Annotated in this window: 47 protein-coding genes and 1 tRNA gene (1 of these 48 running past the window's edge); 22 read left to right on the top strand and 26 right to left on the bottom strand. The window is 72.3% G+C overall.

The window, feature by feature from the left end; genetic code table 11:
- On the bottom strand, positions 1-546 hold the 5' portion of the coding sequence (locus tag DEJ23_RS08460) for a glycosyltransferase family 2 protein (RefSeq protein ID WP_111239825.1). Its footprint begins 498 nt before the window's first position; 546 of the gene's 1,044 nt are visible here — the first part of the coding sequence; its start codon is at positions 544-546; the stop codon falls past the left edge of the window.
- A gap of 204 nt (positions 547-750) precedes the next feature.
- Positions 751-2,784: a S1C family serine protease gene (locus tag DEJ23_RS15925; RefSeq protein WP_258375366.1), complete on the bottom strand. Its 2,034-nt coding sequence runs from the start codon at positions 2,782-2,784 to the stop codon at positions 751-753.
- 211 nt (positions 2,785-2,995) lie between these two features.
- Between DEJ23_RS15925 and DEJ23_RS08450 the strand changes: the two genes are divergently transcribed.
- Positions 2,996-4,198, top strand: a complete 1,203-nt coding sequence (locus DEJ23_RS08450) for an aminotransferase class I/II-fold pyridoxal phosphate-dependent enzyme (protein WP_111239824.1) — start codon at positions 2,996-2,998, stop codon at positions 4,196-4,198.
- Between the two features lie 555 nt (positions 4,199-4,753).
- On the opposite strand, the gene DEJ23_RS08440 is transcribed toward DEJ23_RS08450, so the two are convergent.
- The 4 genes from DEJ23_RS08440 to DEJ23_RS08425 form a co-directional block, all read right to left on the bottom strand.
- Complete coding sequence (locus DEJ23_RS08440; RefSeq protein ID WP_111239822.1) at positions 4,754-5,569, bottom strand: carbon-nitrogen hydrolase family protein; 816 nt, start codon at positions 5,567-5,569, stop codon at positions 4,754-4,756.
- Positions 5,570-5,649: 80 nt separating this feature from the next.
- Positions 5,650-5,726 (bottom strand) — tRNA-Met (locus DEJ23_RS08435).
- 63 nt (positions 5,727-5,789) lie between these two features.
- Positions 5,790-8,816: a UPF0182 family protein gene (locus DEJ23_RS08430; RefSeq protein WP_181429189.1), complete on the bottom strand. Its 3,027-nt coding sequence runs from the start codon at positions 8,814-8,816 to the stop codon at positions 5,790-5,792.
- Between the two features lie 261 nt (positions 8,817-9,077).
- The gene (locus tag DEJ23_RS08425; RefSeq protein ID WP_111239821.1) at positions 9,078-10,187 is read right to left on the bottom strand and encodes a PDZ domain-containing protein; all 1,110 of its coding nucleotides are present in this window, start codon (positions 10,185-10,187) and stop codon (positions 9,078-9,080) included.
- 126 nt (positions 10,188-10,313) lie between these two features.
- On the opposite strand from DEJ23_RS08425, the gene DEJ23_RS08420 reads away from it, so the two are divergent.
- Together DEJ23_RS08420 and DEJ23_RS08415 are read left to right on the top strand one after the other, a co-directional pair.
- Positions 10,314-11,708 (top strand): zinc-dependent metalloprotease, encoded by a 1,395-nt coding sequence (locus DEJ23_RS08420; RefSeq protein ID WP_111239820.1) that lies wholly within the window; start codon positions 10,314-10,316, stop codon positions 11,706-11,708.
- 60 nt (positions 11,709-11,768) lie between these two features.
- Positions 11,769-12,626, top strand: a complete 858-nt coding sequence (locus DEJ23_RS08415) for a TOMM precursor leader peptide-binding protein (RefSeq protein ID WP_111239819.1) — start codon at positions 11,769-11,771, stop codon at positions 12,624-12,626.
- Here the strand turns inward: DEJ23_RS08415 and DEJ23_RS08410 are convergent.
- Both DEJ23_RS08410 and nudC read right to left on the bottom strand, forming a co-directional pair.
- Positions 12,517-14,235 (bottom strand): ATP-dependent helicase, encoded by a 1,719-nt coding sequence (locus tag DEJ23_RS08410; RefSeq protein ID WP_375342268.1) that lies wholly within the window; start codon positions 14,233-14,235, stop codon positions 12,517-12,519. The genes DEJ23_RS08415 and DEJ23_RS08410 overlap by 110 nt on opposite strands.
- Positions 14,236-14,297: 62 nt before the next feature.
- Positions 14,298-15,233 (bottom strand): NAD(+) diphosphatase, encoded by a 936-nt coding sequence (gene nudC, locus DEJ23_RS08405; protein ID WP_111239818.1) that lies wholly within the window; start codon positions 15,231-15,233, stop codon positions 14,298-14,300.
- 120 nt (positions 15,234-15,353) lie between these two features.
- Between nudC and DEJ23_RS08400 the strand changes: the two genes are divergently transcribed.
- Positions 15,354-16,352, top strand: a complete 999-nt coding sequence (locus DEJ23_RS08400; RefSeq protein WP_111239817.1) for a phosphotransferase — start codon at positions 15,354-15,356, stop codon at positions 16,350-16,352.
- 111 nt (positions 16,353-16,463) lie between these two features.
- On the opposite strand, the gene DEJ23_RS08395 is transcribed toward DEJ23_RS08400, so the two are convergent.
- Together DEJ23_RS08395 and DEJ23_RS08390 are read right to left on the bottom strand one after the other, a co-directional pair.
- Positions 16,464-19,709, bottom strand: a complete 3,246-nt coding sequence (locus DEJ23_RS08395) for an ATP-dependent DNA helicase (RefSeq protein ID WP_258375364.1) — start codon at positions 19,707-19,709, stop codon at positions 16,464-16,466.
- A complete protein-coding gene (locus DEJ23_RS08390; protein ID WP_181429182.1) occupies positions 19,706-22,861 on the bottom strand; it encodes a UrvD/REP family ATP-dependent DNA helicase in 3,156 nt (1,051 codons plus the stop codon). Before DEJ23_RS08390 ends, DEJ23_RS08395 begins: the two co-directional genes overlap by 4 nt.
- Before the next feature lie 117 nt (positions 22,862-22,978).
- Here DEJ23_RS08390 and DEJ23_RS08385 point away from each other — a divergent pair, with 117 nt between their 5' ends.
- Together DEJ23_RS08385 and DEJ23_RS08380 are read left to right on the top strand one after the other, a co-directional pair.
- Complete coding sequence (locus tag DEJ23_RS08385; protein ID WP_111239815.1) at positions 22,979-23,203, top strand: DUF3107 domain-containing protein; 225 nt, start codon at positions 22,979-22,981, stop codon at positions 23,201-23,203.
- 1 nt (position 23,204) lies between these two features.
- A complete protein-coding gene (locus DEJ23_RS08380; protein ID WP_111239814.1) occupies positions 23,205-23,501 on the top strand; it encodes a hypothetical protein in 297 nt (98 codons plus the stop codon).
- 42 nt (positions 23,502-23,543) lie between these two features.
- Here the strand turns inward: DEJ23_RS08380 and DEJ23_RS08375 are convergent, their stop codons facing one another.
- The gene (locus tag DEJ23_RS08375; RefSeq protein WP_258375363.1) at positions 23,544-24,260 is read right to left on the bottom strand and encodes a ferritin-like domain-containing protein; all 717 of its coding nucleotides are present in this window, start codon (positions 24,258-24,260) and stop codon (positions 23,544-23,546) included.
- A gap of 102 nt (positions 24,261-24,362) precedes the next feature.
- On the opposite strand from DEJ23_RS08375, the gene DEJ23_RS08370 reads away from it, so the two are divergent.
- Positions 24,363-25,844, top strand: coding sequence for a DEAD/DEAH box helicase (locus tag DEJ23_RS08370; RefSeq protein WP_111239813.1), 1,482 nt, complete (start codon positions 24,363-24,365; stop codon positions 25,842-25,844).
- Positions 25,845-26,019: 175 nt separating this feature from the next.
- Here DEJ23_RS08370 and DEJ23_RS08365 read toward each other — a convergent pair whose 3' ends face one another.
- Positions 26,020-26,901: a PHP domain-containing protein gene (locus tag DEJ23_RS08365; RefSeq protein WP_111239812.1), complete on the bottom strand. Its 882-nt coding sequence runs from the start codon at positions 26,899-26,901 to the stop codon at positions 26,020-26,022.
- Between the two features lie 61 nt (positions 26,902-26,962).
- Here DEJ23_RS08365 and DEJ23_RS08360 point away from each other — a divergent pair, with 61 nt between their 5' ends.
- Positions 26,963-28,447: an aminopeptidase P family protein gene (locus DEJ23_RS08360; protein WP_111239911.1), complete on the top strand. Its 1,485-nt coding sequence runs from the start codon at positions 26,963-26,965 to the stop codon at positions 28,445-28,447.
- 18 nt (positions 28,448-28,465) lie between these two features.
- On the top strand, positions 28,466-28,984 hold the full coding sequence (locus tag DEJ23_RS08355; RefSeq protein WP_111239910.1) for a GNAT family N-acetyltransferase: 519 nt from the start codon (positions 28,466-28,468) through the stop codon (positions 28,982-28,984).
- 76 nt (positions 28,985-29,060) lie between these two features.
- Here DEJ23_RS08355 and DEJ23_RS08350 read toward each other — a convergent pair whose 3' ends face one another.
- Positions 29,061-30,086: a general stress protein gene (locus tag DEJ23_RS08350; protein WP_111239811.1), complete on the bottom strand. Its 1,026-nt coding sequence runs from the start codon at positions 30,084-30,086 to the stop codon at positions 29,061-29,063.
- A gap of 157 nt (positions 30,087-30,243) precedes the next feature.
- Between DEJ23_RS08350 and DEJ23_RS08345 the strand changes: the two genes are divergently transcribed.
- The 4 genes from DEJ23_RS08345 to DEJ23_RS08330 are packed head-to-tail and all read left to right on the top strand — an operon-like array spanning position 30,244 to position 34,170.
- The gene (locus DEJ23_RS08345; protein ID WP_111239810.1) at positions 30,244-31,563 is read left to right on the top strand and encodes a magnesium transporter MgtE N-terminal domain-containing protein; all 1,320 of its coding nucleotides are present in this window, start codon (positions 30,244-30,246) and stop codon (positions 31,561-31,563) included.
- Positions 31,564-31,597: 34 nt separating this feature from the next.
- Entirely contained in the window at positions 31,598-32,116 is a 519-nt protein-coding gene (locus DEJ23_RS08340; RefSeq protein ID WP_375342267.1) for a DUF1003 domain-containing protein, read from the top strand.
- The gene (locus DEJ23_RS08335; protein ID WP_111239808.1) at positions 32,109-33,275 is read left to right on the top strand and encodes a P-loop NTPase; all 1,167 of its coding nucleotides are present in this window, start codon (positions 32,109-32,111) and stop codon (positions 33,273-33,275) included. Before DEJ23_RS08340 ends, DEJ23_RS08335 begins: the two co-directional genes overlap by 8 nt.
- Positions 33,276-33,318: 43 nt before the next feature.
- Positions 33,319-34,170: a bifunctional 2-polyprenyl-6-hydroxyphenol methylase/3-demethylubiquinol 3-O-methyltransferase UbiG gene (locus tag DEJ23_RS08330; protein WP_111239909.1), complete on the top strand. Its 852-nt coding sequence runs from the start codon at positions 33,319-33,321 to the stop codon at positions 34,168-34,170.
- A 69-nt stretch (positions 34,171-34,239) separates the two neighbouring features.
- Here DEJ23_RS08330 and DEJ23_RS08325 read toward each other — a convergent pair whose 3' ends face one another.
- Complete coding sequence (locus DEJ23_RS08325) at positions 34,240-34,620, bottom strand: twin-arginine translocase TatA/TatE family subunit (RefSeq protein WP_258375360.1); 381 nt, start codon at positions 34,618-34,620, stop codon at positions 34,240-34,242.
- A 64-nt stretch (positions 34,621-34,684) separates the two neighbouring features.
- Here DEJ23_RS08325 and DEJ23_RS08320 point away from each other — a divergent pair, with 64 nt between their 5' ends.
- Entirely contained in the window at positions 34,685-35,317 is a 633-nt protein-coding gene (locus DEJ23_RS08320; protein WP_111239807.1) for an O-methyltransferase, read from the top strand.
- 34 nt (positions 35,318-35,351) lie between these two features.
- Here the strand turns inward: DEJ23_RS08320 and DEJ23_RS08315 are convergent, their stop codons facing one another.
- The 4 genes from DEJ23_RS08315 to dapE all read right to left on the bottom strand — a co-directional run bounded on the left by DEJ23_RS08315 (position 35,352) and on the right by dapE (position 38,794).
- Positions 35,352-36,071, bottom strand: coding sequence for an AAA family ATPase (locus DEJ23_RS08315; RefSeq protein WP_111239806.1), 720 nt, complete (start codon positions 36,069-36,071; stop codon positions 35,352-35,354).
- A 71-nt stretch (positions 36,072-36,142) separates the two neighbouring features.
- Positions 36,143-36,313 (bottom strand): DUF3117 domain-containing protein, encoded by a 171-nt coding sequence (locus tag DEJ23_RS08310; RefSeq protein WP_017887054.1) that lies wholly within the window; start codon positions 36,311-36,313, stop codon positions 36,143-36,145.
- A 163-nt stretch (positions 36,314-36,476) separates the two neighbouring features.
- Complete coding sequence (locus DEJ23_RS08305) at positions 36,477-37,727, bottom strand: hypothetical protein (protein ID WP_111239805.1); 1,251 nt, start codon at positions 37,725-37,727, stop codon at positions 36,477-36,479.
- Positions 37,712-38,794: a succinyl-diaminopimelate desuccinylase gene (gene dapE / locus DEJ23_RS08300; RefSeq protein ID WP_111239804.1), complete on the bottom strand. Its 1,083-nt coding sequence runs from the start codon at positions 38,792-38,794 to the stop codon at positions 37,712-37,714. Before dapE ends, DEJ23_RS08305 begins: the two co-directional genes overlap by 16 nt.
- 137 nt (positions 38,795-38,931) lie before the next feature.
- On the opposite strand from dapE, the gene dapD reads away from it, so the two are divergent.
- Entirely contained in the window at positions 38,932-39,897 is a 966-nt protein-coding gene (gene dapD / locus DEJ23_RS08295; RefSeq protein WP_111239803.1) for a 2,3,4,5-tetrahydropyridine-2,6-dicarboxylate N-succinyltransferase, read from the top strand.
- A 31-nt stretch (positions 39,898-39,928) separates the two neighbouring features.
- Complete coding sequence (locus DEJ23_RS08290) at positions 39,929-40,744, top strand: alpha/beta hydrolase (protein WP_111239802.1); 816 nt, start codon at positions 39,929-39,931, stop codon at positions 40,742-40,744.
- Positions 40,745-40,847: 103 nt separating this feature from the next.
- On the opposite strand, the gene DEJ23_RS08285 is transcribed toward DEJ23_RS08290, so the two are convergent.
- From DEJ23_RS08285 to typA, 7 genes are all read right to left on the bottom strand, one after another.
- Positions 40,848-42,146, bottom strand: a complete 1,299-nt coding sequence (locus DEJ23_RS08285; RefSeq protein WP_111239801.1) for a citrate synthase — start codon at positions 42,144-42,146, stop codon at positions 40,848-40,850.
- Positions 42,147-42,340: 194 nt separating this feature from the next.
- Positions 42,341-43,459, bottom strand: a complete 1,119-nt coding sequence (gene dapC, locus DEJ23_RS08280; protein ID WP_111239800.1) for a succinyldiaminopimelate transaminase — start codon at positions 43,457-43,459, stop codon at positions 42,341-42,343.
- Between the two features lie 14 nt (positions 43,460-43,473).
- Positions 43,474-43,791: a ferredoxin gene (gene fdxA, locus DEJ23_RS08275; RefSeq protein ID WP_058728223.1), complete on the bottom strand. Its 318-nt coding sequence runs from the start codon at positions 43,789-43,791 to the stop codon at positions 43,474-43,476.
- 37 nt (positions 43,792-43,828) lie between these two features.
- The gene (locus DEJ23_RS08270; RefSeq protein WP_111239799.1) at positions 43,829-45,049 is read right to left on the bottom strand and encodes a PIG-L family deacetylase; all 1,221 of its coding nucleotides are present in this window, start codon (positions 45,047-45,049) and stop codon (positions 43,829-43,831) included.
- A 19-nt stretch (positions 45,050-45,068) separates the two neighbouring features.
- Complete coding sequence (locus DEJ23_RS08265) at positions 45,069-45,608, bottom strand: hypothetical protein (protein ID WP_111239798.1); 540 nt, start codon at positions 45,606-45,608, stop codon at positions 45,069-45,071.
- 118 nt (positions 45,609-45,726) lie between these two features.
- Entirely contained in the window at positions 45,727-46,920 is a 1,194-nt protein-coding gene (locus tag DEJ23_RS08260; protein WP_111239797.1) for an amidohydrolase, read from the bottom strand.
- A gap of 92 nt (positions 46,921-47,012) precedes the next feature.
- On the bottom strand, positions 47,013-48,935 hold the full coding sequence (gene typA / locus DEJ23_RS08255) for a translational GTPase TypA (protein WP_111239796.1): 1,923 nt from the start codon (positions 48,933-48,935) through the stop codon (positions 47,013-47,015).
- Positions 48,936-49,060: 125 nt separating this feature from the next.
- Between typA and DEJ23_RS08250 the strand changes: the two genes are divergently transcribed.
- The 3 genes from DEJ23_RS08250 to DEJ23_RS08240 all read left to right on the top strand — a co-directional run bounded on the left by DEJ23_RS08250 (position 49,061) and on the right by DEJ23_RS08240 (position 51,151).
- A complete protein-coding gene (locus DEJ23_RS08250) occupies positions 49,061-49,810 on the top strand; it encodes a CPBP family intramembrane glutamic endopeptidase (RefSeq protein ID WP_111239795.1) in 750 nt (249 codons plus the stop codon).
- Positions 49,811-49,888: 78 nt separating this feature from the next.
- Positions 49,889-50,368, top strand: a complete 480-nt coding sequence (locus DEJ23_RS08245; protein ID WP_111239794.1) for a peroxiredoxin — start codon at positions 49,889-49,891, stop codon at positions 50,366-50,368.
- Positions 50,369-50,599: 231 nt separating this feature from the next.
- On the top strand, positions 50,600-51,151 hold the full coding sequence (locus DEJ23_RS08240; protein WP_146240235.1) for a hypothetical protein: 552 nt from the start codon (positions 50,600-50,602) through the stop codon (positions 51,149-51,151).
- Between the two features lie 60 nt (positions 51,152-51,211).
- Here the strand turns inward: DEJ23_RS08240 and DEJ23_RS08235 are convergent, their stop codons facing one another.
- Positions 51,212-52,924: an ABC transporter family substrate-binding protein gene (locus DEJ23_RS08235; RefSeq protein WP_181429181.1), complete on the bottom strand. Its 1,713-nt coding sequence runs from the start codon at positions 52,922-52,924 to the stop codon at positions 51,212-51,214.
- Between the two features lie 252 nt (positions 52,925-53,176).
- Between DEJ23_RS08235 and DEJ23_RS08230 the strand changes: the two genes are divergently transcribed.
- From DEJ23_RS08230 to DEJ23_RS08220, 3 genes are read left to right on the top strand one after another with little or no spacing between them, the layout of a single operon-like run.
- On the top strand, positions 53,177-54,157 hold the full coding sequence (locus tag DEJ23_RS08230; RefSeq protein WP_111239791.1) for an ABC transporter permease: 981 nt from the start codon (positions 53,177-53,179) through the stop codon (positions 54,155-54,157).
- 3 nt (positions 54,158-54,160) lie between these two features.
- Positions 54,161-55,099 carry an ABC transporter permease gene (locus DEJ23_RS08225; protein WP_111239790.1) on the top strand — a complete coding sequence of 313 codons (939 nt, stop codon included), beginning with the start codon at positions 54,161-54,163 and terminating at the stop codon, positions 55,097-55,099.
- Complete coding sequence (locus DEJ23_RS08220) at positions 55,092-57,236, top strand: ABC transporter ATP-binding protein (RefSeq protein ID WP_111239789.1); 2,145 nt, start codon at positions 55,092-55,094, stop codon at positions 57,234-57,236. Before DEJ23_RS08225 ends, DEJ23_RS08220 begins: the two co-directional genes overlap by 8 nt.
- Positions 57,237-57,671 lie beyond the last annotated feature (435 nt).

Here is a 57,671-nt window from a genome sequence, read left to right as displayed (position 1 = left end):
GTCGAACAGGCCGACCTCGAACAGGCGCTCCCGTCGGAACACCCCGAGGTACGCGGTCTCTGCCGGGCCGGCCTTGCCGCCCACGTGGTGCGGCGTGCCGCCGAGGCCGACGCGGCTGCCGTACGCCAGTGCGACGGCGCGTTCGAACGGCGTCCGTCCCTCGGCGTGCATGATCCCGCCGACGTTGTCCGCGCCGGACTCGAGCAGCACGCGGACGGCGACCCGCGTGTAGTCCGGGGGCAGCACCGAGTGCGCATCGACCCGGATGACGACGGGGTGCACGGACGCCCGGATCGCGACGTTCAAGCCGGCGGGCGTCGACCCGACCGGGTTGTCGATGGCTCGGACGCGCGGGTCCGCGGCGCTCATCTCCGCGACGAGCTCGTTGGTGCCGTCGATCGACGGACCGAGGGCGAGGATCACCTCGAACGGGCCGTCGTAGTCCTGCTCGAGCAGGCTCGAGACCGCAGCGCGGACCTCGGTCACCTCGTTGAGCACCGGCATCACGTACGAGACCCCGGGCAGGGGCTGTCCGTCAGTCTGCATGCGGTCCTCGGGGTCGTCGTCAGGTGCGCGGGGCGCACCTCGGACGGCACCGCCCCGGAGAGCAGCCATGAGCCTATCAAGCGGCCGGACCGCCCACCTGCGTCACGCCTCGCGGGGCCCCGACGGCACGCGCGACGCCTCCACGGGACGGACGGGAGGCGCGGTGCCAGCCGGCACCGCGCCTCCCGTCCGTCCCGTCCTGCGTCAGCTCTTGTAGGTGCCGAGGGTCACGTCGGTCTCGCGGGTCTGCCCGTCACGGACGTAGGTGATCGTCGTCTTCGCGCCGCCCGCGAAGAAGCGCACCTGCGCGGTCAGGTCGGTCGCGTCGGCGACCGTCGCCGAACCGATCTTGGTGACCACGTCGCCCCTCCGGAGACCGGCGTCGGCGGCCGCGCCCCCGGACACCACCGACTTGATGAGTGCACCCACCTGCGTGGCGCTGGCGTCCTCGGAGGCGTCCCCGACGGTCGCGCCGAGCAGACCGTGCGTCGCGGAGCCGTCCTCGCGGATCTCGTTCGCGACCCGCTGCACCAGGTTCGACGGGATCGCGAAGCCGACGCCGATGCTGCCGGACTGCGCGTCCGACGACTGCGAGCTGCCGGCGCTCGCGATGGCGACGTTGATGCCGATGAGCTTGCCCTTGGAGTCGAGCAGCGCCCCGCCCGAGTTGCCGGGGTTGATCGAGGCGTCGGTCTGGATGACCGGGAGCGACACCGTCGTGTTCGTCGACCCACCGTTGCCCGGGAACTCGAAGGGGCTGCTGCCGTCGCCGCCCTCGTTCGGGTCGCCGCCCTGGCTCGGGGCGCTCGATGCGACCTGGATGCTCCGGTTCAGGGTCGACACGATGCCGTCCGTCACGGTGTTGGACAGACCGAGCGGCGCACCGATCGCGACCGCCGTGTCACCGACGTTGAGGTCGGACGAGTCGGCGAAGGAGATCGGCTTCGTGTCGTCCGCGTCGATCTTGATGACGGCGAGGTCGACGGTCGGGTCCGTGCCGACGAGCTTCGCCGGGTAGATCTTGCCGTCGGCCGTCGTCACGGTGATGGTGCCGTTCCCGCTGTCGCCGTCGAGGGTCACCACGTGGGTGTTCGTGACGATGTAGCCGTCCTTGGTGAAGAAGACGCCCGAGCCGGTCCCGCCCGCGGACCCGGCGGAGACGTTGATCGTCACGACGGACGGCGTGGCCTGCGCGGCGACGGCGGTGACGACGGTGGCGTTGTTGTAGTCGTTGACCGTCAGGTTGCCGCCGCTCTGCGACGAGCTCGAACCGACGACGGTGCCACCGTCGGCCTGCGATGCGCCCGCTGCCCAACCGGCGCCGCCGCCGACGAGACCCGCGAGCACGAGGCCCGCGACGACGGGGAGCACGAGCTTGCCGCGACCGTCCTTCGTGCGGGCGGACGTGCCCGTGCCCGTACCGGCTGCGGCACCCGTGGCGGCGCTGCCGAAGTAGTGGCCGTTGCGCTGGTTCGAGCCGTCGACGTCGCCGAAGGCGCTGGCGGACGACGGAGCCTGGGCGGAGCCGGGGTACGACGTGCTCTGGTCCGTGCCGTACTGCGACGAGGCGTACTGCGAGCCGTACGTCGCTCCGCCCTGGGCGTACTCGCCGTGACGGGGCTGCTGGCCGGCGCCGCTCTGGTCCTGCCCGTACTGGCCGCCGCCCTGGCCGTACTGGGTGCTGCTCTGGCCGTACTGGCTGCCGCCCTGGCCGTACTGGCTGCCGCCCTGGCCGTACTGATTGCTGCCCTGGCCGTACTGACTGCTGCCCTGGCCGTACTGGCCGCCGCCCTGGCCGGAGCCGTACTGGTCCTGGCCGTATCTCTGGCCCTGGCCGTACTGGCTCTGCCCGTACTGGCTCTGGCCGTACTGGCTGTGGCCGCCCTGGCCGGACGTGCTGGTCTGGCCGTACGTGCTCGCCCGGCCGTGGTGGTCGTTGTCCGAACCGTACGGGCTCCGACCATCACCGCCCGCGTGCTGCGCGTACGTCGGGTACGGAGCCGTGTACCGGTCCGTCGGGTTCGCGGACGGGATGACGTCCGTCTCTCCCCCGCGGGCGTGGTCGATCACGTCGGTGTGGTCGGGATCCGTGTGACGGTCGGTCGGCGTTCCGGAGGCGTCCGGCGTCGACGCGCCCTCGCCCGAGGTGCCGCGCGTGGCGTCCTCGGCTGCGGCCCGGTGGTCGGTGTCCTCGGGGCGGTTCTCGTCGCCCTGGCCGTGTGGCGTGGTGTCGGTCATGCTGGACGTGCTCCTCTCAAGCTCCTGCAGTCTTCCGGACCCACCTGGGCGGTGCTCCTGCTGGGGCTGCAAGCGGCCTATGGCGATCTTATGCGTCGCCTGTGGAAGCACTCTCGGACGCGTTGCTCCTGCCGGTCCTCCTCCTGCGCACCGTGATCGGGACGCCCACTAGGTTGGGGTCCCGCAGGCCGTCGACGTACCGGAGGACCACATGCACCGCACCGGACCCTGGCTCCGAGCCGCCGAGGGAGCCATGCTGCTCGGCCCGGACGGCGTCCCCGCACCGACCGTCTTCGCCGAGATGAGCGCGCTCGCCGCCGCGACCGGGGCGATCAACCTCGGCCAGGGCTTCCCCGACGAGGACGGGCCCGCCGCGGTCCTCGACGCCGCCGTCGACGCGATCCGCCGCGGCGTGAACCAGTACCCGCCGGGTCGCGGCACGCCGGAGCTCCGCGCCGCCGTCGCCGAACACCAGGAGCACTGGTACGGCTCGACCGTCGACCCCGACCGCGAGGTCCTGGTCACCGCCGGCGCCACCGAGGCCCTCGCCGCGACGCTCCTCGCGTTCGTCGAGCCGGGCGACGAGGTCGTCACCTTCGAACCGTTCTACGACGCCTACGGCGCGCTGATCCGCCTCGCTGGCGGCATCCACGTCACCGTGCCGCTCACGGCGCCGGACTTCCTCCCCGACGAGGACACCCTCCGCGCCGCGTTCTCGGACCGCACCCGCGTCGTGCTCGTCAACACGCCGCACAACCCGACCGGGCGGGTGCTCCCCCGCGAGGTGCTCGCCACCGTCCTGGAACTCGCGGAGCGCCACGACGCGCTGGTCGTCACGGACGAGGTCTACGAGCACCTGACCTTCGACGTGCCGCACGTCCCGATCGCGACGCTGCCGGGAGCCGCAGACCGGACCGTGACGATCTCGAGCGCGGGCAAGACCTTCAGCACCACGGGATGGAAGGTCGGCTGGCTCACCGCCCCCGCCCCGCTGGTCGAGGCGATCGTCTCCGTCAAGCAGTACCTCACCTTCGTCAACGGGGCGCCGTTCCAGCCCGCGATCGCCGCCGGACTCCGGCTCCCGGACGAGGTCTTCCACGGCATCGCGCAGGACCTCTCGGCGAAGCACGACCTGCTCGCAGCCGGACTGCGTTCCGCCGGCTTCGACGTCCTCCGGCCGGACGGTGGCTACTTCGTCATCGCCGACGCCGCGCCGCTCGGCCACGAGGACGCCCGCGAGTTCTGCCTCGCGCTGCCCGCCCTCGCCGGCGTCGTCGGTGTCCCGGTCTCCGCGTTCGTCCGGCCCGACCACGCGGCGGGCTACCGGTCGTTGATCCGGTTCGCGTTCTGCAAGCGGCGCAGCGTGCTCAGCGAGGCTGCGACCCGGCTGGCCGCGCTCACTCCCGCGCACTGACCCGGCCGGGAGGCGCGCCCTCCCCCGCCCCGTCGGCCCCGCTCGCCGCGCCTCGCACCGCGCCGCACCGGGCCCAGTCACCCCCTCCGCGAGCGGGCGGTTCCTGTCGTGCCCGTCGCACGCCGCCCGCACCTTCCGCCCGCTCGTACCGCCGTGGAACGCGCAGACCGAGGTCGCACTCGTCGGTGATCCCGCCCCTCGATCGATGACGAGCCCCCGAGCGTCGGATGCGACGGCACCGCAGGCTCCGTCCGGCGCTTCGCGAGCGGGCGTATCCGGTCCGCGAGACGCGGCCGGTCCACCGATTCCGCCCGTTCGGGACAGCGCGAGCGCGATCGCCAGGGACCGAGCCTCGGCGGTGTCGAGCGCGACCTCCGGGGACCGCGTGCCGGCAGGCGCGGGCGCGGGCAGACGCGGGCGCGGGCAGGCGCGGGCGCGGGCAGGCGCGGGCGCGGGCGGGCACGAGCGCGGGCTCGGGCTCGGGCACGGGCACGCGCGCAGGTCCGGACGGGTCGGCGGCGTGCTCGGGGATCGGGTGGACGGACGGCGGTCCCGTCAGGTGCGGGGGTGCACGTCGAACCGGCGGAGCGACAGCGAGGGGTTGACGGCTCGGACCGCGTCCGTCGTCGCGGTGTCGATGGTCGCGAGCAACGTGCCCGGGGCGGCACCGGCAGCCGCGACCGCCACTCCGCTCGGATCGACGACGACCGATCCCCCGATGCCGACCGGCCCCGTCTGCCCGACACCCACCACCCACACGGTGTTCTCGATGGCACGGGCGGTCAGGAGCGTCCTCCAGTGGTGCTCCTTGCCCGGACCCCGGACCCACTCGGCGGGTAGGACGACGACGTCGGCGGCACCGCTCTCCGGTGCCGCCAGGCGACGCGTCACCTCCGGGAAGCGCAGGTCGTAGCAGGTCTCGAGTCCGACACGGACGCCCCTGAGGTCGAACACCGGGAGCTGGTCGACCTCGCCGGACTCGATGCGGTCCGACTCCTTCGACCCGAAGGCGTCGTAGAGGTGCACCTTGCGGTAGGTGGCTGCGAGCGAGCCGTCGGGCAGGACGGCGACGAGGGTGTTCCGGAACCGCCCCGACGAGTCCGCGGTCTCGGCGACGCCCACGACGAGGGCGATGGCGTCCGTCCGTGCGATCTCGCGCAGGCCGCTGACGAACGGCCCCTCCAACGGTTCGGCAGCTGCGACGAACCGCTCGTCGAGGTCGGCGGCGAAGTACGAGGTGTACTCGGGCGTCACGAGCAGGTCGGCTCCACGGACGGCCGCGTCCCGGGCGGCGACGCGGACGGTCTCGAGGTTCGCGGCGGCGTCGTCGACGGGGGCGAACTGGGCGGCGGCGACGGTCAGGGTTGGCATGGGGCGAGCGTAGCCGCGCAGCGAGTTCCGTACACGACGAAGGCCCCGGTCCGAACGGACCGGGGCCTTCACGTGACGCTTGGTTGCGGGGGCAGGATTTGAACCTACGACCTCTGGGTTATGAGCCCAGCGAGCTACCGAACTGCTCCACCCCGCGGCACGTCATACAGCCTACACACGCCCGTGGCGGGACACAAATCGAGCGCCCCGCCACGGCGTGTCAGTTGCCGTTCTCGGCCTCGGTGGCGGCCTGGATGGCGTCCTGCAGGCGCTGGTCCGCCTCGGCCGCGGCGACCAGGTCGTTGTCCGCGTAGGCCTCCTGCCGGTCCGCGAGCGCCTCCTTCGCATCGGCGAGGGCGTTCTGCAGCGCCTCGTTGTCCGTGCCGCTCGACGAACCACCGGAGCCCGAGCCGCCGGTCGACGACCCGGAGTCCCCGGACGAGGACCCCGAGTCCGAGGACCCGGAACCGGACTCCGACGAGCCCGAGTCGGACGACCCGGCGTCCGAGTCGGACGACCCGGAGCCCGAGGAGCCGGAGCCGTTCGAAGCGCCCTGGTCACCGGCAGCCGCGCCGGAGTCTCCGTCGAACAGGCTGTTGAGGGCCTCGTCCAACGTGTCCTCGAACGCGATCTTGTCCCCGAAGGCCACGAGCACCTTCTGCAGCAGCGGGTACGAGCCGCTCGACGTGGACTGCACGTACACGGGCTGCACGTAGAGGAACCCGCCGCCGACGGGCAGGGTCAGCAGGTTGCCCTGCTTCACCGTCGAGTTGCCCCGCTTCAGGATGTTCAGCTCCTGCGACACGTTGGTGTCACCGTTGAACAGGCTCTGCACCTGCGCCGGGCCCGGGATGTTGTCGGTCTTCGGCATCGTCAGCAGGGTGAGCTTGCCGTAGTTCGACGCCTTCTCGCCCTTGCCCGCACCACCGGCGTCCGAGTCGACGGCCAGGTACCCGGTGAGCACGTTGCGGTTGTTCGCCCCGGCCGACTGCTGCGGGATGTAGGTCGTGTACAGCGAGTACGCGGTGTCCTGCCCCGGCACCTTCATCGTCAGGTAGTACGGGTCCTGCAGGTTCCCCTGGGACGCCGTGGTCCTGGTGCCGAGCGCGTTCGTGGTCGTCTGCGACGCGGTGTCGTTCGTCGTGTCGGAGTCGTTCGTGCCCGTCGTGGTCTCCTGCGGCGTGTTCCACGCGTCGTCGCCCGAGTAGAACGAGTTCGCGTTGGTCACGTGGTACGTGCCGAGGATGGACCGCTGCACCTTGAACAGGTCGGTGGGGTACCGCACGTGGTCGAGCAGCTCCGCGCTCATCTGGGAGACGGGCTCGGTCGACGTCGGGAAGATCTTCTGCCACGTCTTGAGCACCGGGTCCTCGGTGTCCCAGGCGTAGAGGGTCACCTTGCCGGTGTACGCGTCGACGGTGGCCTTCACCGAGTTGCGGATGTAGTTCACCTGGTCGGTCCGGAACGTCGACGACTCGGTGCCGGCGACGGTGTCGGACAGGCTCTGGCTCTGCGAGTACGGGTAGGCGTCACTCGTCGTGTAACCGTCGACGATCCACTGGATGCGGTGGTCGACGATCGCCGGGTAGGCGTCGCTGTCGAGCTTCAGGTACGGCGCGACCTTCTGCACACGCTGGATCGGGTCGCGGTCGTACAGGATCTGCGAGTCGCTGTTCACCGCGTCCGACAGCAGGATCTGCTCGGACTGGAACTTCGCCGCGTAGACCAGGCGGTTGAAGAAGTTGCCGAGGCTCGGCCCGCCGTCGCCCTGGTACGTGGTGGTGGCGTTGCCGCCGTCGCTGTCGTCCGACCCGGCCGGGTAGTCGAGCTCGATGTTCTTCGCGTCCTCGGGACCACCGACGATCGAGTACGGCGGCGAGGTCTCACCGAAGTAGACGCGCTCCTGGTAGTCGCCGAGCTTCCCGTTCGACGGGATGCCCGACTCGAGGAACACCGGCTTGCCGTCGCTCGCGCGCTGGTTGCCGTAGGCGGCGGTGACGCCGAAGCCGTGCGTGTAGACGAACGTGCGGTTGTACTGCGTGTTCGCCTGCGCGCTGAGGCCGTCGAGGTCGATGTCGCGGACCGCGAGCACGGTGTCCTCGGTCTGACCGTCGATGTCGTAGCGGTCAACGTCGAGCTCACTCGGGAACTTGTAGTACTGCCGGTACTGCTGCAGCTGGCTGAAGGTGTCGGAGACGATCTTCGGGTCGATCAGACGGATGTTCGCCGTGGTCTGCGCGTCCTGCGCGAGCGCACCGGAGCTGGCCTCGGTCGTGGCGTCGTAGTTCTGCTCCTCGACACCGCTCACGCCGTACGCATCGCGCGTGGCCTCGATGTTCCGCTCGATGAACGCCGACTCGTAGGTGCGCTCCGACGGCTTCACCTGGATGCGCTGGATGATCCAGGGGTAGATGCCGCCGATGACGATCGCGGCGACGAGCAGCAGGCCGGTGCCCACGATCGAGATGCGCCAGCGGCCGATGACCGCCGTGACGACGAACAGGATCGCGACGATGGCCGCGATGCCGGCCATGATCTCGCGGCCGGGGATCACCGCGTTCACGTCGGTGTACTGCGCACCGGTGATGAGCGGGTTGTCCTTCGTCAGCGCCGCGTACTGGTCGAGCCAGAGGCTGACCGCCTGCAGTGCGACGTAGACGGCGGCCGTCACGGCGAGCTGGATGCGCGCGGCACGCGAGATGCGGACCTCGCGCCCGCCGAAGCGCAGGGCTCCGTACAGGTACGTGGCAGCCAGCGCGGCGATGCCGGCGATGAGCACCACGGCCGACGCGTAGGCGACGACCGAGCGCCAGAACGGCAGCTCGAAGACGTAGAACCCGATGTCGAGACCGAACTGCGGGTCCTTCCTGCCGAACGGCGTCCGGTTGAAGTACTCGAGCACCATGCTCCACCGCCCGGCGGTGGCCAGGCCGGCGAAGAGGCCGAGCACGACCGGGATGCCGACCATGACGGCACGGCGCAGCGGCTCGATGACCTGTTGGTAGCGGTCGAGCTGCGAGTTGAGCTTCGCGTACACCGGACGGAACCGGAACGCGAGCGCGATGCTCACGTACACCGGCACGGCCATCCCGAGGAACCCGGCGACGAACATGAGCGTCCCGGCGATCCAGCGGGTCGTGAGGACCTGCTGGAAGCCGAGCTGCGCGAACCACGCGTAGTCGGTGTACAGGCTGGCGAAGATGAAGAAGCCGATCACCAGTGCGGCCAGCACGATGATCGTGACCACGATCGGGACCCGCGGCGAACGCCGCCCAGCAGTGCCCGAGGTGGACGAGGTTGTCGTCACTTGTTGTGCTCCAGACGTGTCGGACCGGCGGCCCGGCGCGGCGGGCCGTCAGTGCACCGATCCTATTGGTCCGGACCGACAGCGAAACTGTACGGGGACTCAGGAAGGCGCGTCATGCCTCCCGACCGGTGGGACGGGAGGCGCGGACCACGACGAGCGCGCGCGTCACCACCCGCGCGTGACCGGGTCGGCGCGAGCGCGTCACGACCCGCAGCGCGCCAGTCCGGCGGTGCTCTTCCCGGCGGCGATGGTCTGCAGGTCGGTGACCGCCTGGTCGAGCGTGGCGACCTCGTACACGTCGAGCCCGTCCGGCACGTGACCGACGACCTCGTCGCAGTTGTCAGCGGGGGCGAGGAACACCGTCGCGCCCGCGTCCTTCGCGCCGTACAGCTTCTGGCGGATCCCGCCGATCGGGCCGACCTCGCCGTCCGCGGTGATGGTCCCGGTGCCGGCGACGTGCTTCCCGCCGTTGAGCTTCCCCGGCGTCAGCTCGTCGATGATCCCGAGCGCGAACATCATGCCCGCCGACGGGCCCCCGACGTCCTGCAGCGCGATCTTCACCTCGAAGGGGAACTCGTACCGCTCGGTCACGCCGACGCCGAGGAGCGCCGTCCCCTGCTCGTCACGCGGGGTGACCTCGACCTCTTCACGCTCGCCGTCCCGCAGCAGCGTGACCGTCGCCGGCGACGAGGTGCCGTGCTCCGCGACCGCCGCGCGCAGGGACCCGGCGTCGACGTTCTCCGTCAGCTGCTCGCCGTCGAACGCGGTGATCACGTCGCCCTCGCGGATCCTCCCGTCCGCGGCGGAACCGTCCTGCACGCTGCCGACGCGGAGCTCGGTCGGCAGGTCGTAGCCCTGGTGGATGAGCGCCGCGGCGACGGCCGACTGCTGCGAGGACCGCATGTCGGCCTCGTCCCGTTCGCTGACCTGCTCGGTGGTGGTGCCCTCCGGGTAGATCGCGCTGGCGGGGATGACCGCCTCCGACTCCGAGAACAGCGCGCGGACGACGCTCGTCCACGACGGCCGGTTCGTGGCGTCGCCCTGGATGCCGACGGTGAGCATGTCGAGCGCGCCGGCCGTCGGGTAGGTCCGCTCCCCCTCGATCTGGATGAGCTCGACGTCCTTCGCGTCCTCGCCCTGCCCCTGCCGCTGCGTGCCGATCGTGTTGTAGACCGGGCCGGGTACCTCGATCAGGTACGGGCTCGGCAGGAAGCTCGCCAGGAGCCCGAGCACCACGGCCCCGATGACGAACGCCCACCCGACGGTGCGCGAGCGGGAACGGCGACGGGGCGCGGGGGCGAAGAGGGTCACGGGCGTCCTTCCACGGGGCTGTGCGCCCGCGCTGCGGCGGGCTGTTCGCCCTCGGCGCAGCGGTCCTGGCGTCCCCACGGGGGCATCCCAGGCGCGGCCCCGTGAGCAGCGATTAGCGTAGTCGTCATGCCTGATCAACCGCAGCCGGGGCCGGACGACGACTTCCAGGAGATGCTGCGCAAGCTGCTCTCCGGAGAGGGGCAGATCGACCCGTCGCAGCTCGCGGGCGCGGCCGGGCTGCCGAACGACCCGGCCTTCGTCGCGAACCTCATGAGCCAGCTCCAGCGGGCCGCCCAGTCGGGCGGCGACGGCATCGACTTCTCGGTCGCGGCCGAGCGTGCCACGGCGATCGCGCGCGACGGCGGCCACCCCGTGGACCCGGCGACCTCGCAGGCGAGCGACCAGGCGTTCCAGGTCGCCGCGCTCTGGCTCGACGAGGCGACGAGTGTCCCCGAGCTCACCGCCACGCCCAGCCTGTACACGCGGGAGCAGTGGGCGAAGGCGACGACACCGGTCTGGGCACAGATCGCGGAGCCGGTGGCGCTCAGCATCTCGAACGCCCTCACCGAGGCCATCGAGCAGCGTGCGCCGGAGCAGCTCAAGGCGATGCTCGGCGACGTCTCGAAGGCGATGCGCGGCGTCGGCGGCGCCCTGTTCGCGATCCAGCTCGGCCAGGTCGTCGGGCAGCTGTCGAAGGAGGTCGTGTCCGGCGGCGACGTCGGCGTCCCGCTGCTGGACGAGCAGGTCGCGGCCCTGCTGCCGCAGAACGTCGCCGAGTTCGCCGAGGGCCTCGACGTGCCCGAGGACGAGGTCCGCATCTACCTGGCCGTCCGGGAACTGGCGCACGCACGGCTCTTCCGGTCGGCGCGCTGGCTCCGGCTGCACATCATCTCGTCGATCACCGACTACGCCCGGGGCATCCACATCCCGTTCGACCGGGTCGAGGAGCTCGCGTCGGAGATCGACCCGACGAACCAGGAGCAGCTCCGCGACGCACTGGCGTCGGGCGCGCTCATCCCCCCGCGCACGCCCGAGCAGGAGGCGGCGCTCGGCCGTCTCGAGACGGTCCTCGCGCTCGTCGAGGGCTGGGTCGACACCGTCACGGCCGCAGCCACCGTGCGCCTGCCGAAGTCCGAGGCCATCGCCGAGATGGTCCGTCGCCGTCGCGCCTCGGGCGGTCCCGCGGAGTCCGCGTTCGCGACGCTCGTGGGACTCGAGCTCCGGCCCCGCCGCCTGCGCGAGGCCGCGGCGCTGTGGCAGCGCGTCACCGAGGAGCTCGGAGCCGAGGAGCGCGACGCCCTGTGGTCGCACTTCGACGCCGTGCCGACCTCGGAGGACGTCGACGACCCGGACGCCTTCGTGCTCCGGCTGCGCAACCCCGGCCGCTCGGCGGAGGACGACGCGTTCGACAAGGCCCTCGAGGACCTGCTCAACGACGCCACGGGCGATCGCCCGCGTGAGGACGAGAGCGGCGGCATCGAGGAGGACGGGTCCACCGACGGGGACGCCCCCTCGAAGTAGTTCTCCACAGATGGTGACGGCCGGCCCGCACGGGACCGGCCGTTCCGTCACGGTGGGGACATGGGCATCCGCATCGACCCCACGCTCGAGTTCGTCTGGCGCGACCCGGGGACCGTGCAGCTCGGCGTCGACCCGCCGCGTGCCGTGGTCCCGGTGCCGACCGTCGCCGAGGAACGCTTCCTCTGCGCGCTGCGCCGTGAGACGAGCCGCGATGCGCTGACCGCGCTGGCCGACACGACCGGGTGCCGGCCAGCGGTCGCCGCGCGGGTCCTGGGCGACGCCTCCCCCGCCGTCGTCGAGGTCCTGCCGGAACCGCTCGCCCGGGTCGAGGTGCACGGCGCAGGGCCCCTCGCCGACAGCGTCGCCGACATGCTGTCCGGCGAGGGGGTCACCGTCGCCCGGAGCACGGCTCCCCGCGGTGGCCCGGTCGTGCTGCCCGAACCGCCGCCGGTGATCGCGGTGGTCGTGGCCGAGCACGTCGTCGATCCCGCGCTGCGTTCGGCGTGGACCCGGAGGGGCACACCGCACCTGGCGCTCGTCGTCGGGGACGGTCGGGTCCGCCTCGGGCCCGTCGTCGTGCCCGGAGCCGGCCCCTGCCTGCAGTGCGTCGAGTACGCCCGGGTCGACGACGACCCCGCGTGGCCGACGCTCGCCGCCCAGGTGTGGGGTCGTCCGGCGGCACCGCTCTCTCCCTGGCGGCTCGCCGCGATCGCGTCGGCGGCCACCCGGATGGTCGTGCAGCGCCTGCCGCGCACCTCCCAGCAGCCGGGGTCGGAGCAGGTCGTCTTCGAGCGCGACGACCTCACCGTCAGTCTGCTGCCGGTGACCCCGCACCCGCGCTGTGCGTGTCGAGCGCTGCCAGGAAGCGGCTCGGGGCCCGGGCGCCCCCTCGCGTGGAACCCTGTCGCGACCACGTGACCGTCACCGAGCGACGCGCACGGGTCAGGCCCACGTAGAACAGCCGACGCTCCTCGTCGACCTCGGCGTCGGTCGTGGCGTGCGAGATCGGCAGCAGCCCCTCGGCCGCGCCGACGACCACGACGTGCGGCCACTCCAGACCCTTGGACGAGTGCAGCGTGGCGAGGGTGACCGCGTCGAGCTCCGGTTCGTGGTGGGTCGCCGCGCGGTCGACCAGGTCCTGCGTGAACTGCTGCATGGTCGTGCCCGCGGGTGCCGCCTCGGCCAGGCCCATGATGGCCTGGAGCGCTTCCCACTGGTCGCGGACCGCGCCCGTGCCGTCCGGCGGGGTGGGGGTCCAGCCGCTCAGCTGGAGCACCAGCCCGACCCGGCGGGTGAGCTCGTCGTCGGTCTGCCGGACCGCCTCACCGCGCATGTGGTGCACGGCGAGCTTCACCTCGGGCCGGTCGAAGAAGCGTGCCCCGCCCTGCACGCGGTAGGGGATCCCGGCGCGGCCGAGCGCGGACTCGAGCGCGGCGGACTGTGCACCGACGCGGAAGAGCACGGCGCAGTCGCCGAAGGCCGCGCCGCCGGTCACGAGCGCACCGATCCGCCGGGCGACGGTCTGTGCCTCGTCCCCGTCGTGCACGCACGCCAGGACCTCGGGCTCCGGGCCCGGCTCGGTCGACTGTGCCACCAGGTCGAGTGCTCCGGGCTGCCCGCGCATCAGCGTGTTCGCGGCGTGCACGACCTCGCGCGTCGACCGGTAGTTCCGCTCGAGCCGCAGGACGGAGCCGCGCGGGAACTCCGAGCCGAAGCCGAGCAGGTACCGGCTCGACGCCCCCGCGAACGAGTAGATCGTCTGGCTGGCGTCGCCGACCACGCACACGTCGTCACGGCCGCCGAGCCACGCGCGGAGCAGGTCGTGCTGCACGGGTGAGACGTCCTGGTACTCGTCGACGACGAAGAACCGGTACTGCTGCCGGACGTACGAGGCCACGCGGGGCTCGGACTCGACCATGCCCAGGGTGGCGAGCAGGACGTCCTCGAAGTCGAGCTGCCGACGGTCGTCCTTGAGCTGCTCGTAGGCGCGCATGAGGTCGACCACGCGGCGGGGCGGCGTGTCCCGGGGCATCACCCGGTCGGCGGCGGCTGCCTCGTACTCGTCGTAGGTCAGCATCTGCACCTTGCGCCACTCGACCTCCGCGGCCAGGTCGCGGAGGACCGGGGTGTCGACGTGGATCCCGACGGTGTCGGCCGCGTGCGCGATCACGCGCCCCTTCGACTCGACGATGCGGGGGGCGTGCCCGCCGACGGTGTCCGGCCAGAAGTAGCTGAGCTGCGCCATCGCCGCCGCGTGGAACGTGCGCGCCTGCACGGTGCCGGCGCCGAGCGCGCGCAGCCGGGAGCGGAGCTCCCCTGCTGCCCGCGTGGTGAAGGTCAGCGCCAGGACGTGGTTCGGCGAGTAGGTGCCCGTCGCGACGCCGTACGCGATCCGGTGGGTGATCGCGCGGGTCTTCCCGGTGCCCGCTCCGGCGAGCACGGCGACGGGTCCCAGGAGCGTGCGCGCGACGGTCTGCTGCTCGGCGTCGAGCACCGCGAGCAGTTCGTCCGGTGCCGGCGGACGCACCGGATCCGGCGTGGGCCCGGCGGCGGACACCGCGCCACGCGGTGCGTTCTCCCGAGCGTCGGTCACGGCAGGTCCAGCGGCCCGCCGTACCACTCCTCGATGATGGCGCGGGCGATCGACGTGCGACCGGGCAGCAGCAGGGTGTCCCCGGCGCGCTCGCGGACCTCGTCGCGCGAGAACCACCGGACGTCCAGGATCTCGACGCCGTCCGGCCGCACGGTGGAGGGGTCACCGTCGACCGCTCGGGCACGGAAGCCGACCATGAGCGAGGCGGGGAACGGCCACGGCTGCGACCCGAGGTACTCGGGCTCCTCGACGCGGACGCCGGACTCCTCCCAGACCTCGCGGCGGACGGCGTCCTCGAGGGACTCCCCCGGCTCGACGAACCCGGCGAGCAGTGAGTAGCGGTCGGCGTCCCACGCCGCGTTGGAGCCGAGCAGGATGCGGTCCTCGGCGTCGGTCACGCCGACGATGATCGCCGCGTCGGTGCGGGGGAAGAGGTCGTGCCCCTCGGGGTCGCGGCGGACCCAGCCGCCGCTGACGACCGCGGACGGGGACCCGGTGCGCGGTGAGAACCCGTGCACCGCGTGCCAGTTCGCCATCGCCACGGCCTCGACCGCGAGCCCCTGGTCGCGGGCGGACAGCTCGGTGCCGAACATCCGCAGGCTCACCCACGCGTCGTCGTCGGACTCGATCGCCGCGGCGGCGGAGGCGTCGAGCAGGGCGGCGACGAACCGGGTCCCTGCGGGGGCGTCGGGGGCGTCGGAGACCGCACGGCCGAGGTACAGCGTGACGGCGTCCTCCGGTACCGCGTCGGCGCCGACGAACCGGAGCGCCCCGTCGGCCTCGCGGAGCAGTTCGGCGCCGCGGACCGGGAGCCACCGCGTCGACGGGTCGGCACGCAGCACGCGGTCGAGGTCGGGCGTCGTCCGGAACTCCGCGTCGCGGTCGAGTTCGTTGCGGGACAGCGGGAGCCGGGCGGCGAACTCGACGGTCACGGCAGGGTGCTCCTCAGGTGGTGACGGGCTGTTCGGCGGGAACCTGTGGACCGTTCCCGGGCTTGCACAGGTCAGCGTGGCGTGCACTGGAGCACGGGACGCGGACCTACCCTGAGGAGCATGGCGGGTTCCCAGTTCACTCTAGCCGCGTTGGCGACGACGGCCGTTCCGGGCCTGGTCGTCACGGGCACGCGCACGCTCGGTTCGGCGGCGTCCGGCGACTACGAGTCGGCGGTCCTCCGCGATGCCGACGGCGCGCTCAGCGCGATCCGCCGGCCTCGCAACCAGCGGGCCGAGGCACGGCAGTCCGCCGACCTCGTCGCCATCCGCGCCCTGAGCGCCGGCATCCGCACCCGGCTGCCCTTCGCCGTCGCCGAGTACCGCGGGCAGGCCCCGATCGGCTCGACGCGTGCGATCGTCACCACGTACCTGCCCGGCGCACACCCGACGCTCCGCGACCTGGGCGAGCGGCCCGAGCTCGCGACCGCGGTCGGCCGTGCCGTCGCCGCCGTGCACCAGCTGCCGACGAGCTTCGTGACGGACGCCGGCCTGCCGTCGCTCACCCCCTTCGAGGTCCTGCGTTCCGCCGTCTCGGTGATGGACCGCGCCGTCGCGACGAAGCTCGTGCCCGCCGCCCTCGTCGAGCGGTGGGAGGGCGCCGCGCGCGACCAACAGCTCTGGCAGTTCACGCCGACCGTCGTGCACGGCGCGCTCGGCACCTCGGTCGTCCTGGCCGACGGCGATGCGGTGACCGGCGTCCTCGACTGGGGCGAGCTGCGCCTCGGTGACCCGGCGAAGGACCTGGCGTGGGTGCTGGCCGGACGGCGTGAGGCCTTCGACACCGTCCTCGGTGCGTACGAGGCGAACGGTGGCGGTCGCGACCGCCAGCTCGCCCAGCGTGCCCGGGTGTACCACGAGCTCGAGACCGCGCAGTGGCTGCTGCACGGCGTGCAGGCGAAGAGCACCGAGGTGGTCGACGACGCGGTCGCGATGATGCACCGGCTCGTCGACGCGGTGCAGACCCCGACCGCGGCGCCGCTGCAGTCCGTGTCGCCCGACACGATGGAGATCGGCGAGGTCGAACAGCTGCTGTCGTCGACCGAGCGCCGCCACGGCTGATCCCGGCGGCGGTGCGTCGCCCGTCGTGACCGGCTGTCGGACGGGAGGCACGGTGCGGGCCCGCCCCGCGCCTCCCGTCCGTCCCGGCGCGCGTCCCGTCGTCCGGTCGCGTCAGCCGAGCGCCTCCCGCCAGGCCTGCTCGAGCCCGGCGCGGTCGAGCAGCGCGGTGGGCCGGACCTCGAGGTCGTCGGCGACGAAGTAGAACACCGCGTCCACCTCGTCGACGTGCCGGCCCGTGAACTCGGCGTAGGCGACGCGGTACAGCGCGAGTTGCAGCTGTCGTGCCGCCAGGTCCTCCGCACCGGTCGGGGCCTTACCGGTCTTCCAGTCGACGACCTCGGCGCGGCCGTCGATCTCGTAGACGGCGTCGAGCTTGCAGACCACGCTGTGCCCGAGGAACGGGATGTGGATCTCGCGCTCGACCTCGACCGGTGTCAGATCGGCCCAACGGGACCGGACGAAGGTGGCCTGGAAGTCCGCCAGACGCCGGGCGTCGTCGTCCGTGACCGCGGCGTCCGTCGAGGCGTCGGCGGCCTCGTCCGCGTCGAGGTCACGCTCCCCGTCCCACAGGTCGAGCGTCTCGAGCGACCCGCCGCCGCGCGCCCGCTGCTCGACCCACTGGTGGAAGAGCGTGCCGAGCCGGGTCGCCCGGTACGGCCGTTCCGGCATCGGCCGGCGCAACCGCTCGGCGACCTCGTGCGGCTGGCCGACGTAGTCCTTGAACCCCGACGCCGGGACCCGGTGCGGGATCGCGACGCGGTGCCGCCCGGACCGGTTCGCCTGCCGTTCGGCGAGCAGCAGGTCGATGTCCGCCGCGAAACGACCGGCAGCGCCGGGGTTGGCGTTCCGAACCCGGTCAGCGGCGGCGAGGACCCGCGCCCCCCGCTGTCCGAACGGCACGTGCGGCCACGTCTGGGTGGCGCCGTCGTCGCCGAGCGGGTCCTCCTCGTGCACGGTCGACTCCGGCACGGCGTCAGCGGGGACGACGCCGGCCTCGACCAGGTCGCGCAGGTACCGACTCGGCTCGGTCGGCTTCACCCCACCCGCCCAGAACGAGCCGGACACGAGCAGGTCGTGCCGAGCGCGCGTCAGGGCGACGTAGGTCAGGCGCCGTTCCTCGTCCTCGTTGCGGGACCGCACCTGCTCCTTGTAGGCGTCGATCGCGTCGACGACGCCCTTCTGGTCGTCGTGCCCCCGCCAGTCCAGCCGCGGGAGCTCCTCGGCGTCCCCGCGGAACTCGTACGGCAGCCGGCCGAAGCCCAACCAGCCGGACGACCCCTCCTGCGGGCGAGCGGGGAGCGCGCCCTCGACGAGCCGTGGCACCGCGACGGCGTCCCACTCCAGGCCCTTCGAGCCGTGGATCGTCAGGATCTGGACGGTGCCGGCCTCGGGCTCCTCGGACCGCGGGCCCATGTCGTCCCGGCGGGCGGCCGCGTCGATCCACCCGAGGAACGCGCCGAGGTCCGCTCGGTCGTCGGTCGTGACGAAGCCGGCGAGCTCGTCGACGAACGCGTCGAGGAACGCCGCGCTGCCCTGTTCGTGCGCGGCGACCTCGACGTCGAGCCGCATCTCCTGCACCGCCAGGGTCACGAAGTCGACGAGGTCCCCCGCGGCCCGCGAGCGGAGTGCCGCGAGCTGCTGCCCCAGGGCGCGCATCCGCTGTCGGCCGGCGGGGCTGATGCCCGCGAGAGCGCCGTGCTCGTCGGGGGCGGTCGCGACGAAGTCGAGCGCGTCGACGATCGAACCGTGCTCCCCCGCCGCGACGGACGCTCGGAATGCCGCAGTCAGCTCGTCGTCGAGCCGCTGCTGCGTGTGGTCCCGCCGGAACAACCAGCGGGCGAGCTCGTGCAGCGCTGCGATGTCGGCGGCGCCGACCCGCCACCTGGCCCCGGCGAGCAGCCGGATGAGGTCGTTGCCCGCGGCGGGGTCGTGGAGCACACGGAGACACGCCACCAGGTCGACGATCTCGGGCCGCTGCAGCAGCCCGCCGGTCCCGAGCACGTGGAACGGTACCCGGTGCGCACCGAGCGCAGTGGTGAAGGCCGACAGGTCCTTGCGGGAGCGCAACAGCAGCGCCATCGAGCCGTCGGGATCCGCCGCCCGACGCTCGGCGAACCAGCGGGCGACGGCGTCCGCCTCCTCCGGCAGGGTCTCGGGGAAGACCGTCGTCACCGTGCCGCGGTCGGCGCCGGGCCGCGGGGCGAGGCGTTCGACGGCGACCTCGGAGGCCTCGGACAGCGGAGCCACGACCGCGTTCGCCCCGGCGAGCACGTCGACCGGATTGCGCCAGCTCGTCGACAGGGCGAAGGTGACGGACGCGCCCGCGGCGCCGAAGTCGCGTGGGAAGCGTGCGAGGTTCGCCGCGCTCGCACCGCGGAAGCCGTAGATCGACTGGTGCGGGTCGCCGACGGCCATGACCGGGTGCCCCCGGAACAGCCGGGCGAGGAACCGGGTCTGCACGACCGAGGTGTCCTGGTACTCGTCGAGCAGCACCACGCGGAAGCGCTGCCGCAGGTCGTCGACCACACGCGGCGCGGACTCGGCGGCGGCGAGCGCCAGGGCGATCTGGTCGGAGAACTCGACGAAGCCGCGGTCGACCTTCTGTCGGCGGAACTCCTCGACCAGGTCGACGAGCGGTTCGAGCGCACCGATCGCCGCGACCGCGTCCGTGACGGCCCTGTAGGGGTTGCCCCTGGCGTTCCCGGGGAGCTCGAGCAACCCGGCGAAGTCGACGGCGAACCGACGCAGGGACGCCGGGTCGACGAGGTGCTCGGACACGGCGCCGGCCAGGGACACGACCGCCGCGGTCACCGTGTCGACGTCGCGGTCGAGTCCGGCGAGCCGGTCGTCCCGCGCACCGACGACGACCCGGCGCGCGAGCTGCCAGGCGGACGGCTCGGTGAGCACCTGCGACTCACCGTCGCGTCCGACGAGCAGCGCGTTCTCACGGAACACCGCGTTCCCGAAGGCGTTGTAGGTCGACACCGTCGGCGCCTCGAACGCGTCACCGGCGGCGAGCAGACCGACGTCCTCCAGCGCGCGGATGCGGTCGTTGATGCGGACGGACAGCTCGCCGGCTGCCTTGCGGGTGAAGGTCAGGCCGAGCACCTCGGCCGGACGGACGAACCCGTTCGCGAGCAGCCAGACGACGCGGGACGCCATGGTCTCGGTCTTCCCGCTGCCGGCGCCGGCGACGACGAGCGCGGGCGCGAGCGGCGACTCGATGACCGCGCGCTGCTGCGCGGTCGGGCGGGGGCGGCCGAGGGCGTCGGCGATGGCGTCGGCGTCGTGCCGGGCGGTGGCGAGCACGGACCCGTCGGTCGCGGGCCTGGTCGTCGTGTCGGGCTGGTTCGTCACCAGGTCACCTCTCCCACCACGTGGATCCGGCACTCGACACCGGTACGGGCGCGGTCGCAGTGGTCGTCCACGTTCGCCAGGAAGGTCCTCCCGGCCATGCCCCGCGCGACCTCGTGCAGACGCTCGCGGTAGGCCTGCCGCGTCTCGTCGTCGAACGCGTGCTGCGTCCGCTCCGAGTACGCCCGACCGCCTCGGGGGTTCTGCACGAACACGAGCCGCGCGTCGGCCATCGGGACGCCGGCCGGCACGCCCTCGACCGCGCCGTCCTCGACCGCGAGCTGGTACGCGCCGAGCTGCGGGTGCTGCGGCATGTCGTTCTTCTCGCTCGGCATGGAACGGCCCGTCTTGAGGTCGACCACGCTCACCCTGCCGTCCGGGTCGACCTCGATGCGGTCGATGCTGCCCCGCATCCGGGCCGGTCCGGTCACGAGCGCGAACGACGTCTCTGCACCGAGCAGGCGACGGCCGGCGCTCGCGAACGTCCGCAGGTAGTCGCTCAGACCCTCGATCATCCGACGGGTGCGCGCCCGCTCGCGGTCCGCGACCCACGGTGACTCGAACGTCAGCTCGTCCCACCGTCCCTCGACGTGCTGCCACAGGGACTCGACGTCGACCGCGGCCGCCTGCTCCATCGCCTCGTGGACGATCGTCCCGATGCCCATCGCCGGGCTCGGGGCACTGCCGCCGAACGTCTGGACGAACCAGTGCACCGGGCACTCCTCGAACGTGCCGATCCGCGACGGGGACACGGCGACCGTCGGCGGCACCGGTTCGCCCCCCTCGTGCTCGGGCGCAGGCGGGGCGTCGAGGTCGACGAGGGGGTCCTCGGTGGTGGGCTCGGCCGAGCCGTACCACTCGTCGGGCGAGGCACCGGGCACACCGGCCTCGGCGAGGCGGGCGAGGGCCGAGGCGGCCTCGTGGTCGCCCGAGGTCACGACGCGTCGGCGCAGCGAACCGGCCAGGCCCCGGAGCGAGAGCGGGTGCACGGTCGGCTGCCGGTCCGGCGGCACCGGGACGAGGCGGACGAAGGGCGACGGTGCCTCGTCGTCGTTGGCGACCGTGCCGATGACGACCTGGGTGGTCGCGCGGGACACGGCCCGGGCGAACAGCCGCAGCTCGTCGGCGATGACCGCGGCCCGGTCGTCGACCGCGCTGTGGTCGACACCGGCGGCGGCGCGGACCAGACCGTCCGGGTCGAGCAGGCTGCCGCGCACGCGGGTGTTCGGCCACACGCCGTCCTGCAGCCCGAGGACGACCACCACGTCGCACTCCAGCCCGATGGTGGCGGAGGGCGTCAGCACCCGGACCCGGCCGGCGGTGCGGTCCGGGCCGATGGAGTCCTCGGGCAGGTCGGCACCGAGCAGGTCGTCGACGAACACCCGGGCGGGCGCGTCCGGCGTGCGCTCCACGAAGCGCTTCGCGGCGGTGAACAGGCCGACGACCGCATCGAGGTGCCGGTCCGCCTCGGCCGCGCCCACCCCGCCGGACGCCGACTGCGCACCCCACGCGGTCGCGAGGCCGCTGCGTTCCCACAGCCCCCAGAGGATCTCCTCGATGCTGGCGTCGGCAGCGGCGTCGGCGTGCGCCTGCACCAGGCTCCTCGCGAGCCGGGTGGCGCGTCGGGCGAACCCGGCGTCGATCGTGGCGAGCCGCTCCGGAGCCCCGAGCGCCTCGACCAGCAGCTCGTCCGCCGTCCGGGTGCCACCGCCGGCGAGCTCCTCGCGCCGCAGGGCGAGCCGGAGCCGTCGCATGGCCAGGGTGTCGAGACCGCCGAGGGGACCCGTCGCGAAGGACGTCGCGAGGTCGGCGTCGAGCGGGAGCACGCCGAGGGCGACGGCCGCGGCGTCGAGCAACGCCCGCGCCGCGCTGTCGTCGCGGGGTCGGACGGGCGCGGCGCCGGCGGTCGCCGGGACCTCGGCGACGGAGAGCGCCCGGACGAGCTCGGGGATCGCCGCGCCGCTGCGTGTCACGACGGCCATCCGGTGCCACGGCACGCCGTCCAGCAGTCGGTGCTCGCGCAGACGCCGGGCGACCGCGACGACGAGCGCCGACCGGCTCCCCGCCTCGAGGTGCAGCACCGCGTCGCTCCTGGCATCCGCGGTCGAGGCGGCCGCGGTGCGCTGCCGACCGGCGGCCGCCGCGCCGATGCGGGCGGTGACCGCCCCCACGAGCTCGCGGACGGGAGCGGCATGGCGGTGCACGGTCTCGAGCACGACCTCGTCGACCCGCTCGACGCCGAGCCGCACCGCGAGCCGGCCGAGCACGTCGGGCTCGGCCCCGCGGAACGCCGACGCGGCGATGTCGGGGTCGCCGAACGCCACGACCTGCACGCCGGCTCGGGCCAGTGCCCCGAGCAGGGCGATCTCGCCCTCCACCAGCTCCTGGGTGTCGTCCACGACCACGAGCCGCAGCGCCGCGACGCTCGCCGGCACCTCGCCGCGGAGCACGGCCGCGGTCGCGAACGCCACGAGCTCGGCGGCGTCGAGACTGCTGCCACGGAAGGCGGTGACGGCGGCCCGGTACTCGTCGACGAAGTCCCCCACGGCACGCCACTCCGGGTGCCCCGTGTCGTCGGCGAGCTCGCGCATGTCGTCGGGTTCGACGCCGGCGGCCACCGCACGCATCATCACGTCGCGCAGGGCCGTCCGGAACCCGGCGCGCTCCCGGACGACGGCGGTGATCGGTGGGGGCCACGCGGGACCGGTGCCGTCCGCCTCGTGCCCCTCGAGCAGGTCCGCGATGATGCGGTCCTGCTCGCCGCCGGTCAGGAGGGTCGGTGTCTCCTGCCCGTGCAGGGCCGCAGCGTGCGCCACCACCTGGAACGCGAGCGAGTTCACCGTCCGGGCGAGCGCGCCGGGCACGACCCGGTCGACCGCCGCAGCGAGCCGGTCCCGCAGCGCGGTCGCTGCGGTGCGCGCCGAGGTCAGTGCGAGCACCGTCGCGTGACCGTCGTGCGAGATCGCCTCGGGGCGCGCGAGCCGGTCGGCGACGAGACGCGCCAACGTGGTGGTCTTGCCCGTGCCCGGCGCCCCGATGACGGCGGCGTGGCGGCCCTCCGGAAGCGCGAGGACGGCGTCCTGCGTCGGGTCGGCGACGAGCGGGCGGGCGACCCCGACGTCCTCGGGGAGGGTCGTCAGCGTGGTCCTGGGCACGCGGACACGGTACCGAGGACGGCCGACAGCGAACGCCGACGCTCCGGTCCTGCACGCGCGAGTGCGCCCGGGGCGAACGGCCGGTGCCGGACGGGAGCCCTCGGATACGCTGTGCTCGTGGACATCAAGATCGGCATCATCAACAGCCCGCGCGAGATCGCCTTCGAGACCGCCCAGAGCGCCGAGGAGATCGAGCAGTCCGTGGCCAAGGCACTCGAGTCGCAGTCGACCCACCTCTCCCTGAAGGACGAGAAGGGCCGCCGGTTCATCGTGCCCGTCGCCTCGCTCGCCTACGTCGAGGTCGGCGCCGAGGAATCGCGACGCATCGGCTTCGTCGCCTGACGTGGAGCTGCTCTTCGCCGTGCTCGGTGGTCTCATCGCCGGGGCCGTCGCGCACGTCGTGGTGCCGTGGCGCCCGACGCGCGGCGCGTTGCTCGGCCCGGTGGTCGGCGGCGTCGTCGCCGCGATCGCCTGGGAAGCGCTGACCTGGGCCGGGTGGCCCTACGACGGCGGCTGGATCTGGGCGGTCGCCCTGGTCGGCGCCGGCGTCGTGGCCGTCGTGACCGAGTGGGTGCTCGGCCGTCGCCGGACCGCTGCTGACGAGGACTTCTTCGAGCGCGCCCGCGCCGAGCGCACCTGACGGCGGGCCGTCAGGCCGTCAGGCCGTCAGGCCGTCAGGCCGTCAGGCCGTCAGGCCGAGCGTGTCCATCCGCCGCGTGTGCGCCGCGATGAGCTCCGTCCACACCGGCTCCAGGCGCTCCTGGTCCTCGCGCGCGTGGGACGCCAGCGCCGAGCGCGCGACCAGCAACGTGTCCCCCACGAGCCGTCGACCCCACATCGCGAGCCGCGAGCCGATGCGCGGGTCCTGCTCGATGTGCGCCGCGAGCTCCTGGACGACCGCGGGCTCCTCCCGCGCGTCGAACACCGTGCGCAGACGCTGCCGGACGTCGAGCGGCAGCGACCGGAGCAGGCTGCCGAACAGGTCGTTGAGGATCCCCGCCGTGACGTACCCGGTGAGCATCGACTCGTACCAGTCCGCGCCGCTCGTCCGGAGCAGGAAGCGGTCGATGGCCTCGCGGTGCGGCTCCATGAGCTCCGCGGGCGCCCAGCCGCCGCGTTCGATCTCGGCGACGATCGTCCGGTGCCGTTCGAGCGCGGTCGTGGCGAGCACGCCCGTGACGAGGCGCCCGGACATCGTCGGGGCGGCGGCACCGGCCCGACCCATCGTCTCGTAGAGCGACAACTGCAGGTAGGCGGCCTGGCCGAGGTACACGTCGAGCTCGGGGCTCACGTCGTCCAGCTGCAGGCGCTCCACGGGCGAGGCGTTCCGCGGGTTCCGCGACGCCAGCCACGCGGCGGCGAGCTGCGCAGCGCGCTTCCGGTTCCACCACGACACCACGCGACAAGCATACGGGCCGCGGGCCGCGAGGCCGTCCGGGGCGCTGCGGTCGCCCGCCGTCGGTAGACTGGCGTGGACTTCCACCAGGACTAAGGTGATTCTTTGACTTTCGCAGACCTCAACATCGAGCAGGACATCGTCGACGCGCTCGCGACGAAGGGCATCACCGAGCCCTTCCCGATCCAGCAGCAGACGATCCCGCTCGCCCTCACCGGCCAGGACATCATCGGTCAGGCCAAGACGGGTACCGGCAAGACCTTCGGCTTCGGCCTCCCGCTCATCCAGCGCCTCGGTGCCGCTCCGGAACCGGGCGTCAAGGCGCTCGTCGTCGTCCCGACCCGCGAGCTCGCGGTCCAGGTGACCGAGGACCTCGAGCTGGCCACCGCGAACCGCCCGACCACGATCGTCTCGATCTACGGCGGCAAGGCGTACGAGGGCCAGATCGAGCAGCTCAAGGCCGGTGCCCAGATCGTCGTCGGCACCCCGGGCCGCCTCATCGACCTGCAGCGCCAGCGACTCCTCGACCTGTCGAAGGTGCAGGAGGTCGTGCTCGACGAGGCAGACCGCATGCTCGACCTCGGCTTCCTGTCGGACATCGAGCGCATCTTCCAGGCCGTCCCCGCCGTCCGCCACACGATGCTGTTCTCGGCGACGATGCCCGCGCCGATCGTCGCGCTCGCCCGCCGCTTCATGACCCGCCCGGTGCACATCCGCGCCACGGACCCGGACGAGGGCCTGACGCAGGCGAACATCAAGCACGTCATCTACCGCGCGCACTCGTTGGACAAGGACGAGGTCATCGCCCGCATCCTGCAGGCCGAAGGTCGCGGCAAGACCGTGATCTTCACCCGCACGAAGCGCGCCGCGGCGAAGCTCGTCGAGGAGCTGAAGGACCGCGGCTTCAACGCCGCCGCCGTCCACGGCGACCTCAACCAGGAGCAGCGCGAGCGCGCGATGGCCGCCTTCAAGGCCGGGAAGCGCGACGTGCTCATCGCGACCGACGTCGCCGCCCGCGGCATCGACGTGGACGACGTCACGCACGTCATCAACCACACGATCCCGGACGACCCGGACACGTACCTGCACCGCGCGGGCCGCACCGGCCGTGCGGGCAAGACCGGCATCGCGGTGACGTTCGTCGACTGGGACGACCTGCACAAGTGGACGCTCATCGACAAGGCCCTCGAGTTCGGGATCCCCGAGCCCGTCGAGACCTACTCCTCGTCGCCGCACCTGTTCACGGACCTCGACATCCCGGCCGGCACCAAGGGCCGCCTGCCCGGCGCGTCCTCGCACGCGGCCGAGGCCGGCTCCTCCTCGCCGAAGCGCAGCGGTGAGCGCCGGAGCGGCGAGCGCAGCGGCTCGCGGTCGCGCACGCGCACTCGTTCGGGAGGCTCGCAGGAGTCCGCCGCGCCGGCCCCCGCCGAGCAGACCAGCGGCCCCGACGCCGCCCAGCCGACCGCCGAGGGCACCACGACCGACGGCGCCGCCAAGCGCCGCCGTCGCCGCCGTCGTCGCAGCGGCGGCAACGGCTCGGCCGAGGCGACCGCCTCGGCACCGCAGAGCAGCGGCGAGGGCGAGTAGCACCTCCCGTCCGGAGGCCCCGTCGCAGACGCGACGGGGCCTCCGTCGTCCGCGCCCGCGTCCGCGTCATCGATGGAGCAGGAACTGTCGCATGGCAGCCGCCGACCCGACCATTCCTGCTCCATCGACGCGCCACGGACGGCACCGAGGGGGTACGACCGCGACCGCCGGCGGATCAGGCCAGGCGCGAGCCCGCGCCGTGCACCGGAGCACTGCCGGTGGCCTGGCTCACGATGGAGTCGAACGCGACGCGGGCCGTGCGGTGTTCACCGAACCGGTTCGGCTTGCCCGTGCCGTGGTAGTCGCTCGACCCGGTGACGAGCAGGCCGTAGCGCTCCGCCCAGTCGAGCAGGGTGCGCTTGCCGTGCGCGAGGTTCTCGCGGTGGTCGACCTCGAGGCCGCCGAGTCCGGCGTCGACGAGCTCGCGCAGCATCGGCTCGTCGATGACGATGCCGCGTGAGGACGCCGCCGGGTGCGCGATCACGGGGACGCCACCTGCGGCACGGATGAGCTCGACGCCACGCAGGGGCGTCGGGGCGTCGTGCGGCTCGTAGTACCCGGATGCCGGGTGCAGGATCCCGCGGAACGCCGCGCTGCGGTCGGGCTCGAGCCCCCGGGCGACGAGCGCGTCGGCGATGTGCGGTCGACCGATCGTGGCGCCGTCGCTCGACTGCGCGAGGACGTCGCTCCACGTGATCGGGTGGTCCTGGCCGATGCGCTCGACCATGCGTCGGGCCCGCGAGAAGCGGCCGTCCCGGATGCGGGCGGTCTCCTCGACGAGGGCTTCGTCCGCGGGGTCGACCAGGTAGCCGAGGACGTGCACGCTCCGGTGTCCGACGCGCGTACTCAGCTCGAGGCCGGGCAGCAGCGACATCGGCCGGTCGCGGACGGCGGCAGCGGCCTCGTCCCACCCGGCGGTCGTGTCGTGGTCCGTCAGGGCGACGCCGTCGAGCCCGGCGGCGGCGGCCGCGGCGACGAGTTCCGCCGGCCGCTCGGTGCCGTCGGACACGCTCGAGTGGGCGTGCAGGTCGATGAACGGATCGGGCACGTCGTCCATGCTAGCGACCGGCGGACGGCCGCTCAGGCCGCAGGGTCAGCTCGGTGCGATGATGGGTGACATGGCCGACACCACTCCCCGCGCGACGAGCAACCGATCCACCACCCCCGGATCCTCGACCTTCAAGGACCACATCGCGTCGCAGTGGGCGGACCGTGAGCGGCCGCTGCCGGAGCCCCGCGAGCAGGCCGCCTTCGCCGCCGCGCGTCGCGCGCGGGTCTCGGAGCTGCACCCGGGCCGCACGATCGTGGTGCCCGCGGGTCAGGCGAAGGTCCGCTCCAACGACTGCGACTACCCGTTCCGCCCGCACTCCACCTTCGCGCACCTGACGGGTTGGGGCACGGACACCGTCGTCGGCTCCGTCCTCGTGATGACCCCGAACGGCTCGGGTCACGACGCCACGCTCTACTTCCGTGCCACGGCCGGCCGCGACTCCGAGGAGTTCTACGCGAACCCCGAGATCGGCGAGTTCTGGGTCGGACCGCGCCCGTCGCTCGACGAGGTCGCCGCCGACCTCGGCCTGGCGACGGCCGACCTCGGCGCGTTCGCCGCGGTGGCCGACGGTCTCGACGCATCGGTGCTGGTCGTCCGCGACGCCGACACCGAGCTGACGCGCGTGCTCGACGAGCGCCTCGGCACCGCGGTCGGCGGCGCGGCCGCGACGGACGGTGCGGCGGCGACCGACGACGTGCTCTCCCGCGACCTCTCGGAGCTCCGGCTCGTCAAGGACGCGTACGAGGTGGCCGAGCTGCGCAGGGCCGTCGAGGCCACGAGGTCCGGCTTCGACGACGTGATCGCCGACTTCGACGCCGTGCTCGCACACCCCCGTGGTGAGCGGATCGTCGAGGGCACCTTCAACCGTCGTGCCCGCGCCGACGGCAACACGGTCGGCTACGACACGATCGCGGCCTCCGGCCACCACGCCTGCATCCTGCACTGGACGCGGAACGACGGCGCGGTGCAGCCGGGCGACCTCATCCTCATCGACGCCGGGGTCGAGGTCGACTCGTTCTACACGGCCGACATCACGCGGACGCTGCCGGTGAGCGGCACCTTCACCGACGTGCAGCGCACGGTCTACGAGGCCGTGCTCGAGGCGGCCGACGCGGCGTTCGCGATCGTGAAGCCCGGCATCACCTTCCGCGAGGTGCACGCCACCGCGATGGAGGTCATCGCGCGGAAGACCGCCGAGTGGGGCTTCCTGCCCGGCACCGCCGAGGAGTCGCTGCAGCCGGACAACCAGTTCCACCGCCGCTACATGGTGCACGGCACGAGCCACCACCTCGGGCTCGACGTGCACGACTGCGCGAAGGCCCGCCGCGAGATGTACATCGACGGGGTCGTGCAGGCCGGCATGGTCTTCACGATCGAGCCCGGACTCTACTTCCAGCAGGACGACCTCACCGTGCCCGAGGAGTTCCGTGGCATCGGTGTCCGGATCGAGGACGACGTCCTCGTGACCGAGGACGGCGCCGAGAACCTGTCCGTCGGCATCCCCCGGACCCCCTCGGAAGTGGAGGGGTGGATCGCCCGCACCGGCCGCTAGCCTGAGCGGGTGACGACGATGCCCGAGGCCTCCCCCAGCACGACCACCGTCCCGTCCGACACCCCGATCGGCACGGCGGTCCCGCGCGGCCTGTCGATCGACGTGGAGCACTTCGACTCCCCCGACGCCCAGCGGCTCCGCGCGGCGCAGCGGCTGGAGATCGACCGGTCCTACGGTGGCGACACGGAACCCGGGGAGAAGCCCACCGCGGACTCGATCGCGGTGTTCTTCGTGGCGCGTGACGAGGACGGCACGCCGCTCGGGTGCGGCGGGCTGCGCCTGGTGCAGGACGGCATCACCGAGGTGAAGCGCATGTACGTCCGGCCGGAGTCGCGCGGTGCCGGTGTGTCCAGCGCGATCCTGCGGCGGCTCGAGGAGGCCGCGATCGACCTCGGGTCACCCGCGCTCGTGCTCGAGACCGGCGACCAGCAGAAGCGTGCCATCGGCTTCTACGAGCGCGAGGGCTTCACCCGCATCGCGAACTTCGGACCCTACGTCGGGGCGGCGCGGTCGATCTGCTACTCGAAGGTCCTCTGAGTCCGCGGCCCTGCACGGACGCCGGACGCCCGCCACCGACTGCTCGTCGGTCGCGGGCGTCCTCGTCGCGCCGGTGTCAGGCGCGGTCGTCGTCGCGGCGGTCGTCGCCGCTGCGGTCGTCGCCGCTGCGGTCGTCCGCGTTCCGGTCCTCGGGCGCCGAACCAGGCCGCGGCGCCGGTGCGGCGGCGGGCTGCTCGGCGACACGCTCCCCGTACTGCGGCGGCTCGTCCTGGCGCGACCGGGGCGCCCGCGGGTCGGTCGTCGCCGCAGGCTGCTGGGCCGCCTGCGGCGTCTCGCCGTAGCGCGGGCCGTCGTTCGTGCCGTAGCGCGGCCCGTCATTCGTGCCGTAGCGCGGCCCGTCGTTCGTGCCGTAGCGGGGCCCGCCGTCCTGGCCCGGTCCCTGCGGTCCGGGCCCGGGGCGGGACGCGCCCGTCTGCTGACCGGGAGCCGGCGTGCCGGGCTGCTGCGGGCCTCCCGGGCGGTGCGGGGTGGACTGCCCACCGTACGGCGAGCCCTGCTGCGGACCCGGTCGCCACGGCTGCTGCCCCTGGAAGGGCCGCGCCTGCGTGCCGGGCGCCCCCGGCTGCGGGGCGTCGTTCCAGTGCGTCGACGGCGTCGCACCGTGCTGACCGAGGATCCGCTGCGCCTGCCCCGTCAGCTGCGGGTCGACGATGATCTGGTAGTTCGTGGCGAGCACCTGGTGCACACTCGTGAAGTCACGCTGTCGCTTCGTGATGGCGAACGAGACGATGCCGTAGAGCATGCCGAACGCCGCACCGATGATCGCGGCGGCGAGGATGAGCCCGCCGGCGCTCGGGGAGAACAGCGTCAGGACGATGCCGAAGAAGATGCCGAGCCAGAGGCCGGACAGCGCACCGGCGATCGCGGCGCGCCCGTAGGTCATCTTGCCGGTGACCCGCTCGACGGTCTTGAGGTCGTTGCCGACGATCGAGATCTTCGCGACGGGGAAGTCCGCCTCGGCCAGCTTCGCGACGACGCGCTGGGCGTCGGGGTAGCTGTCGTAGGTCCCGAGGACGTCCCCGCGCGGCAGCGTCGGGAAGGCCTGGGCGGTGCGTCCGGCGAACGGGCTCTGGTTGCTCACCCAGCCATCATCCACCGGGCACCTTGCGATCGCACGTGCGCCTCCCGGGAAGCACCGGGGCACGAGCGGACCGGTCGGTCCATCGACCCGTGTGTCCCCTCAGCGTCCGCCGGGGCCGCTCGTCCCCGGCCCGAGCGGCAGCGACTACGCTGGACGGGTGAGCGCCACGAAGGTCTTCGTCGCCCGCCTCGCCGGGTGCTCCGTCTTCGACCCCGCGGGCGACCGCGTCGGCCGCGTCCGGGACGTCCTGGTCGTGTACCGCCGTGTCGACGCCCCGCACGTCGTCGGGCTCATCGTCGAGGTGCCGGGCAAGCGCCGCATCTTCCTCAGCATCGGCCGCGTCACGTCGATCGGCGCCGGCCAGGTCATCACCACGGGCATCGTGAACATGCGGCGCTTCGAGCAGCGCGGCGGCGAGGTCCGGGTCATCGCCGAGATGCTCGGCCGCAAGGTCCTCATCAAGAAGGAGCGCACGCGCGCCACCGTCGAGGACGTCGCGATCGAGGACCGCGGTCAGGGCGACTGGGAGGTGTCGCAGCTCTTCCTCCGGAAGCCGAAGACGACGCCGTCGCCGTTCGGCAAGGGCCCGACCACGTTCGCCTCGTGGAACGAGGTCACCGAGGACGAGCTCCCCGGCGAGACCCAGTCCGCCGAGCACGTCATCGCCGCCTACTCCGACCTGCTGCCGGCCGACCTGGCGTCGACGCTGCTCGACCTGCCCGAGGAGCGCCGCTTCGAGGTCGCCGAGGAGCTCCCCGACGACCGGCTCGCCGACGTGCTCGAGGAGATGCCCGACCAGGAGCGCATCGACATCCTGACCAAGCTCGACGACGCCCGCGCCGCCGACGTCCTCGACCAGATGCAGCCGGACGACGCCGCCGACGTCCTCGCGCAGTTCCCGGACGACCGGAGCGAGGCCCTGCTGCAGCTCATGGAGCCGGAGGAGGCACAGGACGTCCGCATGCTCCTGGAGTACGAGCCGGACACCGCGGGCGGTCTCATGACCACCGAGCCGGTCATCGTCTCCGCCGACGCCACCGTGGCCGAGGGTCTGGCGCTCATCCGCCGGCACGAGCTCGCCCCGGCACTCGGCGCGAGCGTCTGCGTGACCCTGCCGCCGTACGAGCCGCCCACCGGCCGCTTCCTCGGCCTCGTGCACTTCCAGCGCATGCTCCGCTACCCGCCGAACGAGCGCCTCGGCACGCTCATCGACCAGCAGACCGAACCGGTCCGGGTCGACGCCAGCGCCGCCGAGGTCACGCGCGTGATGGCGACGTACAACCTCGTGTCCGTCCCCGTGGTCGACGACGCCCACCGTCTGGTCGGGGTGGTGACGATCGACGATGTCCTCGACCACGTCCTGCCCGACGACTGGCGAAGTCAGGGCGAGGGGGAGACCCCCTCGCGACTCCGCCAACGCCAGCGCAAGACGCCCGTGACGACGGGAAGGAGGACCACCCGTGGCCCGAACGGATGACAACCGCCAGGAGCGGCTCGACTCGCCGAAGGGCATGCGCACGCGCGTGCTCCCGACACGGCGTCGGGGCCGCGGTGACACCTTCGGCCGCGCGACCGAGGGCATCGCCCGTGCGATGGGGACGCCCTGGTTCCTGGTCGGCCTGACGCTCTTCTGTGCCCTGTGGATGGGGTACAACACCCTCGCGCCGAAGCCGTGGCAGTTCGACTCGGCGGCGATCGGCTTCACCGCGCTGACCCTCGTGCTCTCGCTGCAGGCGTCGTACGCGGCGCCGCTCATCCTGCTCGCACAGAACCGGCAGGACGACCGCGACCGCGTGCAGTTCGAGCAGGACCGTCAGCGTGCCGAGCGGAACCTGGCCGACACCGAGTACCTCGCCCGCGAGGTCGTCGCACTGCGCCTGGCGATGCGCGAGATGGCGTCGAAGGACTTCATCCGCGCCGAGATCCGCTCGCTGCTCGAGGAGCTCGACCGTCGGGACGCGGAAGAGGCGGCGCTGCGCGGCGGCGACCCCCTGGACGACAGCGCGGGGGCGACGAGCACACGTGGTTGACGGCACCGCACCGACAGCTGACGAGCAGCTCGGCGCCGCGGTCCTCGCCGCGCTCGGCCGCGTCCTCGACCCCGAGATCCGTCGGCCCGTCACCGAGCTCGACATGATCCGCGGGGTCGACGTCCAGCCGCAGGGCAGGGTGCGCGTCGACCTGCAGCTCACGATCGTCGGGTGCCCGGCCGCCGACACCATCGAGCGTGACGTCCGGTCGGCCGCCGGATCGGTGGACGGCGTGCACCACGTCGACGTCGACGTGTCCGTGATGTCCCCCGCGACCCGCGCCGCGCTCACCGAACGGCTGCGGGGCGACCGTCCCCGTGGTGTGCAGTTCACGCCGGACTCCCTGACCCGCGTCATCGCGGTGACGAGCGGCAAGGGCGGGGTCGGCAAGTCGACGGTGACCGTCAACCTGGCGGTCGCGCTCGCGGCAGCCGGGCAGCGCGTGGGCGTCGTGGACGTCGACGTGCACGGCTTCAGCGTGCCCGGGCTCATGGGACTCACCGACGAGCACGGCGTGGCACCGCGCCCGACCCGCGTCGACAGCATGATCCTGCCGCCGGTGGCGCACGAGGTGAAGGTCGTCTCGATCGGCATGTTCGTCGACGACGTCTCGACCGCGGTCTCCTGGCGGGGGCCGATGCTGCACCGCACCGTCTCCCAGTTCCTGACCGACGTGTGGTTCGGGGACCTCGACGTGCTGCTGCTCGACCTGCCGCCCGGCACCGGCGACGTGGCGATCTCGGTCGGGCAGCTGCTCCCCCACGCCGAGGTCCTCGTCGTCACCACGCCGCAGGCCGCGGCGGCCGACGTCGCCGAGCGCAGCGGGGTCGTCGCGCGCCAGACCGGGCAGAAGGTCATCGGCGTCGTCGAGAACATGGCCGGGCTCGTCCAGCCCGACGGCAGCGTCCTGCACCTCTTCGGCGAGGGCGGCGGCGACGAGACCGCCCGTCGGCTCTCCCGCGGCCAGGACCTCCCGGTGCCGGTGCTCGGCCGCGTGCCGCTGTCGGTGCCGCTCCGCGAGGGTGGTGACGCCGGCGTGCCGGTCGTGCTCGGTGCCCCGGGCGACCCCGCGGCCACGGCGTTGCGCGAGGTCGCGGAGCGGATCACGACGATGGGCCGCGGCCTGGCCGGTCGGAAGCTCGGGCTCACACTGTCCTGAGCGGCGCTCGCGCCACGAGGTGCCCGGTCGGTACGGTGACGGCATGAGCAACACCGACCACGTCAGCGTCGACTGGGACGCCGCCCGCGACGTGAACCGCGCGAACTGGGACGACCGGGTGCCGATCCACGAGGGCGCCTACGACGTCGCGGCGCTCGACGACCCCGCGCACCGCTCGGACGTCGTGCGGGACGACCTGCCCGCGCTCGAACCGTGGCTGCCCGGTGGCACGCTCGACGGTCTCGACGTCTGCCACCTGCAGTGCCACATCGGCACGGACACGGTGTCGCTCGCGCGCGAGGGCGCGCGCGTCACCGGCGTCGACTTCTCGGCGCCCGCGTTGGCGTCGGCCGCGGCCCTGGCCGATCGGCTCGGCCTCGACGTCACGTGGGTCGAGACCGACGTGCTCGACGCCAGGACAGCCGTCACCGGCGACTTCGACGTGGTCTACACGAGCATCGGCACGATCTGCTGGCTCCCCGACCTGGACCGCTGGGCCGCGCAGGTCGCCGCGCTCCTGCGCCCGGGCGGGGTGTTCTTCATCCGCGACGGGCACCCGGCGCTGTACGGCCTCGACGAGGACGCGTCGGAACTCGTCACGCGCCACCGGTACTTCCCGGACGGCACCGCGCAGCAGTGGGAGGACGCGGGGACGTACGTGGGCGAGGGCACGGTCGCGAACCCCCGGACCTACGAGTGGCCGCACCCGCTGTCGGAGACCGTGAACGCGCTGCTCGGCGCCGGGCTCCGGCTGCGGTGGCTGGACGAGGGACGGACGCTCCCCTGGCGTTTCAGCCCGCGCATGGAGGAGGACGGCGCCGGCTCCTGGGTCTGGCCCGCGGAGGACCGCGACCGCATGCCGACGACGTTCACGATCGTCGCCACGCGCGACTGACGGGCGGACGGGAGGCGCGCTGCCGGCTGACACCGCGCCTCCCGTCGGCCGTCGGTCAGGTGACGGGCGTCAGGTCGCCTCGGTGTCGAAGGGCGCGGCCTCCCCTGCCGCGAGCGGCACCACCGGTGCCGTCGCGCGCACGCGCGACGCGGTGACCTGCGCGGTCTGGACCGCAGCCATGCTGCTCGCCGTGCTGCTGCCCGAGTCGATCAGGGCGTCGCGGATGATCCGCCGCGGGTCGTACTGCCGCGGGTCCAGCTTCTGCCAGTCGACCTCGTCGAACTCGGGGCCCATCTCCTCGCGCATGCGGTCCTTGGCGGTGTCGGCGAAGCGGCGCACGGCCTTCACGAACTCGGCGAGTTTCTGCGCGTACATCGGCAGGCGCTGCGGCCCGAGCAGCAGCACTGCGATGATCCCGATGATCAGGATCTTGTTGAAGTCGATGGACACGGGGACGAGCGTAACCCGTCCTGCTGCGGCGCACCCGTAGAGTTGTCTCCCGAACGGAGTGTGCGTGTCGGAGAAAGAGTCGAACTGGAAGTTCGCCGAGGACATCGTCTCGGAGCCCGAGGTGATCGCCCGAGCGCGAGAGCACTCCCTCGAACTCGGGGTCGAGGCGATCTCCCCCGCGATCGGCGCGCAGATCGCCGTCGTCGCCGCCGCATCGCGTGCGACGAGCATCATCGAGATCGGCACGGGCCTGGGTGTCTCCGGCCTGTACCTGCTGAGCGGCGCCCCGGACGCGACCCTCACCACGATCGACGTCGAGGTGGACCACCAGCAACACGCCCGCGACGCCTACATCGCCGCGGGGACGGCGCCGTCGCGCGTCCGGCTCATCCCCGGGCGGGCGAACCAGGTGCTCCCGCGGATGAACGACGCCTCGTACGACGTCGTCCTCGTCGACGCCGACCCCGAGCACGTCATCGAGTACGTCGAGCACGGGCTGCGGCTCGCCCGTGTCGGCGGCACCGTGCTCGTGCCGCACGCGCTGTGGCGGGGACGCGTCGCGGATCCCGTGCGGCGGGACCGGGCGACCACGGACTTCCGGCTGCTGCTGACCGAGGTCTCGACCTCGGGAGCGGTGCGGAGCGCGCTGTCGCCGGCCGGCGACGGGCTGCTGCAGATGACGAAGGTCTCCGCCTAGGCAGGCGGTCCACCGGCCGCTGCGGAGGCGCGGGTCAGCCCAGGTGCCGCAGGTACCGCTCCGGCGCCGCCAGGAAGGCCCGCTGGTCGCGCACCACGTCGAGGTCCTGCCACGCGGTGCGACGGAGTCCCCACTCCCCCACCTCGTGGATCGTCGCCCCCGGGAAGGCCGCCAGCACCGGCGAGTGCGTCGAGAGGACGACCTGCCCGATGCCGGTCTCGACGACGGACTGCAGCAGACCGATGAGGGCGAGACAGCCGGAGAACGACAGCGCCGACTCCGGTTCGTCGAGCACCCACAGGCCGGGCCACCGCGACCGGGAGATGACGAAGTCGAGGAAGGACTCGCCGTGGCTGCGCTCGTGGAACCGCGGCTCCGGTCCGCCGGGGTGCTGCTCCAGGAACGTGAAGACCCCGTGCATGGTCTCCGCGCGGAGGAAGAACCCGCTCTTCGGAGCTCCGGGCTCCCGGACGAGGACGAGGTGTTCCCAGAGCTGCGACTCGGTGGGTCGGGTGGAGTGGCCGGACATCGTCGAACCGCCCTCGGGCCCCATGCCGTACGCGAGGGCGAGTGCCTCGACGAGGGTGGACTTGCCGACACCGTTGTCGCCGACGAACACGGTGACGGGGCCGAGGTCGAGACCGTCGTCGAGCAGCTGCCGCACCGGGGCGAGCGTCGCCGGCCACGAGCCGCGCGGCAGGGGGTCCGGCGCGTACTCCTCGATGCGGCGGACGGGCAGTCGGGTGCGGGGCACGGGACCATCCTGACGCACAGGAGGCCCGGAGCGTACGCGCTCCGGGCCTCCTGTCGTGGTGCTTCGACGGACTATGCCGAGACGACCTCGGCGAGTGCGTCGTGGAGTTCCTTGGCCTCGGCATCGTTGACCGAGACCACCAGGCGGCCTCCACCTTCGAGCGGAACCCGCACGATGATGAGTCGACCCTCCTTGACAGCCTCCATCGGCCCGTCACCGGTCCTCGGCTTCATCGCTGCCATCAGATGTCCCCTTTCGTGCAGTACATGCCTGCCCATTATCCCGTACAGGAGCGGCAACTGCGAAACCACCCAGGTCGGGGGTGTCGGATCGCCGTGTCGCCGCGGTCTGCGAGGTCGTCGCCCGGAGCACGGACACCCGGCCGCGCGGTGGAACGACGGCCGATCACGGCGGGGTCCAGTCGTAGCCGTCGATCCACCAGCAGTGGTACAGCCACGCCCACTGCAGCCCGAGGCAGGCCATGACGACGAGCACGCGGTAGACCCGTGAGCGCGGCAGGGCGACGATCCCGAGCAGCGGCGCGATCGGCAGCAGGATCCGCCAGGTGCTCGACTGCGGGAAGAAGACCGCGAGCAGGTACACGACGTAGGCGACGCCCCAGAGCCGGAGCTCGAGCCCGACGCGCCGCGCGGCCGGGTGGAGGACGAAGACCGCGAAGCCGACGAGGGTGACCGCGAGCAGGACCCCGCCGGCAGGCTGCCGGAACCACCAGCCGAACCCCTGGATCCACGGGGCGAACGGCACGAGCTCCTGCCACCCGATGTACGACGACCGCCAGGCGAGCTCCGTGTCGGTGTAGGCCTTCGGCACACCGGTGACCGCCCAGGCGATCGCGGGCCACGCCAGTCCGACAAGCCCGGAGACGACGGCCACGGCGAGCGGCGGCACCGCACGGCGGACACTGGGCCGCTCGACCTCCCGCACCCAGGCCGGACGGAACGCCCAGACGCCGAGGAAGAGCACCACGAGGAACGCGAACGCCAGCCCGGTCGGCCGCGTCATCCCGAGCAGGAGCACGACGGGGAGCATCGTCCACCAGCGACGGTCGACCATGAGCAGCAGGGCGACGAGGAGCAGGAAGAGCCCCATCGCCTCGGCGTAGGCGACCTGGAACACCGCCGACACCGGCGCGACGCAGAACAGCACCGTCGCGAAGCCCGCCCGCCGGTCGTCGAGGAAGCGTCCCATCAGCCGTCGGAAGACGAGCGCGGCGCCCCACCCCGCGACGAGGGAGACCGTGACGGCCACCGCCTCGAACGACGCCCCGGTCAGCACCATCAGGCCGCGTACGAGGAACGGGTAGGCCGGCATGAAGGCCCACGCGTTCTCGGTGACGTGTCCGGCGGCGTCGACGGGGAGCGTCGACGGGTAGCCGTTCGCCGCGATGACGCGGTACCACGCCCCGTCCCAGATCGACGCAAACGACAGGTACGACGGGTTCGCCGACGTGAACGAGTTGGCGGTCTGCGCCCGGGCGAACGCGAGCAGCATCGCCCCGGTCACGAGCCGCGCCGCCACGTAGACCACGCTGACCCGCACCCACCAGGGCACGAGCCGGTACCGCGCCCGCCACCGTGCCGCGGCGGTCCGCCGCGCGACGGTCCGCGCGGCGCCGGTGGTCAGGCCGTCAGCCACCGACGCAGGCCGTCCTCGACCGCGGTGATCTGGGCGACCGGGACCTGCTCGTCGTCGTGGTGCGCGAAGACCGGCTCGCCCGGGCCGTAGTTCACGGCGGGCACGCCGAGGGCCGAGAACCGGGCCACGTCGGTCCAGCCGTACTTCGGGCGCGGTGCCGGTCCGCCCACGGCCTGGACGAACTGCTGCGCGAGCGGGGCGTCGAGTCCCGGACGGGCGCCGGCGGCCAGGTCGACGATCTGCACGTCGTAGCCGTCGAAGAGCTCGCGGATGTGCGCGACGGCCTCGTCGGCGGAGCGGGACGGCGCGAAGCGGTAGTTGACGTGCACCATCGCCTCGTCCGGGATGACGTTGCCCGCGATCCCGCCGGTGATCCCCACGGCGTTCAGGCCCTCGCGGTACTCGAGACCGTCGACCGTCACGGTGCGGGGTTCGTAGGCGGCGAGGGTGGCGAGGATCGGCGCGGTCTTGTGGATCGCGTTGTCGCCGATCCAGCTGCGCGCGCTGTGCGACCGCTTGCCGAAGGTGCGGATCTCCGCGCGGAGGTTGCCGTTGCAGCCGCCCTCGATCTGCGCGCCGGACGGCTCGCCGAGGATCGCGAAGTCACCGGCGAGGAGCTCGGGCCGGGTCCGCGCCAGGCGGCCGAGGCCGTTCAGCGAGTCGCTGACCTCCTCGTGGTCGTAGAAGACCCAGGTGACGTCGACGTTCGGCTCGGCCAGGTCGTGCGCGAGCTTCAGCTGCACGGCGCAGCCGGCCTTCATGTCGACGGTCCCGCGACCCCACAGGATCTCGGTGCCGTCCTCGGCGGTGCGGAACTCGGTGGGCAGGTTGTGGTTCAGCGGCACCGTGTCGATGTGGCCCGCGATGACCACCCGGCGCTCGCGGCCGAGCTGCGTCCGCGCCACGATCGCGTCGCCGTCACGGACGACCTCGAGGTGCGGTAGCGACGACAGCGATGCCTCGATCGCGTCGGCCAACCGCCCTTCGTTGCCGGACACGGACTCGATGTCGCAGATCGCGCGCGTGATGTCGATGGACGAGGCGGTGAGGTCGAGCAGCTCCGGCATGCGGGCAGCCTACCGGCCGTGCCTCGTCGTCTCGTCGGAGGGGACCGCCCACGCCGGGGACACGACCGGCGGACGCGAGTCCGGCCTCCAGTCCGCCCGGACGGTCCGCCGCCCGGCGGGCTCGCTAGCCTGGTCGCGTGACCGAGACGACCTCCACCGACCGCCCGTCCCACGCCTGGGGCCACGGCCTCGCGACGATCGCCGCCGACGGCACCGTCCTCGACACCTGGTACCCCGAGACCCACCTCGGCGAGCGCCCCGCCGACGCCGAGTTCCCTGCCCAGCTCCGCGCGCACGTCGGTGACGACCCCCGCCGCGACGTCCGGATCGAGGCCGTCACGACCGAGATCGCGATCGACGCCGCGCCGACCAGCACGCCGGACGCCTACCTGCGCCTGCACCTGCTCAGCCACCTGCACGTGCGTCCGAACGAGATCGCGCTCGACGGCGTCTTCGGCCACCTGCCGATCGTCGCCTGGACGAATGCAGGCCCCGTGCACCCCGAGGCGCTGACCCGCCTCCGCCCGTCCCTGCAGCGCGCGGGCATCGCCGTCCACGCGGTCGACAAGTTCCCCCGGCTGCTCGACTACGTCGTGCCGGACCGCGTCCGCATCGGCGACGCGAACCGCGTCCGGCTCGGAGCGCACCTCGCACCCGGCACGACCGTCATGCACGAGGGCTTCGTGAACTTCAACGCCGGCACCCTCGGTGACGCCATGATCGAGGGCCGTGTGTCGCAGGGCGTCGTGGTCGGCAACGGCACCGACATCGGCGGCGGCGCGTCCATCATGGGCACCCTCTCGGGCGGGGGCACGCACCGGGTGTCGCTCGGCGAGCGCGCCCTCCTCGGGGCGAACGCCGGACTCGGCATCTCGCTCGGCGACGACTCCGTTGTCGAGGCGGGCCTCTACGTCACCGCTGGCACCAAGGTCGTCCTGGTCGGCGCCGCGCCCGCTCCCGACGGCACGCCCCGCACCGTGAAGGCCGCCGAGCTCTCCGGTGTGCCGAACGTGCTGTTCCGCCGCAACTCGCTCACCGGCGCGGTCGAGGCCCTGCAGCGTCAGGGGCAGGGCATCCAGCTCAACACTGCCCTGCACGCGTAGCCGCGCGGCGCCCCACTGCCAGACTGTCGGCATGGGGGCGACGATCGCGGGACCGCACGGGCCGGTCCCGGTGCGGCGGTACGGGCGACCGGAAGGTCCGACGCTGGTGTGGTTGCACGGCGGCGGCTTCTTCCGCGGGGGCCTCGACCAACCGGAGTCGCACGCCGTGGCCGTCGCGCTGGCGGACCGTGGTCTGGCGGTGGTGACCGTCGACTACCGGCTGGTCCCGCTCCCCGGGCTCCCCTGGGTCGGTCGTCGCGGCCCGCGACCGCGCGCACGGTGGCCGCACGCCCACGACGACGTGCTCGCGGTGGTCCGGCACACACGGGCGCACACCGACGGTCCCCTGCTGCTCGGCGGCGCGAGCGCCGGTGCGTGCCTGGCGTCCGCCGCGACGCTCGGTCTGCTCGACGCGGGCGACCCGCCGGACGGTGTGGTGCTGGCCTACGGCTTCCACCACGCGCGGCTCCCCCGCGATCGCGAGGTCCAGCGCGGCGTCCGCGGGCACCGCCGGGTCACGCACGCACCGTGGGCCCTCGACGTCGCGAACCGCAACGCGGTGCCCCGACGGTCGCGCCGGGAGCGGACGGCGTTCGCCGGAGGGCAGGACCTGACCGGGTTCCCACCGGCCTTCGTCGTGGACGCCGAGTCGGACGCCATGCGGGCGTCGGGCGACCGCTTCGCCGACGAACTCACCGCCGCGGGCACGACGGTGGAGCGGCACGTCCTGCACGATCGCCACGCGTTCCTGAACCGGCCGGCCTCGCCCGCGTTCGGCGCCGCCACGGAGTTGCTCGCCGCCTGGGCGACCGCCACCGACCGGTTCCGCATGTCAACGCACGTGTAATGGGAAGGAACGGGTAGATCGGCGGACGCCGCCGATCGTGACGGAACAGGCCCGCTCGCGGATCGCGAGCGGGCCTGTCGACCGGGCTCGGGTCGGACCGACGTCAGCGCGCCGGGAGGTCGCGCTCCGGGTGCCCCACGTACAGCTGCTGCGGACGACCGATCTTGTTGAGCGGGTCGTTGTTCAGCTCGCGCCACTGGGCAATCCACCCCGGCAGGCGCCCGATCGCGAAGAGCACGGTGAACATCCGCGGTGGGAAGCCCATCGCCCGGTAGATGATGCCGGTGTAGAAGTCGACGTTCGGGTAGAGCTTGCGGCTGACGAAGTACTCGTCCTCGAGCGCGATCTGCTCGAGCTCCATGGCGATGTCGAGCAGGTCGTCCTGCACCCCGAGGGACTCCAGCACCTCGTGCGCGGACTCCTTGACGAGCTTCGCCCGCGGGTCGTAGTTCTTGTAGACGCGGTGCCCGAAGCCCATGAGCTTCACCCCGCGCTCCTTGTTCTTCACCCGCTCGACGAAGCGCAACACCGGCTCGCCGGAGTCCTTGATCTGCTGCAGCATCTCGAGCACCGCCTCGTTCGCACCGCCGTGCAGCGGCCCGTAGAGCGCGTTGATGCCCGCGGAGATCGAGGCGAACATGTTCGCCTTCGTCGAGCCGACGAGCCGGACGGTCGAGGTCGAGGCGTTCTGCTCGTGGTCCTCGTGCAGGATGAGGAGCCGCTCGAGCGCCTTCGACAGCACCGGGTTCGGCACGTACGTCTCGGCCATGGTGCCGAAGTTGAGGCGCAGGAAGTTGTCGACGAACGACAGCGAGTTGTCCGGGTACAGGAACGCCTGCCCGATCGCCTTCTTGTGCGCGTACGCGGCGATCACCGGGAGCTTGGCGAGGAGCCGGACGGTCTGCAGCTCGACCTTCTCCGGGTCGTCGACGTCCATGTCGTCCTCGTAGTACGTCGACAGTGCGCTCACGGCGCTGGACAGCACCGACATCGGGTGCGCGGAGTGCGGCAGCGCGTCGAACAGGCGCCGGAGGTCCTCGTGCAGCAGCGTGTGCCGACGGATGCGGGCGTCGAACCCGTCGAGCTCGTCCTTCGTCGGGAGCTCCCCGTAGATGAGGAGCCACGCGACCTCGAGGTAGGTGCAGCCCGACGCGACCTGGTCGATCGGGTACCCGCGGTAGCGCAGGATGCCCTGATCGCCGTCGATGTAGGTGATGGCGCTCTTCGTGGCGCCGGTGTTGACGAAGCCGTAGTCGAGGGTGTTCAGCCCGGTCTGCTTCTTCAGCGAAGAGATGTCGATCGCGGACGCGCCGTCGACGCTCGGCAGGATCGGGAACTCCGCGGTGCCACCCGGGAACGTCAGCGTCGCGGTCTCCGTCGACTCGGCGGCGGCGGGGCTCACGGGAACGGGCGTGGTGGGCGGTGTGGCCGTCTTCTGAGCGTCGTTGGCAGTGTCAGTCACGACGACAGCCTAACTGCGCCGACTGTCGGTCGTGCACCACCGGAAGGCGGAGATCTGGTGGATTCCACGGATTGTGCGAGGAGCGCACGGTGGTCCGGTCCGTCGTCTCGACCGGGAGGCGCGACCGACCTCGATCAGGACCCCGCCAGTCTCCTGGTGCTCGCCAGGCGCTGCGCCGCCGCCGCGATCCGGTCGTCGGTCGCGGTGAGCGCCACCCGCACGTGCTCCGCACCCGCGGGGCCGTAGAAGGTCCCGGGGGCGACGAGGATGCCCCGCTCCGCCAGCCACCCGACGGTCTCGAGCGCCGGCTCGCCACGGGTGGCCCAGAGGTAGAGCCCGGCCTCGCTGTGGTCGATCCGGAAGCCCGCGCCCTCGAGTGCCCGTCGGAGCATGTTCCGTCGGGCGCGGTAGCGGGCCTTCTGCTGCTGCACGTGCGTGTCGTCGGCGAGGGCGACGATCATCGCGTCCTGCACGGGCAGCGGCGGCATCATGCCGGTGTGCTTCCGGACCGCCAGCACCTCTGCCAGGATCGCCGCGTCCCCCGCGACGAACGCGGCACGGTACCCGGCGAGGTTCGACTGCTTCGACAGCGAGTACACGCTGAGCACGCCGTCCACGCGGTCGCCGACCACGCGCGGGTCGAGGATCGACGGGGTCGGCCCGGCGTCGTACGGCGGCTCCCAGCCGAGCTCGGCGTAGCACTCGTCGCCGACGATCACGGCGCCGAGCTCGCGGGCACGCTCGACCGCGGCGCGCAGCTGCTCGACCGACAGCACGCGTCCGTCCGGGTTGCCCGGCGAGTTGAGCCAGACGAGCTTCGTCGTCTCCGGCCACGCGGCCGGATCGTCCGACGCCAGCGCCTCGGCGCGCACCAGCGCCGCGCCGAGCTCGTAGGTCGGGTACGCCGCCTCGGGGAACACCACGGTGTCACCCGGACCGATGCCGAGCCAGAGCGCGAGTCCCGCGATGAACTCCTTCGAGCCGATCGTCGGCAGGACCTGGTCCGGGGTGAGGGTCACGCCCTGCCGACGGCCGTACCACGCGGCGATCGCCTCGCGGAGGGCCGGCGTACCGGCGACCTGCGGGTAGGCGTGCGCATCGGTCGCACGGGCCAGGGCCGTGCGGACGACCTCCGGGGTCGGGTCGACGGGCGAGCCGACGCTGAGGTCGACGATGCCGCCCTCGTACGCCGCCGCGCGCTGCTTGAACGGGAGGAGCTGGTCCCAGGGGAAGTCGGGGAGGTCGAGCGCCACGTGCGGGTCCGCGGTCAGCCGCGCGGGGGCTCGGCCATGACGACGGGGTGGTCCTTGTGGATCACGCCGACCTTCGCCGCACCGCCGGGCGAGCCCACCTCTTCGAAGAACTCGACGTTGGCCTTGTAGTAGTCGGCCCACTCGTCCGGCAGGTCGTCCTCGTAGTAGATCGCCTCGACCGGGCAGACCGGCTCGCACGCACCGCAGTCGACGCACTCGTCGGGGTGGATGTACAGCGACCGGTCGCCCTCGTAGATGCAGTCGACCGGGCATTCGTCGATGCAGGCGCGGTCCTTGACGTCGACACAGGGCTGGGCGATCACGTAGGTCACGGTGCGGGTGCTCCCTTCGGACTGAGCGAGTGCGAGTCTACTCGCGGCCCGGGGACGACCCTGACCGTCCGTCCGCCGGCGCCGCCGCCGCTGTGCTGGCACGGAGTCCCGACAGGTCGGGCCAGGCGAGGGTGAGCGCCGCGATCGCCGCCGGCCCGAACGTCCAGACGTACCCGGCGAGGTTCGCGAGCACGAGCGGCGACGACTGGCCGCCGACGCTCACCAGCACCTGCGTGGCGACGATGACGGCGATCCCGGCGGCCGCGACCATCGAACGGGAGCGGTACAGCAGGCGCAGGCCGACGACGAGCCCGAGCACGACGAGGGTCGTGATCACCATGCCGATCGGGAAGCCCGCGAGCGTCTGCTGGTGCGTCACCGTGCCGAGCGCCCCCGCGACCAGGCCGGCGACGGCCGCCACCACGACGGCCGTCACCTTGCCCTGACCGGAGAGCTCCGCGAAGGTCTCGGGCACCCGGGGCACGGGCTCGACGTCGTGCCGGTAGGCCTCGACCGCGGGCGCTGCCTGGCGGACGCCGTGCGGCATGACCCACGTCAGACGCTGCGGGTCGGCGGGGTCCACCGGGTCGACGGCGACCTGGGAACGGTACTGCTCGACCGCGGCACGGACCTTCGCGCGGACCGGGACCACGTCGACCGTCAGGTCGACCTCGTCGGCGTCCGGGGCGACGATCATCGAGAACGGCACCTCCTCGGCCCGGGCGGCGTACCGCGCGGCGTGGTGCACGCGGACGTGGTCGGGGTGACCGTACCCGCCGTCGTCGGCGTAGCTCACGACGGCGTCGGCGCCCGTCGACCGGATGGCCGCACGCAGGTCGTCGACGACCTCGCCCAGGTCGGCCCGGGTCAGCGAGTCCGCGGGGGCGTCGGTGGCGCTGGTGGCGCGCCCGTCCGGTCCCCACTGCATGCCGGAGTCCGTGTACCGACGGACGGGCAGGTCGGTCGGACGCGCTCCCGGGCCGCCCAGCCACAGGTGCGCCGGACCCCCGAGCGCGGCCAGTGCGGCGGCGATCTCGGTCTCCCGGTGCGCGGCCACGCGGGGGCCGTCGCCGGCGAGCGGCGCGAGGGCGTCGGTGAGCATCTCCCCGCGCTCCCCCCGGGTCGCGGTCAGGACGGTCACCTCGGCCCCGAGCTCGATCAGTGTGGCGATGGTGCCGCCCGACGACAGCGTCTCGTCGTCGGGGTGGGCGTGCACGAACAGGACGCGTTCGGGTCGCGTTGCGGGGGCCTTGGACATCGCGTCCCAGGGTACTTCGCTACCGGGGCGTGACGATGTACGTCGCGGTGACGCCGTCCTTCGTCTCCGACACGGTGAGCACCACGCGGTGGGCGTCGCTGCGGAACAGCCCGAAGGCGCTCGACGAGTCGGCACGCTTCGCGGACTCGGTGTACCCGGCCGCGGCGAGCTGCTCGGCCGCCGCCGGGAAGTCGTCGACCGAGGCCACGCGGACCTGCACCACCCAGCCGGAGCCGTTCGGGCCGGCTCCGCCGCCGAGCACGGTGCCGTCGACGAGCGGGACGTCCGAGGTCGGGAAGCCGTCGGGGACCCTGCCGTCCGAGGTCACGCCCGTGCCGTCGAGGGCGGCGTCGAGCGCGCCGTCGATGCCGCCGGCGACCGAGGCCATGCCGTCCTGGATCGCCTCGCCGTCGATGCCCCGCACGGTCTCGCTCACGTCCGATGCGACCGACGAGCCGAGGTCGGTCGCCTGACGGACGGCGTCGGCGGAGCAGCCGGTCAGGCCGGCGAGGGCGATGCCCGCCGTGACGGCGGCGATCAGGGTCCGGGTCGTGCGCATGGGCAGCACCCTAGGCGGCCGGACGGGAGGCGCGGCGTGCGTTCGCTGTGAAGCTCCCGTCCAGCGCGTCGCCGCGTGAGCCATGGCCCCCGGGGCGGGCACGAGAGGCCAGCGGCCGTCAGACCAGGTAGGCGCGTGCTCCGGCGGTCAGGGCGTCGACCCCGACGGGGATCGCCGTCTCGGCCTGCGGCGCGTAGAACGGCGAGTGGTTGCTCGGGATCTCCTCGCCGCGGCGGAACAGCTCCGGGTCGGTGATGCCGGTGAACCAGTACACGAGCGGGACCCCTGCCGCGGTGGCGAGCTGCCCGACGTCCTCCGACGCCATCGCGAGCCCGATCTCCAGGTCGCGCGCATCGGGGACCGCCTGACGGAGCGCCTCGAGCACGCGCTGCGCGGCCTCGGCGTCGTTGACCGTGACCTCGGCACCGGGCGCACGCTCGATCGTCGGCGCGTCGAGGCCGCCCGCCTCGCTCTCGGCGCGGACGATGCGCTCGATCGAGGCGATGATGCGCTCGCGGGTCTCCTCGTTCCGAGCGCGCGTCGAGATCTCGATCACGGCCTGGTCCGGGATGATGTTCGGCCGCGTACCGGCGTGGAAGCTGCCGACGGTCACCACGCCGGCGTCGGACGGCGAGACCTCGCGCGAGACGACGGTCTGCAGCCGCACGACGGCGCTGGCGGCGGTGACGACGGGGTCGAGCGAGGCCTGCGGCGCCGAGCCGTGTGCGCCGCGCCCGTTGAAGGTGACGGTGAGCCGGTCGCTGGAGGCCATCACGGGGCCGGAGCCGACGGCGACGATGCCCACCGGTGCCGGCGCCGAGTGCTGACCGAGCACCACGTCGGGCTTCGGGAACCGCTCGACCAGGCCGTCCTCGATCATGGCGCGGGCTCCGGAGATGACCTCTTCCGCGGGCTGGAAGACGGCGACGACGGTGCCGTGCCACGCGTCGCGGGTGGCGACGAGGCGTTCCAGGCTGCCGAGCAGCCAGGTGACGTGGATGTCGTGCCCGCAGGCGTGCATCGTCGGGACCTCAGCGCCCTCGTCGTCACGGCCGGTGTGCGCGCTCGCGTACGACAGGCCGGTGCGCTCCTGCACGGGCAGGCCGTCCATGTCGGCGCGGAGCCACACGACCGGGCCCGCGCCGTTGGACACAACGCCCACGACACCCGTGCCACCGACACCCGTGGTGACCTCGATCCCGCCGATCTCCGCGAGCCGGTCGGCGATGACGCCGGCGGTGCGGTGCTCCTGGAAGCCGAGCTCCGGGTGGGCGTGCAGGTCCTGGTACAGCGAGAGGAGGTCGAGAGTCACCCGTCCACCGTAACGCCGGACGCCGACGGCCCGGCCACCTCGGTGAGGTGACCGGGCCGTCGGACGGAGGACGCGCCTCCGGTGCGCTCGGTCTACGCGTCCTGGCGCTTCAGGCGGGCGTACGCGCGCTGGCGGGCCTGCGCGTCGAGCTCGACCTTGCGGATGCGGACGGCGTCGGGGGTGACCTCGACGCACTCGTCCTCGCGCGCGAACTCCAGGCACTCCTCGAGGGAGAGCTGACGCGACGGCGTCATCGACTCGAAGGAGTCGGCGTTCGCCGAACGCATGTTCGTCAGCTTCTTCTCCTTCGTGATGTTGACGTCCATGTCGTCGGCACGGGAGTTCTCACCGATGACCATGCCCTCGTAGACCTCCTCCGTCGGGTTGACGAAGAACGTCATCCGCTCCTGGAGGTTCGTGATGGCGAAGGGCGTGACGACGCCGGCGCGGTCGGAGACGATCGAGCCGTTGATGCGCGTCTGGATCGGGCCGGCCCACTCGTCGTAGCCGTGGAAGATCGCGTTCGCGATGCCGGTGCCGCGGGTCTCGGTGAGGAAGGACGTGCGGAAGCCGATGAGGCCGCGCGACGGCACGATGAACTCCATGCGGATCCAGCCGGTGCCGTGGTTCGTCATGTTCTCCATGCGACCCTTGCGCGCTGCCATGAGCTGCGTGATCGCGCCGAGGTGCTCCTCCGGCGTGTCGATCGTCATGTGCTCGTACGGCTCCTGCAGCTTGCCGTTCTCGTCGCGCTTCGTGACGACCTGCGGCTTGCCGACCGTGAGTTCGAAGCCCTCGCGGCGCATCTGCTCGACGAGGATGGCGAGCGCCAGCTCACCACGGCCCTGGACCTCCCAGGTGTCCGGGCGGCCGATGTCCTGCACCTTGAGCGAGACGTTGCCGATCAGCTCGCGGTCGAGGCGCTCCTTGACCATGCGCGCGGTCAGCTTGTGGCCCTTGACCTTGCCCACCAGCGGCGACGTGTTCGTGCCGATGGTCATCGAGATCGCCGGGTCGTCGACCGTGATGGTCGGCAGCGGACGGACGTCCTCCGGGTCGCTCAGGGTCTCGCCGATGGTGATCGTGTCGAAGCCGGCGACGGCGACGATGTCACCGGGGCCCGCGGACTCGGCGGGGTAGCGGTCGAGCGCCTTCGTGATGAGCAGTTCGGTGATGCGGGCGTTCGCGACGGTGCCGTCGTGCTTGACCCACGCGACCGTCTGCCCCTTCTTCATCGTGCCGTGGAAGATGCGGAGCAGCGCGAGGCGACCGAGGAACGGCGAGGCGTCGAGGTTGGTGACGTGCGCCTGCAGCGGGTGCTCGTCGTCGTACTGCGGAGCGGGGACGTGCTGCAGGATCGCCTCGAACAGCGGCTCGAGGTCGTCGTTGTCGGGCAGCTCGCCGTCGTTCGGCTTGTTGCGGCTCGCGGCACCGGCACGACCCGAGGCGTACACCACGGGGACGTCCAGGATGGCGTCGAGGTCGAGGTCGTCGACCTCGTCCGCCAGGTCCGAGGCCAGGCCGAGCAGCAGGTCCTGCGACTCGGAGACGACCTCGTCGATGCGGGAGTCCGGGCGGTCCGTCTTGTTGACGAGCAGGATCACCGGGAGCTTCGCGGCGAGCGCCTTGCGGAGCACGAAGCGGGTCTGGGGCAGCGGGCCCTCGGACGCGTCGACGAGCAGGACGACGCCGTCGACCATCGAGAGGCCTCGCTCGACCTCGCCGCCGAAGTCGGCGTGGCCCGGGGTGTCGATCACGTTGATGGTGATGCGGCCACCGGGGTTGAACTCCTCGGCGTGCTTCCCGTTGTAGAGCACCGAGGTGTTCTTCGCGAGGATGGTGATGCCCTTCTCGCGCTCGAGGTCGTTCGAGTCCATCATCCGGTCCTCGCCCTCGAAGTGGGCGTCGAACGAGTTCGTCTGCGTGAGCATCGCGTCGACGAGGGTGGTCTTGCCGTGGTCGACGTGTGCCACGATGGCGACGTTGCGCAGGTCGGACCGGGTGGCGAGCGCCATACAGGACATCCTTTGGTGTTCGGAAGAGGATCGGGCGGCCGGTCGTCGTGGACACACGGCACCCGCGGGCAGAACGCCCGACACGCCAGTCTACCGGTAGTTCGCAACCGACAGGAGTACAGCCCATGAGCCGACGGCGAACGTGGACCGAGATCACGATCGTCCTCGCGCTGTCCCTGGGCGGCAGCGCCCTGTACTCGGTCCTGCAGATCATCGACGACCTGTCGCAGACCAGCCCGCTCGGCGAGCAGTCCACCGCGCTGAACACGTCGACCACGACCGTGCAGTACGTCGACCTCGCACGGCAGCTCGTCGGCATCGCGGTCGACCTCGCCCCGGTCGCGCTGGTCTGCTACCTGCTCTGGAGCGTCCGTCGCCCACACCTGCAGCGACTCGGCATCGACCGGTTCCGGGTCCGCCCGGACCTCGGGGGCGCGGCCGTCATCGCACTGTGCATCGGCGTCCCCGGACTCGCGCTGTACTTCACGGGGCGGGCGCTCGGCTTCACCGTGGACGTCGACCCGGCGGCCTTGAACACGTACTGGTGGACCATCCCCGTCCTGCTGCTCTCGGCGATCCGGTCCGGGCTGCAGGAGGAGGTCATCGTCATCGGCTACCTGTACGAGCGGCTCGGCGGGCTCGGGTGGGGGCGCTGGCAGGTGATCCTCTCCACCGCCGTTCTGCGCGGGAGCTACCACCTGTACCAGGGGTTCGGGGCGTTCGTGGGCAACGCGGTGATGGGCGTCGTGTTCGGGTGGATCTACACGAGGTGGGGCCGGCTCCTCCCCCTCGTGATCACCCACTGTCTGCTCGATGCCGTGGTGTTCGTCGGGTACCCCTTCGTCGCGCAGGCGTTCCCGCAGCTGTTCCGGTAGGCACACGCTCAGGATCGTCCGGGCGCACGCCCAGCGTGCCGGAGCCCCGATCGCAGCGGGCGGCCCTACCGTGAGCCCATGCACATCCCCGAGGTCGGCGAACCAGCGCCCGGCTTCACGCTGCCCGGGACGATCGTCCGCAGCGGCACCCGCACCGACGGCGAGTACGCCCTGTCCGCCGAGATCGGTCGCACGGTCGTCCTCGCCTTCTACCCCGGCGACGCCACCCCGGTGTGCACCGCCCAGCTCTGCAGCTACCAGGAGGAACTCGACGACTTCGGCGACCTCGGCGCCGTGGTGTGGGGCATCAGCCCGCAGGCGCTCGACTCGCACGAGGCGTTCGCCCGCGGATCGTCGCTCACCTTCCCGCTGCTCAGCGACACCGCGGGCGACGTCGTCCGCGCCTACGGGCTGCAGGCTCCGGGGATCGGCCTCCGGCGATCGGTCTTCGTGATCGGGCCGGACGGCGTCGTGCGGTGGCGTCACGTCGGGCTGGTCGGACTGCGGTTCCCGAAGGCCGACACGATCCGGACCCAGGTCGAGCAGCTCGCCGACTGAGCCGTGGTCGGCGGGTCGGTTCCCGAGGGTTCCGTCGAGGGGTGTTGACACCCGGACGGGGGACCGCGGACCATGGACGGCACGAGCGGTCCGCAGGACCCGCCTCCCCGGGGGACCGGGTCGTCCGGAGGTACGCGCCGGTGTGTCACACCCGCTCCCCGGACATCCCCGGGGAGGCGCTCTCGGCAGCCCTCCGGCGCTCACCTCGCCACGGTCGCCTAGCATCGTCGGGTGCCCCCCACCGTGATCGTCGCCCCCGGCATGCGCGTGCTCGCCGTCGTCCTCTGGGCCGTCGCCGTCGTGCTCGTCCCGCTCGCCCTGGTCGGTGGGGGCAGCGTGTGGCTGGCGCCCGTGCCGAGCTGCTTCATCGCCCTCGTCGCCTGGGCCGTGTTCTGGCGCCCCCGCTTCGAGTGCACGCCGGAGCACCTGCGCATCGTCGACGTCCGGCGGACGAGCACCTACGACTGGCGCCGCGTGACCGAGATCCGGACCAGGTACGGCATCGAGGTGGTGACGAGCGAGGGCGTCCGTCGCACCTGGCTCGCCACCCGTCCGACGGCCCGCCTCGGCGCCGCGACCGGCCGTCCGGGAGGCGTCACCCGCCTCGACGTCGACGCCGCGGCTCGGCGGATGCGCGCCTTCCTCCCCGCACCGGTGGAGCAGGAGGGCCCGCCCCCGGCGACGGTCGTGCCGGCGCGCATCACCCACCGCCCCCACGGTTGGTCGGTCGTCGGGATGATCGTGCTCGGTGTGCTCGCCTCCATGGCGGGTGCGCGGCTCTGAACCGACGACGCGACGCCCCCGCCGTCCGAGGACCGCGGGGGCGTCGTTCTGTCGGTCGGACTACTCGGTGTAGCCGACGTCCTGCCACTTGACGGAGCTCGACTGGAACTGCGCCGGCCCGTAGTTCACCAGGTCCTTCCGCACACCCCAGGCGTAGGGCTCCGCGAACAGTGGGATGGTGCCGGCGACCTCGACGATCTTCTTGTCGATGGCCTGGGCGTCCTCGACCCGGGCGTCCGCGTCGAGCTCGGCGTTCGCCTTGTCCCACGCGGCGCCGAGCGAGTCGTCGGTCACACCCGAGTAGTTCTGACCGGCATCCGCCGGGTAGAAGATCGACTTCAGCGACGACACCGGGAACGGCGTGCCCTGCCACGCGAAGTAGGTGGCGTCGAAGTCGCGCGTCTCGGTGGTGATGTACTTCGTGAAGAAGTCGTCGGTCGGGACGGTGTCGATGGTCACCTTGAAACCGGCGGCCTTCGTCTGCTGCTGCACGAGCTGCGCGATGTTCGCCGAGTTCGGGTTGTCCGACGGGATCACGAACCGGACCTCGAGCGTCTTGCCGCCCTTCGCCGCGTAGCCGTCGGAACCGATCGTCCAACCGGCGTCCTCGAGCTTCTCCTTGGCGTCCTCCGTGCTGTAGCCGTAGACCTTCGAGGCGTCGTCCTCGTAGCCCTTCTGCCCCGGCAGGTACACGAGGTTGTTCAGCACGTCACCCGGGCTCTTCACCGGCGAGAGGATCGCCTGGGCGAGCACCTTGCGGTTGATCGCCTGCGCGAACGCCTGGCGCACCTCCTGGTCCTCGAAGACCTCGGACGTGCCGTTGAGCGTCACGTGGCGCCAGGTGGTGCCGAGCGAGCGCTCGATCTTCGAGTCCGAGCGGCTGTTCGCGGTCTTCAGGTTGTCGGCACTGCCGTACAGGTTGAAGGCGTCGAGCTCCTTGTTCGCGTACGCCTGGGCGAGGCCGTCCCGCGACACGGTCTTGAAGACGATCGTGTCGAGCTTCGGCTCGTCTCCCCACCACTTGCTGTTCTTCTCGAACGTGAGCACACCGCCGTTGGCGTCGAAGGACTCCACGACGTACGGGCCGCCGGAGACGTACGTCTTGCCGTCCGCCGCGTACGGGCCCTTCGCCCATGCCTCGTTGAAGTGCTCGGGGGTGTCCACCGCCCAGTACGGGTAGATCCCGTTGAGGACGCTCGCCCAGTCGGCGTTGGTCTTCTTGAACGTGATGACCACGTCGCGGTCGTCGGAGCCCTGCGAGACCGATTCGACGTCCTCCCACACGTTCGTAGCGAGCGGCGCGAAGGCCTCGTCGGTGCCGTTGAGCGCCTTCCAGTTCGCGGCGACGTCCTTCACGGTGATCGGCGTGCCGTCGGACCAGGTGGCCTCCGGGTTGATCTGGACCTCGACGGTCTGCGGCGAGTCCTTCGTCAGCTCGACGGACTCGGCGTAGTCGGGGTTCGCCTCCCAGTCGCCGTTCTCCTTGAACTGGACGAACCCGGGCAGGTAGACACCGGCGATGGTCTGGTCGTCGACCGTCCCGGAGTCCAGGTTGCTGAGCTGGAAGTTGGCGGGAGCGGTGTCGATCGGGAGCGTCAGCGTGCCGCCGTCCTTGATCGAGTCACGATCCGCGGACGTCCACCCGGTCGACTGCAGTGACGACTGGGCGACCGCGGAGCTGCTCTCGCCTGCCGTGCCGCCGCCGGAGCAGCCCGCGAGCACGAGGGCTGTGGCGGCTGCGGTGGCGAGCACGGCGGTGCTCTTGATCCTCATTCGCATCGCGAGGATCCCCTTTCGATGTGGTTCGCGCTGAGCGCTTCCGAACACCGACGGCCCCTGCCGCCGGTGTGTTGGTTGAGAACCCTAGTCACATCCGCAGTCCCCACGAGAGTCCCTGCGAGGAATCGAAACACGGCTGTAACAGATGTTGCATAGCGTCACTTCGCATCACCACGACGCGGTCGGCAGGGGTTACGCTCTCGACACCGACAACGCCGTCCGTACCCCTTGCGAGGTCCATCGTCCATGCTTGCCTTCATCGCGAAGCGGATCGTGAACTACGTCATCCTGACGATCGTCGCGACGACCCTCGGCTACCTGCTCGCCAGTTCGACCCTCAACCCCGCGTCCCGGTTCCTCGGCCGCAACCCCCCGGTCCCCCAGGGCACGATCGACGCGTCGCTGCAGAAGATCGGCGCTGATCCGAACACCCCGCTGCTCGTCCGCACGTGGGACTGGTGGGTGGGGCTCGTCACCCACGGATCGCTCGGGCTGAGCGCCCGGGGCACCGAGGTGACCGCCGACATCGTCGCCCGCTCGGGCACGAGCCTCCGGCTGCTCGTGATCGGCACGCTGCTCGGGGCCCTGTTCGGCGTGCTGCTCGGCGTCTGGAACGCCGTGCGCCAGTACCGGGCGTCCGACCAGGTGTCGACCTACCTGTCGTTCGCGGTGCTCGCGACGCCGCCGTTCGTCATCGCGGTCGTCCTGATGATCCTCGCGACCGGGCTCAACAACGCCACCGGGACGCAGCTCATCAGCTTCACCGGTGAGTACACGCCGGGGGTGACGGGGTTCTTCCCGGTCCTCGGCGACCGGCTCGTGCACCTGCTCCTGCCGACGATCTCGCTCACGCTGGGTGCCGTCGCCTCGTACTCGCGGTACCAGCGGTCGGCGATGCTCGACGTGCTCTCGAACGACTTCATCCGCACCGCACGCTCGAAGGGTCGGACCCGCGGGTCGGCGATCATGCGCCACGGCGTCCGCGTCGCCCTCATCCCGATGTCGACCTTCTTCGCGTACTCGTTCGGCCTCATCCTGACCGGCGCGAGCATCACCGAGCTGGTCTTCAGCTGGCACGGCATGGGCGAGTACTTCGTGCAGAGCATCACCAACAACGACATCAACGCGGCTGCGGGCACGATCCTCTTCACGGCGGTCCTCGTGCTCGTCGCAGGCACCCTCGCGGACCTGCTCTACGCCGCGCTCGACCCGCGAGTGAGGGTGTGACCCGTGTCCGTACTCGACCCCACCACCACGACCACCGTCGGTGACCCCGGCGACGGCGCGGCCGGCGAGCCGGCGCACGTCGTCCAGGTCACGGGCGGCCGGACGCCGCTCTGGCGCAAGGTCTTCGGCACCTGGCGCGCCCGGATCGGCGGCGGTGCCCTGCTGCTCATCATCCTCTGGGCCTTCGTGGGCCCATCCCTGTACCACTGGAACGCCGTCGACTCCGACGGTCTGGCGTTCGGCGCGGCTCCGAGCGCGGCGCACTGGTTCGGCACGAACGACATCGGCCAGGACATCTACGCGCAGACGCTCGTCGGCCTGCAGAAGTCGCTGCTCATCGGTCTCATCGCCGGACCCGCCGCGACCCTGATCGCCGGCATCGTCGGAGCGATCGCGGGCTACTTCGGCGGCTTCGTCGACCGGGCGCTGGTCTGGGGCATCGACCTGCTGCTCGTCATCCCGTCGTTCTACGCGCTCGTGCTGCTCAGCCCGCTCTTCAAGAACCTCAGCTGGGTCGCGCTCATCATCGGGCTCGCGATCTTCGGCTGGATGATCATGGCCCGCGTCATCCGCGGACAGACGATGTCGCTGCGGGAGCGCGACTACGTCAAGGCGGCCCGCTTCATGGGCGTGCCCTCGTTCACGATCATCCGTCGGCACATCCTGCCGAACGTCGCGTCGCTGCTCATCATCGACGCCACGCTCGGCGTCGGCGCGATGATCCTGTCCGAGAGCGCCCTGAGCTTCTTCGGCTTCGGCATCCAGGTGCCGGACGTGTCCCTCGGCACGCTGCTCGCCGCGGGGAGCCAGTCCGCCGTCACCCGTCCCTGGCTCTTCGTCCTGCCCGCCGCGACGCTCGTCGCGACCGTGCTGTCGACCAGCCTGCTCGGCGACGCCCTGCGCGACGCCATCGACCCCACCTCAGGAGCCAACCGTGACTGAGCCGCTGCTCACCGTCTCCGACCTGTCCGTCACGTTCAACCCGAAGACCAAGCCGGTCTACGCGGTCCGCGGTGTCGACTACTCGGTGCACCAGGGCGAGTTCCTCGGCATCGTCGGTGAGTCCGGCTCCGGCAAGTCGGTGTCGTCGATGGCCGTGATGGGCCTGCTGCCGTCCTCCGCTCACGTGCAGGGCAGCATCCGCTTCGACGGGCAGGAACTCGTCGGCCGCAACGACCGCGAGATGTCGCGGCTGCGCGGCAGCGACATCGCCATGGTGTTCCAGGACCCGCTCTCCGCCCTCACGCCGGTGTACACGATCGGTCAGCAGATCATCGAGGGGCTCAAGCTGCACGACCGTGCGCTCTCGGCCCAGGCCGCCCGGGTCCGCGCCGAGGAACTGCTGCGCGCCGTCGGCATCCCGAACCCGGCCCGTCGTCTCGACGCCTTCCCGCACGAGTTCTCCGGCGGCATGCGGCAGCGCGCGATGATCGCGATCGCCATCGCCAACGACCCCAAGCTCATCATCGCCGACGAACCCACCACCGCCCTCGACGTCACGATCCAGGCGCAGATCCTCGACGTGCTGCAGACGGCGAAGGACATGACCGGCGCGGCCGTCGTGCTCATCACGCACGACCTCGGGGTGGTGGCCGGCAACGCCGACCGCGTCGCGGTGATGTACGCCGGCCGGATCGTCGAGACGGCACCGGTCGAACCCCTCTTCCACGAGCCGGTGATGCCGTACACGATCGGGCTGCTCCGGTCGATGCCGAACATGACGTCGTCGCGATCCGAGCGCCTCGTGCCCCTCGACGGTCGACCACCCCTGCTCACCGCGAAGCCGACGGGCTGCCCCTTCGCGGACCGGTGCCCGGCCGTCCTCGACGCCTGCCGCGAGGGCGAACCCGCCCTGCTCTCCCCGAGCGTGGCCGCGAGCGGCGACAACCCCGTCCTCACCGGTTCCGTGTCGACGATCTCGAACGGGGCGTTCGCCGACGACCACACCGCCGCGTGCATCCGCCGCGACGAGATCGCCGCCGGCACCCTGTCCCGGTCGGAGATCTTCCCCCGCCCGGAGGACATCCCCGAGGCCACCGTCGACCACGGCGACGACGTCGTCCTCGAGCTGCAGGACGTCGTGAAGACCTTCCCGCTCACCAAGGGAGCCGTCTTCCGCCGACGGATCGGCGAGGTGCACGCGGTCGACGGGATCTCCCTGACGCTTAAGCGCGGGCAGGTCCTCGGCCTGGTCGGCGAGTCCGGCTGCGGCAAGACGACGACGATCATGGAGATCCTCGAGCTCGCCGGCGCACAGCAGGGCACCATCCGCGTCAACGGCGTCGACACCGGGACCCTGTCGAAGCGCGACCGCCGCGCGCTCCGGAGCGACATCCAGGTCGTGTTCCAGGACCCGATGGCGTCCATCGACCCGCGCCTCGACATCGGCTCGGTGATCGGCGAGCCGCTCACCGTGCACGGCGTGCCGAAGGAGGACATCCGCCGTCGGGTGCGCGATGTGCTCGAACTCGTCGGACTCGAGCCGAGCTACATCGACCGGTACCCGCACGAGTTCTCCGGCGGCCAGCGGCAGCGGATCGGCATCGCCCGGGCACTCATCGTCGAGCCGAAGATCCTCGTGCTCGACGAACCCGTCTCCGCGCTCGACGTCTCCGTGCAGGCCGGGGTCATCAACCTGCTCGAGGACCTCAAGCACCGCCTCGGGCTGTCGTACCTCTTCGTCGCGCACGACCTGTCCGTGGTCCGGCACATCGCCGACGACGTCGCGGTGATGTACCTCGGCCGCATCGTCGAGTACGGCGAGGGCGACCGGGTCTTCGACGCCCCGCAGCACCCGTACACCCGGGCACTGCTGTCGGCGGTGCCCGTCCCCGACCCGACGGCCGAGGCCGACCGCGGCCGCATCCTGCTGCAGGGCGACCTCCCATCGCCGACGGAACGCATCGAGGGCTGCCGCTTCCGCACCCGCTGCCCGCTGTACCAGCTGCTCGACGAGGGACGGCAGCAGCAGTGCCGGACGATCGATCCGCACCTGGAGGACGTGGCGGGTCGCGGTGTGGCCTGCGTGCAGACCGACCAGGAGCACCTGCTCACGGAGCACGCGGCCGCCACGGTCTGACAGACCCCGGGACGGCCGGGAGGAGCGTGGCGGACCCGCCGCGCGCCTCCCGGCCGTCGTCGTCCGGCAGGGCGGGGTGCGATTCCGCGAGCGCGGCCGTTCCGCGGGCGGGCGGAACACGTCGTGCTCGGGCGCTCCTGGGGGACGAGCGGGCGGGATCGGTGTGTCCCACGCACCCGTGGGCACCGGAAGGGCCCGCTCGCGGGAAAGGGCGATCGAGCGGCGGGATCTGTGCGGCCCACGCACCCGTGGGCACCGGAAAGGCCCGCTCGCACAGAGGGGGACGGACGAGCGGGCGGGATCTGTGCGGCCCACGCACCCGTGGGCACCGGAAAGGCCCGCTCGCACAGAGGGGGATGGACGAGCGGGCGGGATCTGTGCGGCTCACGCACCCGTGAGCACCGGAACTGCCCGTTATACACATGGCCGAGGCCA

It is taken from the genome of Curtobacterium sp. MCSS17_008, from assembly GCF_003234185.1.
Lineage (GTDB): Bacteria > Actinomycetota > Actinomycetes > Actinomycetales > Microbacteriaceae > Curtobacterium.
The sequence above is the reverse complement of the archived record's forward strand: the minus strand, read 5'-3'. Positions and strand labels throughout refer to the sequence as shown.

Coding starts and splice junctions, on each gene's coding strand:
- DEJ23_RS15925 (WP_258375366.1), bottom strand. CDS start 2,784: ATGACCGACACCACGCCACACGGCCAGGGCGACGAGAACCGCCCCGAG.
- DEJ23_RS08450 (WP_111239824.1), top strand. CDS start 2,996: ATGCACCGCACCGGACCCTGGCTCCGAGCCGCCGAGGGAGCCATGCTG.
- DEJ23_RS08440 (WP_111239822.1), bottom strand. CDS start 5,569: ATGCCAACCCTGACCGTCGCCGCCGCCCAGTTCGCCCCCGTCGACGAC.
- DEJ23_RS08420 (WP_111239820.1), top strand. CDS start 10,314: ATGCCTGATCAACCGCAGCCGGGGCCGGACGACGACTTCCAGGAGATG.
- DEJ23_RS08415 (WP_111239819.1), top strand. CDS start 11,769: ATGGGCATCCGCATCGACCCCACGCTCGAGTTCGTCTGGCGCGACCCG.
- DEJ23_RS08400 (WP_111239817.1), top strand. CDS start 15,354: ATGGCGGGTTCCCAGTTCACTCTAGCCGCGTTGGCGACGACGGCCGTT.
- DEJ23_RS08365 (WP_111239812.1), bottom strand. CDS start 26,901: ATGGACGACGTGCCCGATCCGTTCATCGACCTGCACGCCCACTCGAGC.
- DEJ23_RS08360 (WP_111239911.1), top strand. CDS start 26,963: ATGGCCGACACCACTCCCCGCGCGACGAGCAACCGATCCACCACCCCC.
- DEJ23_RS08355 (WP_111239910.1), top strand. CDS start 28,466: ATGCCCGAGGCCTCCCCCAGCACGACCACCGTCCCGTCCGACACCCCG.
- DEJ23_RS08340 (WP_375342267.1), top strand. CDS start 31,598: ATGCGCACGCGCGTGCTCCCGACACGGCGTCGGGGCCGCGGTGACACC.
- DEJ23_RS08330 (WP_111239909.1), top strand. CDS start 33,319: ATGAGCAACACCGACCACGTCAGCGTCGACTGGGACGCCGCCCGCGAC.
- DEJ23_RS08310 (WP_017887054.1), bottom strand. CDS start 36,313: ATGGCAGCGATGAAGCCGAGGACCGGTGACGGGCCGATGGAGGCTGTC.
- dapE (WP_111239804.1), bottom strand. CDS start 38,794: ATGCCGGAGCTGCTCGACCTCACCGCCTCGTCCATCGACATCACGCGC.
- DEJ23_RS08290 (WP_111239802.1), top strand. CDS start 39,929: ATGGGGGCGACGATCGCGGGACCGCACGGGCCGGTCCCGGTGCGGCGG.
- DEJ23_RS08270 (WP_111239799.1), bottom strand. CDS start 45,049: ATGTCCAAGGCCCCCGCAACGCGACCCGAACGCGTCCTGTTCGTGCAC.
- DEJ23_RS08265 (WP_111239798.1), bottom strand. CDS start 45,608: ATGCGCACGACCCGGACCCTGATCGCCGCCGTCACGGCGGGCATCGCC.
- typA (WP_111239796.1), bottom strand. CDS start 48,935: ATGGCGCTCGCCACCCGGTCCGACCTGCGCAACGTCGCCATCGTGGCA.
- DEJ23_RS08250 (WP_111239795.1), top strand. CDS start 49,061: ATGAGCCGACGGCGAACGTGGACCGAGATCACGATCGTCCTCGCGCTG.
- DEJ23_RS08245 (WP_111239794.1), top strand. CDS start 49,889: ATGCACATCCCCGAGGTCGGCGAACCAGCGCCCGGCTTCACGCTGCCC.
- DEJ23_RS08235 (WP_181429181.1), bottom strand. CDS start 52,924: ATGAGGATCAAGAGCACCGCCGTGCTCGCCACCGCAGCCGCCACAGCC.
- DEJ23_RS08230 (WP_111239791.1), top strand. CDS start 53,177: ATGCTTGCCTTCATCGCGAAGCGGATCGTGAACTACGTCATCCTGACG.